Source organism: Citrobacter sedlakii NBRC 105722 (assembly GCF_000759835.1).
Classification (GTDB): domain Bacteria; phylum Pseudomonadota; class Gammaproteobacteria; order Enterobacterales; family Enterobacteriaceae; genus Citrobacter_A; species Citrobacter_A sedlakii.
On sequence record NZ_BBNB01000001.1, the window covers coordinates 511,650 to 566,751 of the forward strand.

Here is a 55,102-nt window from a genome sequence, read left to right on the forward strand (position 1 = left end):
CGAACCGGCGATATCAAAAATATTCAGCAGCGCCACGGATTAGTTCCCTCCCTGTAGCACGTTCATCATGCCTTTAATCTGTCCGCTCAATGCGGTCAGGCTCATCTGGTATTTCAGGCTGTTATCTGCAAACTGCGTGCGCTCGCGGTCCATATCAACGGTATTGCCATCCAGCGACGGCTGGTCGGGAACGCGGTAAAGCAATTCCGTAGACGGTGACGAGAAGGTCTGGGCGGGAATGTGCTGCGCAGAGGTCAATGCCAGGGAAATGCCGCTGGTTTCCGGCCTTCCCCGCACCATGACTTTTTTTAACTCACTGGCAAAATCCATATCGCGCGCCTGGTAACCCGGCGTGTCCGCGTTCGCGATGTTGGCAGCCAGTACCTCCTGCCGCTGCGCGCGCAGATTCAGCGCTTCCTGTTGAAAACGTAAAGCGGCATCGAGCTTATCGAGCATATCTCCCCCGCGGATGACAAAATTCAGCCGACAGCTTAAATCCCATTACGCGCGCGTTATCGCCGGAATAAACGCAAAATGCGTCGCTATTTATTGCGTTGATGGTTGCGTCACACGGGTAGAATCCTGTCATTGCTGAAACAGCGGGAGATGACAATGCAAACGTTAAAGCGTGGAATAGCCCTGGCGGCGCTGTTGTTCAGTCCTCTGACGCTGGCGCAGGATTTAAACGCCCAGTTGACTGACTGGTTTACCCAGCGGCTGGCCGGGTTTAGCGATGAGGTGGTTGTGACACTTCGTACCGCGCCGAATCTGTTGCCACGTTGTGAATCCCCTGCCTTTAGCGTAACCGGCAGCGCGAAGCTATGGGGAAACGTTAACGTGCTCACGCGCTGCGCCAACGAAAAGCGTTATTTGCAAGTCAATGTGCAGGCGACGGGAAACTATGTGGTCGCCGCGGGGCCCGTTGCGCGTGGCGGCAAGCTCGGACCTGCCAGCGTCACGTTAAAGCGTGGACGGCTGGATCAGTTGCCTCCGCGCACCGTGCTGGATATCAATCAGATTCAGGACGCGGTCAGCCTGCGCGATCTCGCGCCTGGACAACCGATTCAGCTTACGATGCTGCGCCAGGCCTGGCGAATCAAGGCCGGTCAGCGCGTGCTGGTGGTTGCCAGCGGCGAGGGATTTAGCGTTAATGCCGAAGGGCAGGCGCTGAACAACGCCGCGGTAGCCCAGAATGCGCGAGTGAGGATGTTATCGGGTCAGGTCGTCAGCGGTACCGTTGGTCCTGATGGGAATATTCTTATTAACCTGTAATCAGTTAAAGATTTTGTGGCGGCTGCCGATAGTGAAGAAACATTTGATGATAGCTGGCCGCGACAGCGTAGCCCCTCGATGAGGATGATAAAATGAGCATTGACCGTACCTCACCATTGAAACCCGTTAGCACCGTGCAACCGCGTGAAACCAGCGATACGCCGGTACAAAAGACCCGTCAGGAAAAAACCTCGACGGCAAACAGCACCAGCGTGACGTTAAGCGATGCTCAGGCCAAACTGATGCAGCCCGGCGCCAGCGATATCAACATGGAGCGCGTTGAAGCGTTAAAAACGGCGATTCGCAACGGCGAGCTGAAAATGGACACAGGCAATATTGCCGACGCGCTGATCCGCGAGGCGCAGAGCTATCTCCAGAGTAAATAAACGTATGACTCGTCTGGCAGAAATACTTGACCACATGACGGCGGTACTCAATGACCTGAAAAGGGTAATGGATGCCGAACAACAACAGCTTTCCGTCGGCCATATTAACGGTAGCCAGCTGCAGCGGATTACAGAAGAAAAAAGTTCTCTGCTGGCGACCCTTGACTACCTTGAACAGCAGCGACGCATTGAGCAGAATGCCGGGCATGGCGGCGATGACGATGTCAGCGCGCGCTGGCAGGCGATTACCGAAAAAACACAGCATCTGCGCGACCTGAACCAGCATAACGGCTGGCTGCTGGAGGATCAGATTGTTCGCAACCGACAGGCGCTCGACGTGCTGAAACCGTATCAGGAACCGACGCTTTACGGCGCGAACGGTCAAACTGCCTCAGCCCACCGCGGTGGGAAAAAATTCTCTATTTAGCGTTGCCCGATGTCGCCCGACGTTTCAGGCATTCGCAATGACGATCGGCACAGGCCGGAAAAGGCGGAACGCCGCCCTCCGGCAATGACCACCATTACGCCGTCCGGCGCGCAAACTCTTTCACTTTAAAGCCCAGCACCGCCAGCGCGGCAAAGTAAGCGGCAGCGCCAGCCACCACCACCGCCATCAGGCGTAGCAGACGCCACGGCATCGTGCCCTGGGACCATTCCGGCATGATGTGCAGCATTCCCACCAGCACAGCGGACATCACCAGCACCGCAATGACCAGACGCGAGAAAAAGCCCAGCCAGCCCGGCTGCGGCGTAAAAATGTCCTGCTTGCGTAACTGCCAGTACAGCAGGGAAGCATTGAGGCAGGCGGCAAGACCGATCGAAAGAGACAGCCCCGCGTGCTTCAGCGGGCCAATAAACGCCAGGTTCATCAACTGGGTCATGATCAACGTCACAATCGCGATTTTAACCGGCGTTTTGATGTCCTGACGAGAGTAGAAGCCCGGCGCCAGCACTTTTACCACGATTAATCCCATCAGCCCCACCGAATAGGCTATCAACGCTTTTTGCGTCATCAGCGCGTCAAAGGCGGTAAATTTACCGTACTGAAACAGCGAGACGGTCAGCGGCCCGGAGAGGATCCCCAGGGCCACCGCGCTTGGCAGCGCCAGCAGAAAGCACAGACGCAGCCCCCAGTCCATCAGGCGGCAATACTCGTCATGATTGCCGCTGGCAAAACTTTTCGACAGCGACGGCAGCAGGATGGTCCCCAGCGCCACACCCAGTACGCCGGACGGAAACTCCATAAGGCGATCCGCGTAGTACATCCACGATACCGATCCTGACGTCAGAAACGAGGCGAAAATGGTGTTGATAATCAGTGAAATTTGGCTGACCGACACCCCCAGGATCGCCGGCCCCATTTGTTTGACTACCCGCATCGCCCCCGCATCGCGGAAATTAATGCGCGGCAGTACCAGCATGCCGATTTTCTTCAGGTGAGGCAGTTGGTACACCAGTTGCAGCACCCCGCCTGCAGTCACCGCCCACGCCAGCGCCAGTACCGGAGGGTTAAAATAAGGCGCCGCGAACAGTGCGAAGCCGATCATGCTGATGTTCAGAAAGGTCGGCGCAAACGCCGGGATCGAGAAGCGGTTCCAGGTATTGAGGATCGCCCCCACCAGCGAGGCCAGTGAAATCAGCAAAATATAGGGAAAGGTGATCTGCAGCAGTTTGGTGGTCAGCGCGAATTTATCGGCAGTATCGGCAAAGCCAGGCGCGGTCACCATGATCACCCACGGCGCGGCCAGCATCCCGAGGATTGTCACCACCGCCAGTGCCAGCGTCAGCAGTCCCGACACATACGAGACAAATACCCGGGTCGCATCTTCGCCCTGCTTACTTTTGTATTCCGCCAGAATCGGCACAAAAGCCTGAGAAAATGCGCCTTCGGCAAAAATGCGGCGTAACAGATTAGGTAATTTGAATGCCACAAAAAAGGCGTCGGTCGCCATACCTGCGCCAAAGATTCTGGCGACAATCGCATCACGCGCAAAGCCAAGCACGCGCGAAAACATGGTCATTGAGCTGACGGCCGCCAGCGATTTCAATAAGTTCATTTCTTGTTATTCCACACCCTACGGCAAAACGCCTGCAGTGCAGGCGTTGGAAGAGGCGCTTAGTCTACCGTGATTATGCTGAATTACTACCGGCAGTTGTGACAGATGATTATTCGCTCATCGCCTCGCGCCAGAGCTTTTCCACTACCCGCTGGGCCAGGATCGCCTGCTCGCCAGCGGTTTCCGGAACCGTCTGATTCTGCACGCATTCGATAAAATGACGCGCACAACCGGCGAAACCGCGCTGTTCAAGGGTGCTCTGCCAGCCGGGAATCGGTTTATGCACCACCCCCTGCCCGCGCTCCTCGCGCCATTCGCGCATATCGGTAACATCAATCAGGCCGCCGTCGGTCACCGCCTGCACCCATTCCCGCTGGCTTCCCGCCCGACGGTGCATACTGGTGGTGATGTGGAGTCGGCTGGTGGCGAAATGGTGTTCCGCATACAGCATTTCGCCTGCGTCGTTGGTTTGCAGACTCCCGCTGCTGAGCGCGGCAGTCCCGCCCGCCAGCCACAGCGCGGTGTCGACAACGTGCAGATAATCATCGAGCAGGGTGAACCGCAGGTCGTGTGGTCCCACGCTGTCGGTACGGTGTTTATCCATGCGCAGCGAAGCGGCGTTGCCGAGCTCCGCTTTCAGTTCGCGGTACAGCGGTGCAAAGCGGCGGTTAAAGCCAACCATCAACGTGAGCTTTTTCTCCGCCGCCAGCGCCACCAGTCGCTCAGCATCACGCAGGTTCTCAGCCAGCGGCTTGTCGACACAGACATGCACCCCCGACTTCAGCAATTCACTGACGACCGCATAATGGCTTGCGGTGCTTGAGTGGACGAAAACCGCGTCGCAGTCGCTTGCCAGGCTGGTCAGCGAGCCAGCGTAAGGGATGCGCCAGCTTGCACAGATTTTCTCTGCTTTTTCGCGCGATGGCGACCACGCAGCCTGGAGCGTCCAGTCTGCGGATGCGCCTAAAACCGGCAACCAGGCTTTTTGCGCGATGCCGCCCAATCCAACCACCCCGATGCGTAATTTTTTCACGTTACTCCCCCAGGTGCGCCAACAGTGACTCGAGTCGTTGCCTGAGCTCCGCAACCTCACCTTCCAGCGCCTCTACCCGCGCCAGCAGATCGCCTGACGCCGCAGAGACGCCCGCGTCGCTCGCCAACGCCTGTTCATCCACTTCGCCGCAAAACAAATGCATGAAACGGCTTTCGCGCTTACCCGGTTCACGCGCCAGACGAACAACGTAAGGGCCATCCTCGCGCGTCGCCAGTTGTTCCAGCGTGGCGTCCACTTCAGCCATGTCGCTAAACTCATACATCCGCGAGGCGCGGCTACGCAATTCCCCTGGCGTTTGCGCCCCGCGCAGCAGCAACGTCGTGACCAGCGCCACTTCCGCCGGGCTCAGCTTCAGGTTACCGAATTCGGAATTACAGAAGCGCTGTTCATATTTGGTGACGCGATTGCCAAAACCGCTCACCGTGCGCAGGAAGTGACGTTTAACCAGATTATCAAGCTGTTCCTGCACCTCGTGTTCCGACAGGTTCATCACCGGTTCGCGGTTGGTCTTCTGGTTACAGGCGGTGACCACGCCGTTCACGGAGAGCGGATACTGTTCTGGTGTCGTGACCTGTTTTTCCAGCAGGCAGCCAATCACGCGGGCTTCCGTGGCGGTTAATTCGTATTTCATTATTTTCTCCTCACCGTCCGGGGGTCCATTCCGTTGTCGTTAACGCCGTCAGCACGTGGTCGCGCCACTGCCCGTCAATCAACAGATAATCTTTGGCGTAACCCTCTTTCTCAAAGCCGAGTCGCGCCAGTAAATCACCGCTGCGTTTATTGTGCGGCATGTAGTTTGCCATAATGCGATGAATATGTTGCGTGCGCTGCATATAGCGAATAGCGGCGCTGAGCGCTTCAAACATCAGCCCTTGTCCCTGCCATTTTTGCGCAATCGAATAGCCCAGATAACAGGCATGAAATGAACCGCGGACCACGTTTGAAAAGTTTGCCACGCCGATGATCTCTTTTTCTTCCGGGTCAAGCAGCGCAAAGTAAAAGGCAGAGCCCTGCTTATGAAATTCGCTAATCATACTCAGCCGTGCCTGCCATCCGGAAGGATAGCAGTGGCTTTCATCGCGAATCGGTTCCCAGGGCTTTAAAAAATGACGATTTTCCGCGTAATAGTCCGCCAGACGCCAGGCATCACGCTCATGCACTAAACGCACGACCAGACGGTCAGTGGTTAAGCGCACTTTTGGCACGTTACTGCGATAGCCAAACATAGATATTTCAACTCCTTCCCGAATCGTCATGACACCCTGATTCACTTACTATACCTGTGCAAAACCGCCCTGTGAAAAGCACGATTTGCCATTATTTGAATTATTCCTGCATTTTGATAAAAACTCTCTATCAAGACGGACTTTTGATAAAAAAATATTGTCCCGGTCAGGGGTGGGCAAAAAGAGAGCAAAGCCGCAGAATAGGATCCTCTTCGCTCTGTCTACTCGGAATATTGAGAGTATTTTCCCGGGAGGGGAAAATGTCGCGCACCTCGCAGGCCAGGAACCTGGGTAAATATTTCCTGCTCATCGATAACATGCTGGTCGTGTTAGGCTTTTTCGTCGTGTTCCCGCTGATCTCCATTCGCTTTGTTGACCAAATGGGCTGGGCCGCCGTCATGGTCGGGATTGCCCTGGGTCTGCGTCAGTTCATTCAGCAGGGACTGGGCATTTTTGGCGGCGCGATTGCCGACCGTTTTGGCGCCAAGCCCATGATCGTCACCGGTATGCTGATGCGCGCCGCCGGGTTCGCCACTATGGGAATTGCCCATGAACCCTGGCTGCTGTGGTTTTCCTGCTTTCTCTCCGGTCTCGGCGGGACACTTTTCGATCCGCCCCGCTCTGCGTTGGTGGTTAAACTGATCCGCCCGCAGCAACGCGGTCGTTTTTTTTCACTGCTGATGATGCAGGACAGCGCAGGCGCGGTAATTGGCGCGCTGTTAGGCAGTTGGCTGTTACAGTATGATTTTCGTCTGGTGTGCGCGGTAGGCGCGGTGCTGTTTGTTTTATGCGCGGGCTTTAATGCCTGGCTGCTGCCCGCGTGGAAGCTGTCGACTGTGCGTATTCCGGTGCGTGAAGGGATGCGCCGCGTACTTAATGACAAGCGCTTTGTCACCTATGTGCTCACACTGGCGGGCTATTATATGCTGGCGGTTCAGGTCATGCTCATGCTGCCGATAATGGTCAATGACATAGCCGGTTCACCGGCAGCGGTAAAATGGATGTACGCCATTGAAGCCTGCCTGTCGCTGACGTTGCTCTACCCCATCGCCCGCTGGAGCGAAAAACGTTTTCGCCTTGAGCACCGGTTGATGGCCGGGCTGCTGCTGATGTCACTCAGCATGCTGCCTGTCGGCCTGGTGAGCGATTTACAGCAGTTGTTCACCCTGATTTGCACCTTTTACATTGGTTCGATAATCGCTGAACCGGCGCGGGAAACGCTGAGCGCGTCGCTGGCGGATGCCCGGGCGCGCGGCAGTTACATGGGCTTTAGCCGTCTTGGTTTAGCCATTGGCGGCGCGATAGGCTATATCGGCGGCGGCTGGCTGTTTGATATGGGAAAATTGCTCCAGCAGCCAGAGCTGCCGTGGATGATGCTCGGCATTATTGGCGGTATCACCTTCCTCGCGTTAGGCTGGCAGTTCAGCCATAAACGCACACCGCGAGGTATGCTCGAACCGGGCGCCTGATTTGATACCTGCTCGCGTCTCCTCCATACTGACAAAGAACCGACAGTAAAATGGAGGAGAAACGTGAAGCTTTATATTTACGATCACTGCCCTTTCTGCGTCAAAGCCCGCATGATTTTCGGCCTCAAAAACATTCCCGTCGAACTGAACGTCCTGGCCAACGATGACGATGCCACGCCGACCCGTATGGTTGGTCAGAAAATGGTGCCGATTCTGCAAAAAGACGACAGCCGCTATATGGCGGAAAGCATGGACATTGTGCATTACGTCGACAACATTGATGGCAAGCCGCTGCTGACCGGCAAGAAGGTTCCGGCTATTGACGAATGGCTGCGTAAAGTGAACAGCTACGCTAACCATCTGCTCCTGCCGCGCTTTGCTAAATCAGCCTTTGACGAATTTTCCACGCCATCAGCCCGTCAGTACTTTACGCAAAAGAAAGAGGCAATGATCGGCAGTTTTGCCGACCATCTGGCTCACTCTGCGGGGCTGACGAAAAAAATCAGCGACGACCTCCGGGCGCTGGATAAGCTGATCGTTCAGCCCAACGCCGTCAACGGCGAACTGTCCGAAGACGATATTCAGCTTTTTCCCCTGCTGCGCAACCTGACGCTGGTGGCAGGCGTGAACTGGCCGACGCGTGTGGCGGACTATCGCGACAATATGGCAAAACAGACACAGGTCAATCTGTTATCATCCATGGCGATATAACCTTCGCTGGCGGCGGCATCGTTTCGCATGTCGCCGCTATTTTCAGTTTTTTCTACTGGCGCGGTTTGTGCCGGTAACACATGCTGCTCAGGTCAGGATTTTGACAATGGCAACATGTCGAGGAACCTCATGAAGACGATTTTTTTTGCCGCTGCGCTGATGGTTGGCGGCCTGCTGGTCGGCTGTAACCAGCTCACGCAGTACACGGTAAGCGAACAGGAAATTAATCAGGCACTTGAAAAACATAACAATTTTTCTAAAGATATTGGCTTACCTGGCGTCGCCGACGCCCATATCGTGCTGAATAATCTGGCGAGCCAGATCGGTCGCGAAGAACCGAATAAAGTCACCCTCACCGGCGATGCGAACCTGGACATGAATTCGCTGTTTGGCAGTCAGAAAGCGACCATCAAGTTGAAACTGAAAGCGCTGCCGGTGTTCAACAAGGATAAAGGCGCCATCTTCCTGCAGGAGATGGAAGTAGTGGATGCTACCGTCACGCCGGAGAAAATGCAGAGCGTCATGCAAACGTTGATGCCCTATCTGAATCAGTCGCTGCGCAACTATTTTAATCAGCAGCCGGCTTACGTACTGCGTGAAGACGCCAGCAAAGGCGAGGCGATGGCGAAAAAATATGCCAAAGGCATTGAGGTGAAACCGGGCGAAATCATTATCCCGTTCACGGACTAAATGACAAGGGCGCTCCGGCGCCTTTTTTTACGTGCAAACGAAAACGTTTCCGCTTATCCTTTGTGTCCGGCAAAAATGACATTCCCCAGCCGGAGCATATTGATGACAGCACCCTCCCAGGTTTTAAAAATCCGCCGCCCAGACGACTGGCACCTTCACCTTCGCGATGGCGACATGTTGAAAACGGTCGTGCCGTACACCAGTGAAATTTATGCTCGCGCCATTGTGATGCCGAATCTCGCGCCGCCGGTCACCACGGTGGATGCGGCTATCGCCTACCGTCAGCGCATTCTTGATGCGGTGCCTGCCGGGCATTCATTTACCCCGCTGATGACCTGCTATTTAACGGACACGCTGGATCCGGATGAGCTGGAACGCGGCTTCCGGGAAGGGGTGTTCACCGCGGCAAAACTGTATCCGGCAAATGCCACCACCAACTCCAGCCACGGGGTGACCTCCGTCGACGCCATTATGCCGGTGCTGGAACGGATGGAAAAACTCGGTATGCCGCTGCTGGTCCATGGTGAAGTCACCCACGCGGATATTGATATTTTCGACCGCGAAGCGCGTTTTATCGAGACCGTCATGGAACCGCTGCGGCAGCGGCTGCCCGCGCTGAAGGTAGTCTTTGAACATATCACCACCAAAGATGCCGCCGACTATGTCCGCGAGGGTAACGAACTGCTGGCGGCGACAATTACACCCCAACATCTGATGTTCAACCGCAATCATATGCTGGTGGGTGGGATTCGCCCTCACCTGTACTGCCTGCCCATCCTGAAACGTAACGTTCATCAGCAGGCGCTGCGTGAACTGGTTGCCAGCGGCTTTGCGCGCGCATTCCTTGGAACCGACTCCGCTCCCCACGCACGGCACCGCAAAGAGTCGAGCTGCGGCTGCGCAGGCTGCTTTAACGCGCCGACGGCGCTGGCGAGCTATGCCACTGTCTTTGAAGAGATGAACGCGTTAGCGCATTTTGAGGCATTTTGTTCACTGAACGGACCGCGCTTTTACGGGCTGCCGGTTAACGACACTTTTGTTGAACTGGTACGCGAAGAACGGCTAGTGCCGGAAAGCATCCATGTTGCGGATGACACGCTGGTGCCGTTCCTCGGGGGTGAAACAGTACGCTGGTCCGTTAAAGCATAAAAAAATCAGCGCCGCCTGTTGTCAGTGGGTTATTTTAACTGTATAAATAACCAGTATATTCAACAGGGGGTCATTATGCGTATTGAAGTCACTATTGCAAAAACTTCTCCGTTGCCAGCAGGCGCTATCGACGCGCTGGCTGGCGAACTCTCCCGCCGTATCACCCATCATTTTCCCGATAACGACGGAAACGTCACCGTGCGTTATGCCGCCGCGAATAATTTGTCCGTGATTGGCGCGACAAAAGAAGATAAACAGCGTATCAGCGAAATCCTCCAGGAAACCTGGGAGAGCGCGGACGACTGGTTTATTACCGACTAAAAAAGCTGTGCTGTTGTGTGTTTGCCGGGTCGCCCCGGCTTTTTTTACCACGCCATCTTTCCTGAACCGATAAACGGTTATAATTTCACCTATACTCAAAATAATTGGACAACTTACTTAAAATTAATGAACAAGATGGTGATTAATTCCCCACAATATTCCTAAAAAGGAGAAATTTATCCTTTCCCCCCTTTAAATTTACCGTGAATACCCTTATTTATTGATATACTGAAGTTGCTTCAGATAAAAACGCATTGAACCTCGAAAACCGTTGTCTTGTAACACGAATTAGGGGGCATGATGGAAAAAAATAATGAAGTCATTCAGACTCATCCGCTTGTGGGATGGGACATCAGCACCGTGGATAGCTATGATGCGCTGATGCTGCGTTTGCACTACCAGACCCCAAATCGCCCTGAAACGGACGGAACGGAAATAGGCCAAACGCTCTGGTTAACCACCGATGTTGCCAGACAATTCATTTCGATCTTAGAAGCAGGTATCGCCAAAATAGAATCTGGCGATTACCAGGAAAATGAGTACCGTCGTCATTAACGAGACGGTGATGACCACTCACAAAAGGCACCTTCATGGTGCCTTTGCCGTTTCTGGTTTGTATCACATGGGTTGTATAACGGCGTTCACTTAATTACCCTGCCCCTATCGCGACAGCAGAGAGAACCCCATGAATTACGATTTAATCATCATTGGCAGCGGCTCCGTCGGTGCGGCCGCCGGTTATTATGCCACTCGCGCCGGGCTAAACGTGCTGATGACGGATGCCCATATGCCGCCGCATCAGCAAGGCAGCCACCACGGCGACACGCGACTGATCCGACACGCTTACGGCGAAGGCGAGAAGTACGTGCCGCTGGTGCTGCGCGCCCAGGCGCTTTGGGATGCGCTTTCCACCCATAGCGACGAGCCGATCTTTGTCCGTTCCGGCGTCATTAATCTTGGCCCGGTCGATTCCCCATTTTTAGCAAACGTCGCTCACAGTGCGAAACAGTGGCAACTTAACGTCGAGCATATGGACGCTGCCGCTGTCATGGCGCGCTGGCCGGAAATCCGCGTTCCGGATGACTATATTGGTCTGTTTGAAGCAGACTCCGGATTTGTCCGTAGCGAGCTGGCTATCGCCACCTGGATACGCCTGGCGAAAGAAGCTGGCTGCGCACAGCTGTTCAACTGCCCGGTCACGGCAATCCGTCATGACGAAGACGGCGGCGTCACGGTTGAAACAGCCGACGGCGAGTACCGCGCGAAAAAAGCGCTGGTCAGCACTGGCACCTGGGTGCGCTCGCTGCTCCCCGAACTGCCGATCCAACCGGTGCGCAAAGTCTTCGCCTGGTACCAGGCTGACGGACGCTACAGCGGTAAAAACAACTTTCCGGCGTTTACCGGGGAACTGCCGAACGGCGACCAGTATTACGGTTTCCCGGCAGAAAACGACGCGCTGAAGATCGGCAAGCACAACGGTGGTCAGCGTATCCAGTCAGAAGATGAGCGTACACCGTTTGCCAGCGTCGCCAGCGATGGCGCAGAGGCGTTTCCGTTTCTGCGTAACGTGCTGCCCGGCATTGGTTGTTGTTTGCATGGCGCCGCCTGTACTTATGACAACTCGCCTGATGAAGACTTCATCATCGACACCCTGCCTGGTCACGACAACACGCTGATTGTCACCGGTCTTAGCGGACATGGTTTTAAATTTGCCCCGGTCCTCGGTGAGATCGCCACCGATTTCGCGCAGGATAAACCATCCGGTTTTGACCTTACGCCATTCCGGCTGTCTCGCTTTACGGCATAATTCCCCCATGGCCTCACCCTGAGGCCATTTTTATGTGGTGAACAACATTATGCGTCGTCTGATTCATTACCTTGCTAACAATATTCGCGAACACCTGGTGCTCTACGTTATTTTGTGGTCACTACTGCTCGTTCTGGATATTATTTATATCCTGTTCTTCTAAGCGCGATGCTTGACAATTTTTGACAAAAGCTGAAGTGAAGCGGATTCTCATTGGGATTTTTTGAACGATATCCTTCCTCTCATGACGCAGCTCTGCGGTTATAAAAAAGCATTCTGCGCGAATTCCTTGATTGATTCTTAAAAGTTAAATCAAAATTATTGATTGAATTTAAAATAACGCCAGGGTTGTTATTTTTTAGTTGCAATAATGTCTATTCCACGCCATTTTCATTCAATCCCGAAATATTAAATGGTGTGTTTATGCAGTTATCAAATACTCCTCAACGTTATGGTTATCTCTCCGTTGCGCTGCACTGGCTCACCGCCGTGGTGGTCTACGGGATGTTTGGCCTTGGATTGTGGATGGTGTCGCTCAGTTATTACGATAGCTGGTATCACCAGGGGCCGGAACTGCACAAAAGTATCGGCATTTTGCTGATGTTCGGTCTGCTGGTGCGCGTCGTGTGGCGTGTTATCTCGCCGCCGCCTGCGGCGCTGCAAAGCTATTCTACTCTCACCCGTATTGGCGCAACGCTGGGTCATATCACGCTGTATCTGCTGCTGTTTGCCATTGTCATCAGCGGTTATCTGATCTCAACCGCTGACGGCAAGCCGATCAGCGTATTCGGCTGGTTTGAGATTCCGGCGACCTTCGCCGACGCAGGCGTCCAGGCTGACCTCGCCGGTAGCGTACATCTCTGGCTGGCCTGGACGGTTGTCATTCTCTCCGTTCTGCATGGCCTGATGGCCTTCAAACACCACTTTATCGATAAAGACGACACCCTGAAACGCATGTTGGGGAAATCGTCATCTGACTATGGAGCTCAAAAATGAAAAAAAGCCTGCTGGGTTTAACCCTCGCCTCTTTGCTGTTTACTACCGGTTCCGCCGTGGCGGCCGACTATAAGATTGACAAAGAAGGACAACATGCCTTTGTTAATTTCCGTATTCAGCATTTAGGCTACAGCTGGTTGTACGGGACGTTTAAAGACTTTGACGGCACCTTTACCTTCGATGAGAAGGATCCTACTGCGGATAAAGTCAATGTCACCATTAACACCAATAGCGTTGATACCAACCACGCCGAGCGTGATAAGCACCTGCGCAGCGCTGATTTCCTGAACGTGGCGAAGTTCCCGCAGGCCACCTTTACCTCCACCAGCGTGAAGAAAGACGGCGATGAACTGGATATCACCGGTAATCTGACCTTAAACGGCGTTACCAAACCCGTCACCCTGGAAGCGAAGCTGATCGGTCAGGGGGATGACCCGTGGGGGGGAAAACGCGCAGGCTTTGAAGCGGAAGGCAAAATTAAGCTGAAAGACTTCAATATTACTAAGGACTTGGGTCCGGCATCACAGGAGGTAGATTTGATTATCTCCGTGGAAGGCGTGCAGCAAAAATAAACCTGGCGGGAAGCCCGATGGGGTTACGCTTGTCGGGCCTGAATAATGGCAATCCAGGATTGGCCGGATGAGGCGTTCCATCGCCATCCGGCCAGGGTCATTCGGCAGGGTCTGGAATACCGAGAGCGGTATTCAAACGGCCACGAGACTTATTGAAAATCTTATTGCCATTTTCACGCCCCGCGCGGCGGCGACGTTGTTCGTCTTCCGGCAGTGCGCTCTCTTCACAGCACAGCTCGCTGCAGCACCCCTTAAACTTCTCTGCGCAATCCGGGCACTGAATGAACAACAGATGACAACCGTCGTTTTTGCAGTTGGTGTGGCTGTCGCACGGCGCGCCGCACTGGTGACAGTGCGCAATCACCTCATCGGAAATACGCTCACCCATACGCTCGTCAAACACGAAGTTTTTACCGATAAAGCGCACCGGTAATCCCTGCTCGCGGGCTTTACGCGCATATTCAATAATACCGCCTTCAATGTGCCACACCTTATTAAAGCCATTATGCTTCATCCAGGCGCTGGCCTTTTCACAGCGAATCCCACCGGTGCAGTACATCACAATCTTTTTATCTTTGTGCCCCTGCATCATCTCAACCGCTTTTGGCAACTGCTCGCGGAACGTGTCAGCCGGGATTTCCAGTGCGTTCTCAAAGTGGCCCACTTCGTACTCATAGTGATTACGCATGTCGATAAACACAGCGTCCGGATCGTCAAGCATGGCGTTCACCTCGGCAGCCTTGAGGTAGTCCCCGACGTTGCTGGCGTCAAAGTCCGGATCCTCAATGCCATCAGCCACAATGCGGTCACGCACTTTCATGCGCAGAACCCAAAAGGATTTGCCGTCATCATCCAGTGCGATGTTCAGACGCAGCTCCTCCAGCGCGGGATCGAAGGCGTACAACTGCTGGCGGAAGCGCTCAACCTGACTTTGCGGCACGCTGATCTGGGCATTGATCCCCTCGTGAGCCAGATAGACGCGACCAAAAACGTTCAACGACGTTAAGGTTTGATACAGCGCATCACGGGTGGCCTGGGGGTTTTCAATGGTAAAATATTTATAGAATGAGATCGTCGTGCGGGGTTCAGTTTCCGCCAGCATCCTGGCTCTGAGCACATCATTGGAAATGCGGTTGTGTAACACTGGCATGGTGTACGGTTCCTGCAATAGGTGGAAAACAAAATCGGGCGGCATCATATAGCAATCGCTGCCAATTTACATCCACACATTTTGCGCTACATTTCATGCTTCACGCTAAAAAATTCACAACATTTGTTCTTTTTGTCACCACTCTCAGGGCGCAAATTTTTGCTGGACGCGAAAAAGTGCGACAATACAGTTAATTGCCCGTTTTACGTTCACTACAGGAATGAGATGACGAATTTACCTAAGTTCTCCGCAGCATTACTGCATCCACGGTACTGGTTAACCTGGCTCGGTATTGGCGCACTTTGGTTGGTCGTGCAGTTGCCCTACCCGCTGATCTATCGTACAGGACACGCGATGGGACGTCTGGCGCTTCGCCTGATGAAGCGCCGTGCGAAAATTGCGTATCGCAATCTTGAGCTCTGCTTTCCGCAGATGAGCGAGCAGGAACGCCACGAGATGGTGGTCAAAAACTTTGAATCAGTCGGCATGGGTGTGATGGAAACCGGCATGGCGTGGTTCTGGCCCGATCGCCGCGTATCACGCTGGACGGAAGTGATCGGTATGGAACATATTCGCGACGTTCAGGCACAGCAACGTGGCATTCTGCTGGTGGGGCTGCACTTTCTGACGCTGGAGCTGGGCGCGCGGCAGTTTGGTCTACAGGAGCCAGGAATTGGCGTTTACCGACCAAACGATAATCCGCTGATTGACTGGCTGCAAACCTGGGGCAGGATGCGCTCCAATAAATCTATGCTCGATCGCAAAGATCTGAAAGGCATGATCAAAGCGCTGAAGAAAGGGGAAGTGGTCTGGTACGCCCCGGATCACGACTACGGCCCGCGCGCCAGCGTGTTTGTGCCGCTGTTCGCCGTCGACCAGGCCGCCACCACTTCGGGCACCTGGATGCTTTCGCGCATGTCCAACGCCTGCCTGGTGCCGTTTGTGCCGCGACGGAAACCTGACGGTAAAGGGTATCAGCTTATCATGCTGCCGCCGGAATGCTCGCCGCCGCTGGATGATGCGGAAACCACCGCCGCCTGGATGAACAAAATTGTGGAAAAGTGCATCATGATGGCGCCTGAACAATATATGTGGCTGCATCGCCGCTTTAAAACGCGCCCTGAAGGTGTTCCTTCCCGTTATTGAGTGTTCTTTTCGCAGCCCGCTATGGGCTGCCTTTCCCCCTCTTTTAGCTTTAAAAGCGCCTCACATTGCAGGGTTCACGGGTCCGGAGCATACTTAAGTCACGTTAGAATAAATTGTTTTTTCATCCTGCGCTGCCGCGCAACAAACTGCGGATCGCTATGTCACCCTCTGATACACCAATAAACTGGAAACGCAATCTCACCGTCGCCTGGCTCGGCTGCTTCCTGACCGGCGCCGCCTTCAGCCTGGTGATGCCCTTTCTGCCGCTCTACGTCGAACAGCTCGGCGTAACGGGCCATAGTGCGCTGAATATGTGGTCCGGCCTGGTGTTCAGCATCACCTTTTTGTTTTCCGCCATCGCCTCGCCGTTCTGGGGAGGACTCGCCGATCGCAAGGGCAGAAAGATGATGCTGCTGCGTTCTGCACTGGGCATGGCGATCGTCATGCTGCTGATGGGCATGGCGCAAAATATCTGGCAGTTTTTGGCACTGCGCGCCCTTCTGGGTCTGCTTGGCGGGTTTATTCCTAACGCCAACGCGCTGATCGCCACCCAGGTGCCGCGCAACAAAAGCGGTTGGGCGCTGGGCACGCTGTCAACCGGCGGCGTCAGCGGCGCGCTGCTCGGCCCGCTGGCAGGCGGTCTCCTTGCCGATCAGTATGGCCTGCGTCCGGTGTTTTTTATCACCGCCAGCGTCCTGCTGGTCTGCTTTCTGCTGACGCTGTTTTTTATTCGTGAAAACTTCACGCCCGTCAGCAGGAAAGAGATGCTTCACGTTCGTGAGGTTGTCGCCTCGCTGAAAAATCCCAGACTGGTGCTCAGCCTGTTCGTCACCACGCTGATTATTCAGGTCGCGACCGGCTCTATTGCGCCAATACTGACGCTATACGTACGCGAACTGGCGGGCAACGTCAGCAATATCGCGTTTATCAGCGGGATGATCGCCTCGGTGCCAGGCGTTGCGGCTCTGCTCAGCGCTCCGCGCCTGGGTAAACTGGGCGACCGTATCGGTCCGGAAAAAATCCTGATCGTCGCGTTAATTATCTCCGTTTTGCTGCTGATCCCAATGTCTTTCGTACAGACGCCGTGGCAGTTAGCGATCCTGCGCTTTTTACTCGGCGCCGCAGACGGCGCGCTGTTACCCGCAGTACAAACGTTGCTTGTCTATAATTCGACCAATCAAATCGCCGGGCGCATCTTCAGCTACAATCAGTCATTTCGTGATATCGGTAATGTGACCGGGCCATTAATGGGCGCGGCGATCTCCGCCAGCTACGGTTTTCGCGCTGTCTTTCTGGTCACGGCGGGCGTGGTGCTGTTTAATGCCGTTTATTCCTGGTACAGTTTGCGCCGTCGCGCCGTGTCGCGCGTGACTGGATGATTTTTCAGGATTCATCCTTGCAAAATCCCAGAATCAGCTATTCTTTCCCTGAATACTTCATCGCATTAAAGGGAGAAACATGATGACTATGTACGCAACGCTGGAAGAAGCCATTGACGCCGCCCGTGAAGAGTTTCTGGCTGACAATCCAGGCCTGGAACAAGATGACGCCAGTGTCCAACAGTTCAACGTGCAAAAATATGTGCTTCAGGATGGCGACATCATGTGGCAGGTTGAATTTTTTGCCGACGAAGGCGAAGAAGGGGAATGTCTGCCGTTGCTCAGCGGTGAAGCCGCGCAAAGTGTTTTTGACGGCGATTATGATGAGATTGAAATCCGTCAGGAATGGCTGGAAGAAAATACGCTTCACGAATGGGATGAGGGTGAGTTTCAGCTTGAGCCGCCGCTGGATACCGAAGAAGGTCAGGCTGCGGCCGATGAGTGGGACGCGCGTTAATTAATCATAGGGACCGTGATGCATGTCGAGCGGGAGCAGCAGGGTGTCAAACACCAGCGAGAACGGCAGATCGAGTATGGTAAGGTAGCGCCAGGCTGAATCCCGCACGTCCCATTGAACACCCGGATAGTACTGCCCCTGTCCGGGGATGGTCCGGCTGATGACGCTACCGCATCCAGACAACAGCATCACCATCATAGCCACCGCAATGACGCACATAATCTCCCTCCACCCTTATTCTTCGTGGAAAAAAATACCGGCGCAAGCCGGTATTTAACACTGCATGATGCCGGATACGCGAAGCAGCATCCGGCAACAGCGCATTACGGTTTACGTAGCGCCTGCGGGTTAAGCGTAATCCCCTGATAGTAATTCACCCAGGAGGAATATCGCTCAGGTGAATTCCACACCCGATAATGCAGACGCGCCATCGTCACCGGATCGCTCAACAGCACCAGACGGCGGTCGCGGTTGAGTTTTTCCGGCGTTTCGTTCAGCGCCTGCTCAACGTGGCGGTCACGGGCGATCTCCAGCACCTGGCTGGCGCGGTGACGCGCGGTCGCCATTGCGGTGGCGAGGGCGTTAAACGACGGGTTAAACACCGCATGCATAAAGCCATCATCCAGCGAACGGTTACGGTTCATCACCAGGTACTTATCGGTATCGACCAGCACCTGCGGCGGTGAATACTCCTCGGGGATCAGGAACAGCTTCCAGCGTTTGGTGCGCAGACCGACCGTCGAACGGCTGGATATCACCGACACGAACGGCGACAGGATCAGCGAGAACACAATCGGCGCCAGCCAGAACAGGAAGCGCAGATCCAGCCACGCCATGCCCACCGCCCAGACCAGACCGAGCAGCAGTTGCGAACCGTGGCGCATAAACGCCTCGCCCCACGGGGTAGAGTCATCATCACGCTGCGGCGAGTTCCAGACCACTTCCCATCCCAGGAAGGCGCTGACCACAAACACGGTATGGAACAGCATACGCACCGGCGCCAGCAGCACCGAAAACAGCACCTCAAGCAGCAGCGACAGCGTGACCCGAATAAACCCGCCGTATTCTTTGGTGCCTTTGCACCAGATAAGCAGAATACTCAGCAGCTTCGGTAAGAACAGCAGCACCATCGTGGAGGCAAACAGCGCAATCGCCAGTTCCGGACGCCACTGCGGCCACACCGGGAACAGCTGACGCGGTTGCAGGAAGTATTGCGGTTCCGTCAACGCGTGCACCACCTGAAGGGCCGTTGACAGCGCCAGGAACATAAACCACAGCGGCGCCGACAGATACGACATCACCCCGGTCAGGAACACGGCGCGATGCACCGGGTGCATCCCTTTTACCAGGAACAGACGGAAGTTCATCAGGTTGCCGTGACACCAGCGGCGGTCACGTTTCAGTTCGTCAAGCAGGTTCGGCGGCAGCTCTTCATACGAACCGGGTAAATCGTAGGCGATCCACACGCCCCAGCCTGCACGACGCATCAGCGCCGCTTCCACGAAGTCGTGAGACAGAATGGAGCCCGCAAACGACCCTTCGCCCGGCAGCGGCGCCAGCGCGCAATGCTCGATAAACGGCTTCACGCGAATAATGGCATTGTGGCCCCAGTAGTGCGATTCCCCCAGTTGCCAGAAGTGCAGACCGGCGGTAAACAGCGGTCCGTAGACGCGCGTCGCAAACTGCTGGCAGCGGGCGTACAGGGTATCCATTCCGGAGGCTTTCGGCGATGACTGGATGATCCCGGCATTCGGGTTCGCTTCCATCAGACGCACCAGCCCGCTGAGACACTCCCCGGTCATGACCGAGTCAGCATCCAGCACCACCATATAGCTGTACTGGCTTCCCCAGCGACGGCAGAAGTCGTCAATGTTACCGCTTTTACGCTTCACACGACGACGACGGCGACGATAGAAGATCTGCCCTTCGCCCTGCACTTCGGCAATCAGCTCCATCCACGCCTTTTGCTCTGCCACGCAGATATCGGGGTTGTAGCTGTCGCTCAGAATGTAAACGTCGAAATGCGCCGCGTTGCCGGTCGCCTTTACCGACTCCCACGTCGCCCGCAGACCGGCAAAGACGCGGTCCACGTCTTCGTTACAGATCGGCATAATCAGCGCGGTACGGTGTTCAGGGTTCAGCGGCTCATCGCCAACCGTGGACGCGGAAATACTGTACTTATCGCGGCCAATTAACAGTTGCAGGAACCCCATCAGCGCGGTCCAGAAACCCGCGGATACCCAACAGAACAGCACCGCGAACAGGATCAGGATCCCGGTTTGCAGCACATACGGCAGCAGCTGCATAAAGGAAACCCACAGGTCCTGCCCGACCATATCCATCGGATTGATCAGCGCCCAGCCCTGATAAGGAAGAATGGTCTTCATATACCAAGTGGCGACGACGGTCTGCGCCAGGGTCAGCAGTAGCAAAATGTAGCGACGAATCGTACCGACGGTACGCCATTTCTGCTCGCTTTCCTGCTCCTCTTTGGTCAGACGAGAAAGGTAGCGCGGCGTGACGTCACGGCCACGCAGACGATCCCAGAAGCGTCCAACCGGGTTAGTGCGCCACGGGTCGGGAAACATAGACGAACGTTTGGCTTTCGGCATGGCCTGGAGCTGATCGCGTCCTTCATCGTCTTTTATCAGTTGCCCTTCCGGCAGCGAATTCGGCCAGGCCTGCTCCAGGCGCGCTTTCACAGACCCCTGCGGTGAATCGTCTTCTCGCGAGTAACGGCGATGCTCGGCATCCAGCGCTTCATGCACTGCGCGGATGTCAGTGTTCGGCAGCGCCGCTTTCTCGATGTCCGAGAGCGGCATTGCATCAATGTACTCAGTTGTCTTATTCATTGGCAGGTAACTGGTAGCTCCAGGTTTCACTCAGCGTCTGGTCGGCGTTGACCAACGCCGCACGCATTTCCGTGGTTTTCTTCGCGTCTTTCACTTTTACGCGCAGCGTCAGACGCCACCCCTTGGTAACCGGGTTATAACGCACGGTATTTTCTACGATCTCGCCGTTGTCGCCGATGCTGGTTTGCGCGGTAACCGGGGTATCCTGCGGCAGCTTTTTCATGTCGGTGCCGGCAAAATCCACGATAAACGCGATGGTGCCGTCAGGCTGGCGAATGAGATTCGACTGTTTGACGTCGCCGGTAGAACGGCGCGTCTGCTGCACCCACGCGTTATCCGGCGCATGAAGTTTGTCTTCATCGCGGCTGAACGTCAGGGTGTATTTGAAGTTCATCTCTTTGCCCGCTTCAGGCAGTTGATCCGGAGTCCAGTACGCCACGATGTTATCGTTGGTTTCATCGTTGGTCGGAATTTCAACCAGCTCAATTTTCCCTTTGCCCCATTCGCCTTTCGGCGTAATCCAGGCGCTCGGACGCAGATCGTAGCGGTCGTCGAGATCTTCAAAACGGGAGAACTGGCGACCGCGCTGCAGCAGGCCAAACCCCTGCGGGTTCTCCATCGCGAAGCTGCTCACCGCCAGATGTTTAGGGTTGTTCAGCGGACGCCAGATCCATTCGCCGTTACCCGCGTGTATCGACAATCCGTTAGAATCATGCAGCTCCGGGCGGTAGTTGGTGGTCGGCGACGGCTGGTTCGGCCCAAACAGGAACATACTGGTTAACGGCGCAACGCCCAGTTTGCCGACTTTGTCGCGCAGATATACTTTTGACTGGACGTCGACCACGGTGTCGCGCCCAGGAATGATGACAAAACGATAGGCGCCGGTCGCACGCGGGGAGTCCAGCAGCGCGTAAATGGTCAGGCGTTTGTCCGTCGGTTTTGGACGTTCGATCCAGAACTCACGGAAACGGGGAAATTCTTCGCCTGAAGGCAGCGCGGTATCAATCGCCAGCCCACGGGCAGACAGGCCATAAACCTGTCCGGCGCCCAGTACGCGGAAATAGCTCGCGCCAAGCATGCTGACGATTTCATCGTTTTTGTCTTTGCTGTTGATCGGGTACAGCACTTTAAAACCGGCGAATCCGAGATCCTTTACCGTGTCTTTGTCATGCTGTACGTTGCCAAAATTGAAGTAATCCGGGCTGTATTTGATTCTTTTAACCGTCGTCGCGGTCACTTCGTTGATTTTGACAGGGGTGTCGAAGTACATACCCTGGTGGTAGAACTCGAGCTTGAATGGGGTCTTGATATTGCTCCAGTAGGCTTTATCGCGATTAAACTGGATCTGCTGATAGTCCGCGTATTTCATATCGCGGAAAACGGAGGGCAAGTTGCTTTTTGGCGCCTCATAGCCTTTACCGGCTAAGGATTGCGCTTGTTTTGCGACGTCATCGATGGTGAAAGCCCAACCAGACGTGGTGGACAACGCGAACATGACGGCTGCACCCAACCAACGCATTTTCATCATTTGTGGTTTATGTTTCATAATAAGTAAGCACTTCCCCCTTTGTGTGCTTATATCGATCCGATCTATTTTAATGGATAATCAGGCATTAGGACAACTGAATCCCTGTATTGTTCAGCACGCTGGCTCATGCTTTAAGCATCCGTCTGAGCCTTTTTCACTTTGCGTGCTTATCCTGGAGACAGGCTGCTGTCCTTCGTGTAGGGTTGCCCCCGAATGTAACTATTATTCGTCTTAGGGATAAGGCGATTAGTCTGAGAATCTGAGAATACGAAACCTCTATGAATTCCGTACCCGCGCAGCGTGAATATTTTCTTGACTCCATCCGCGCCTGGCTGATGTTGTTGGGTATCCCTTTCCATATCTCGTTAATCTATTCCAGCCACACCTGGCACGTGAACAGCGCCGACTCGTCATGGTGGCTCACCGTGTTTAACGATTTTATCCATGCATTCCGTATGCAGGTTTTTTTCGTTATTTCAGGGTATTTTTCATACATGTTATTTTTGCGTTATCCGCTTAAACGCTGGTGGAAAGTGCGCGTTGAGCGGGTCGGCATTCCCATGCTGACCGCTATTCCGTTGCTGACGCTGCCGCAATTTATTATGTTGCAATATGTGAAAGGGAAAGCGGAAAACTGGCACACGCTCTCTTTGTATGACAAATATAATACGCTGGCGTGGGAGTTAATTTCACACCTGTGGTTTTTACTGGTTCTGATAATATTAACAACCGTAAGCCTGTGGCTATTTAGTCTGCTGCGCAATAAATGGACAGCGGCGAATAAAATTCGTCTCACCACCCTTTCGATGTCAAAACTGACGCTGATCTTTTTATTCACCGGAGTCGGTTATGCGGCAATCAGACGAACGATTTTTAGTGTTTATCCGTCGATTCTCAGTGATGGCATGTTCAATTTCGTCGTCATGCAAACGCTATTTTATGTGCCTTTCTTTCTCCTCGGCGCGCTGACGTTTATTTCGCCGGAACTCAAAGCGCTGTTCACCAGGCCGTCTCGGGGCTGCACGCTGGGCGCAGCCTTCGCCTTCGCGGCCTATCTGTTGAACCAGCGCTACGGCAGCGGCGACGCCTGGATGTACGAAACGGAGTACGTGATCACCATGGTGATGGGACTGTGGATGGTTAACGTGGTGTTTTCATTAGGGCATCGCTTACTCAATTTTCAATCCGCCCGTGTGACTTACTTTGTTAATGCTTCGTTGTTTATCTATCTGGTGCATCATCCGTTGACGCTGTTCTTTGGCGCGTATATTACCCCGCATATCACCTCCAATCTGCTCGGGTTCCTTTGCGGGCTGGTATTTGTGATAGGTATTGCGCTGGCGCTCTACGAAATTCATTTACGCATACCGCTGCTGAAGTTCCTTTTTTCGGGTAAGCCTGCGGTAAAACAGAGTAAAAACGCCAGCGTGGCGAATTAAAACCCGCCCGGTTACAGCAGCCATTCGACAGGCAAAATGGTCGCCAGTCGCACCAGAACCCGCTTCCAGAACCCGGTTGCGGGTTCTTTTTTTAGCACGACTTCCCGGTCGTTCTGGTGGTCGACCCAGTTAATGCGCCCCCAGCGATCGAGGCGCAACTGCCAGGCGGCGTTGCGCTGGCTTTCAGTAAAGCGCTTATGAATCAGGGTCGCCAGCGACTCGCTTTCGATAACAAATCCCATCTCGGTATTCAGCAGCGTCGAGCGCGGGTCAAAATTGAGAGAGCCGATGAACACGTTGCGCCCGTCAATACTGAAGGTTTTAGCGTGCAGGCTGGAGCCGGAATTACCGGTCAACCCCCGATCGTGCACCACCGTTTCGTGCTCCCGGGTAGGCTTGAGTTCGTACAACTCGACGCCATAGCGCAACAGTTTTTTCCGCCAGCGGGCGTAACCGGCATGGACCACGGCAACATCATTGGCCGCCAACGAGTTCGTCAGAATCGCTATCCTGACGCCTTTTCTCACCAGTTGCAGCAGTTGAGCGACACCCGCCCGGGTCGGCACAAAATAGGCGGATATAATGTCAATCCGCTCCTCGGGCGATCCCATCACGTCGAATAATCGCTGCGGCAACAGCGAGTGACGCTGCGCTTTTCCCTCTCCTTTTGCCGGATCATCGCTAAGCAGCCGGGTTTTCGCCCAAATCAGCGGGAGAGAGGCGTGTTCAAGCTGCGACATAAACTGGCTGGTTTCCAGCTTATGCAGATAACGGCGCGTGATCTCATCGTTATACCAGGATTCCGGAAGCTCTATCCGTTCAGTGATCTCTTGCTCGGAAAGCGAAAGCACAGACTTGAGCGTCGAAACCGATCCGCAGCGCCAATAGCGCTCGAAATCATCGGCAACATCCTGCACCACCGGGCCAATAGCCATTACGTCGAGATCGGAAAACAGCGGTTCCTGCCCGGCGCCAAAATAGGCATCGCCAACGTTACGCCCGCCGACCAGCGTCACAACGCCATCCACGGTGAAGCTTTTATTATGCATCCGGCGGTTAAGTCTGGCGAAATCGGTCAGATAGCCCAGCGCCCGCAGCATGCGAAAGGAGAAAGGATTAAACAGGCGGACTTCAATATTCGGATGGCCGTCAAGCAGTTGCAGCGTATCGTCAAGGCCAGGCGTGTTGTTATCGTCCAGCAGCAGGCGGACGTGAACCCCGCGTCTCGCCGCCGCCAGCAGGACTGCGAACAGGAGTCGCCCTGACATATCATTTTCCCAGATGTAATACTGGATATCGAGCGTACGCTCCGCCATTTCGGCCAGCCGATAACGGGCGGCAAACGCATCAAGGCTGTCGTCCAGCGCCAGGATGCCGCACTTCCCCGGATGACGCTCACATACAGGGATAATGGCATACGCGAGCCGGGTCAACTCATTCGTCGCCTTGTTGGGTGAGTAAACGCTGGTAAAGTCGGGTAGTTTCTTCGTCATAACAGACAAAGTATATCTGCTCCGGTGAAGCGCGACGGGTGATGAAGTCTGAAACTGTGTTCACCGCAATTTCTGCCGCCGCCGCCCGTGGATAGCCATAGACGCCAGTGCTGATGGCCGGAAAGGCAATCGACTGATACCCATTCACCAGCGCCAGATTCAGACTGTTGAAGTAAGCGTCGTGCAGCAGTTGCGCTTCATTATGTTCACCGCCGCGCCAGACCGGGCCGACCGTATGTATCACCGCCTTCGCCGGTAGACGTCCTGCAGCGGTAATGACCGCGTGTCCGGTTGGACAATCGCCCTGCTGTTGCCGGACCTTCATGCAGGCCTCCAGCAGTTCCGGACCGGCTGCACGGTGAATGGCTCCATCAACCCCGCCGCCGCCCATCAGCGACGCGTTAGCGGCGTTAACGATCACATCAACAGCGACGGTGGTGATATCGCCGTGAATAACATGAATACGCGTTTCCATAGGTTCTCCTTGCAGAACGTTCTTTTTCAAGTGTACAGCAGGCTACCCAGTGAAATCGCCTTTTTCGTGCAGAGATTCCGTTGTCATTGTTAACGGTAATTGATGTTCATCACCGCGAGCGTTTTGTTTTTATCAATGTACTGCATGTTGACAGACGCGATCTGTTTAAAATGGTGAGGGGCGTTGATCAATTCCTGTGGTGAATAGTACTGAGTGTGGATTTGCCCTCCGCGATTGCAGGACAGCGCAAAGCGGTGTTGAACGCGATCCACCTCGCATGGCGGCTCGACAATCTGACCGGTAAAACGTATGACGCCCCCCTGGTGGTCTGCATCAGCTATCGCGACGGCGGAAAAGAGAGAAAAGAGACTAAGAGTTAAAACGGTTTTTAGTACAGTGACAGAAAGCTGCATCGTAATTTCCTCAATGATCATTCATCCTTGAGGGTTATGTTTTCCCTTACTGCTGCGATTGCCGGGTACGGGAGTAACGCCATCTGCGTTACTCTATTCATAGTCCAGCAAACTCACCTCCGCCACTCAAAAATGTACAAATAATCAGCAATTTATGACGATGTCGCAGAGGGCGGCCATTGTTGTGATAAATGCAGTGACTGTCCGTCAGAAACAGTAACAACTATTTTAACGGTGTCCTGTGGTGAAATAGTTAAGCTCAGTTTCGTCAAATCAATGGCTTGATTAGCTGGTAAAGAAAGCGTCTTTTTTTGCGTTGACTGGCTTCGCCCGGCGAGGCCTTCCCGAAGGGTCAAAATTTGTATCTGGCAGAGACAGGGTTGCGTCAATGTGACCTGCGGAATAATGGTGTACATCTCGCCTTGCTGATGGGTGGAAAAGGTGATCTGGCTGGACAAGGCGGCCAGAAGAAGAACCGTTTGCATAGAGACCTCGCAAAAAAAACAGGGCTTACGCCCTGTTTATTGTTCAGCGACTGGCTGAATCAGTATTGGTTGGCCGTCGCGTTGTTGCCAAAGCCAGCCTGTGACACCAGCACGCTGGAATCAGACGCCGTCTGGTTCACCAGCGCAGCGTTCTGCCCACCATACTGGCTGACAGTAATATCCGAGTTTTTGGCGTTCCACTGATCGATGGTCGCGTTGTTACGGAATCCACTCTGGGTCAGATCGATGGTGCTGTTGTCAGCCCCCTGGCCGACGTCGGCGCCGTTAGCAACGCCATTTTGATGAATAGTGGTATCCGATTTACGCGCATCGCTTTGCAGAGCAAGCGCAGCGTTATTCACCCCGGACTGATAGATGCTCAGGGTCGATTCCGGGCCAGAGCTGTTACCGTTGCCGCCGCCGTGATTACCGCCGCCACCCCATTGTGGAACGGAACCCGCCAGCGCACTGCCAGAAACGACGATTGCTGCAAATGCTGCCACTTGTACAAGTTTCATGGTAAACCCCCATCGGATTGATTTAATTGCCGCTCAGGTATTAGCGTTGAGTCACGCGAATAGCCATATGCGACTGTCTCTGCACAACAACTGCTGATTTCTGCGTACCGTATTGCGTAATATTCGCTTTATTACCCGAGCCTTTCTGGATAATCATCGCGCTATTGCCGTATTGATTTTGCGAAATACTGGCATCATTGCCCTGTCCCGTCTGATCGATATAAGCAATGTTATACGCACCGGACTGTTCCACCTTTGCGCGGTTATTTCCGCCTTCTTGCGAAATAACCGATAAAAGTTTAGATCCCTGCTGGCGTATCTTTGCATTGTTCTCCGTACCGACCTGACCAATTATGGCAGCCTGATTAAATGAAGATTTGCTTAATTCATTCACCGCAAAGTTATATTCCGAACCAGCTAAGTCATAACTGGTCGCGGTGGCAATCCCAGGCGCGCCCAGCATTGTTAATATCGCAAATAAGACTGTCTTCTTCATGTTATCACCCTGGACCTGGCGTTATATCAATTCAATAATACCCGCAGGGATTATTGTTAACGCCAAACCTAATTTGTTAACGCCGCGTTACGATGAAGAGTATGTCCGGGGAAACATTTTAAATAACTCACCCACCAGTTGTATTTTGTTATCCTCGCTCACACCAAAGTATGAATTCGCATTGCGTCGGGTGTTTTGCTCCGTAGATTATTTTTTGCTTCATTTCGGCACCCTGAATGGTGCTGGCATTCATCGCTCTGGTGATCCCATTACTGGCGTTGTAAACCGTTAGGCGCAGAAAAAGCTGAACAAGTCGTACAGGCCCGCCGTTTTTCTGTGGTTTACGTTGATCGGCAAGCGCGATCGTCAAAATGGAATTGACGCAGAGAGAAAAAATCCGTCATATCCGAATTAATATCATTATAAAACAAAGTATTAAGTTAATTTGTATGATTTTTTAAATGTGTGCAATTATTTTCCCCTGTACAACTTTCCTCTCAATTCTGAACGTATAATTCAGGACTAAATCATAAATTAATATATAATTTTACATCTTGTTACACGTTTAACACTTGCTTTAAGATTTGTAATAGCTAGATTGAAATCCAGCAGTCATTCATTGGTATTACTATTTTGTCCCATTCGGGCTGATTCTACTCTTTTTCTACACACAGCAGTGCAACATCTGTCAGTACTTCTGGTGCCTTCAATTTTTATCAGGCAGCTGTCAGATGTGCGACTAATAAAAGTGGGGTTTCATCATGTTTAATGAAGTCCATAGTATTCATAGTCCTACATTATTGTTAATAACCAAACCTTCCCTGCAGGCAACAGCTTTATTGCAACATTTAAAGCAGTCGCTGGCGATAAACGGGAAACTGCATAATATACAGCGTTCTCTGGAAGATATTTCGTCTAACGGTATTGTGTTAGTGGATATGATGGAAGCGGATAAGAAGCTTATTCACTATTGGCAGGATAATTTAAGCAGGAAAAACAACGCGATAAAAACGCTCTTATTAAACACGCCTGACGAATATCCTTTCCGGGATATCGAAAGCTGGCCGCATATTAACGGTGTGTTTTACGTCTCCGACGATCAAGAACGCGTGGTGCACGGTCTGCAGTGTATTCTGCGGGGCGAATGCTATTTTTCGCAGAAACTGGCCAGTTACCTCATTACCCATTCCGGTCATTACCGCTATAACGGTACCGAGTCAACGCTGCTAACGCATCGTGAAAAAGAGATCCTCAACAAGCTACGAATTGGCGCTTCTAATATCGAAATCGCCCGCTCATTGTTCATCAGTGAAAACACGGTGAAAACGCATCTTTATAATCTTTTCAAAAAGATAGCTGTTAAAAACCGGACTCAGGCGGTGTCGTGGGCAAACGATAACCTCAGGCGATAGCCCATGAAACGCGCAATAACCTGGCTGATTATCGCACACCTTTTGCTTGCTAACGCGAACCTACAGGCTGTTGAAGTGGAAGTGCCCGGCCTGATCACGGACCATACCGTTTCGTCTGTCGGGCACGATTTTTATCGCGCATTCAGCGAAAAATGGGAAAGCGAGTATACAGGCAATTTAACCATTAACGAGCGTCCCAGCGCGCGCTGGGGAAGCTGGATCACCATAACGGTTAATCAGGACGTTATTTTTCATATTTTTTTATTTCCAACGAAAAGAGATTTTGAAAAAACGGTGGTCTTTGCCCTTGCGCAAACGGAAGAAGCGTTAAACCGTCGGCAAATAGATAAAACGCTATTGAGCACCAGCGATTTAACACACGATGAATTCTAAATAACTTTCTTGTCCGGAGGCTGTCATGTCTGTCAAACATGCAGTAGTTGCATTCATGCTTATTTCACCCTTAAGTTGGGCCGGAAATATGACATTTCAATTCCGTAATCCCAATTTTGGTGGAAACCCTAATAACGGTTCTTTTTTACTGAACAGCGCACAGGCGCAGAATTCATACAAAGACCCAAGTTATGATGATGATTTCGGAATAGAAACGCCGTCCGCGCTGGATAATTTCACGCAGGCAATTCAGTCGCAAATTTTAGGTGGCTTACTTACCAATATCAATACCGGTAAGCCCGGAAGAATGGTGACCAACGATTTTATTGTGGATATCGCCAACCGGGATGGGCAATTGCAGCTAAACGTCACGGACCGAAAAACAGGCAAAACCTCGACCATCGAAGTGTCAGGTTTACAGTCGCAATCCACCGACTTCTAGGCATTAGCCGCGTAAGGAATTCATCATGCAGCGCTTAATAATTTTGATCGCCGTGACATTGCTCAGCGGGTGTTTAACCGCGCCGCCAAAAGAAGCGGCGAAGCCGACATTAATGCCCCGTGCGCAGAGCTATAAGGACTTAACGCATTTACCTGCGCCCACCGGCAAAATCTACGTCTCGGTCTATAACATTCAGGATGAAACCGGTCAGTTTAAACCCTACCCGGCCAGTAACTTTTCCACCGCGGTCCCCCAGAGCGCCACTGCAATGCTGGTAACGGCCTTAAAGGATTCCCGCTGGTTTATCCCGCTTGAGCGCCAGGGGCTGCAGAATCTGCTTAACGAACGCAAGATCATTCGCGCCGCACAGGAAAACGGTACCGTCGCGATCAATAACCGGATCCCGCTTCAGTCGTTAACCGCCGCGAATATTATGGTTGAAGGTTCGATTATCGGCTATGAGAGTAACGTAAAGTCGGGCGGCGCGGGGGCGCGCTATTTTGGTATTGGCGCCGATACGCAGTATCAGTTGGATCAGATTGCCGTGAATCTGCGGGTGGTTAACGTCAGCACCGGCGAGATCCTCTCCTCTGTTAATACCAGCAAGACGATTTTGTCTTATGAAGTCCAGGCGGGCGTATTCCGCTTCATTGACTATCAGCGGTTGCTGGAGGGCGAAATCGGCTATACCTCCAATGAACCGGTGATGCTGTGTCTGATGTCAGCTATAGAGACCGGCGTCATTTTCCTGATAAACGATGGCATCGACCGTGGGCTTTGGGATTTGCAGAATAAAGCGGAGAGGCAGAATGATATTCTGGTGAAATATCGACATATGTCGGTACCGCCAGAGTCATGATGAACATTTCACTGTCGGATGACAGCGCAGCGCCATCAGGCGCTGCTCATTTACTGATGACCGTTTGCACATTCTGCCTTTCGCGGCGCGAAGCCAGCCACAATCCACTGTTTTTCATCGCGAAGCCAAACAGCAGCCCCACCGCCAGCGAGGGCAATACCAGTCGCCAGTCGCCCTGTCCGGCAAACGTGGCGCAAGCGCCAATAAAGGTTCCCGGCACAAACGACAACAGCACCTGCCTCGCCTGGATGCACATCAGAAACGCCACGACGCCAGTCATGACGTAGCCAACGATCTCAAGATGCGGCGTCAGTGCGCTGCCGTGAATAATGACCAACGCCCACACCACCCCGCTTAACAGCGTTGAGGCCGAGATAACGAGGCCTTTCAGTCCGCCCTGCGGGCAGGCAAAATAGGCTGTACAGCCCAAAAAACCGGCCCAGCTCAGTAAACCAAGAGAAACGGCCACCCATCCCCAAATCCCGGAGAGGATGCCCGTCGTAATTGCAATACAGAGAAGTATGTTCATGCCGCGCATCATAGCAGAAAACGACATGATGAATGAGATCGCGCACACAAATCATGCAACAAGATTCGTACGTTACAAAACCAAAGTGATTTAGATCACATTACTCGTCAGACTCTTCCTCTAATTCATCCCACATCGCACCGATAGCGTCACGGGTAAGGGGCGCCATTGTCCGCCAAAACGGGGTAGCCGCATGGGCTTCCACTTTCCCCAGAAAAGTGCCGCACCACGGCAGGATATAATCAGCGAACAAGGTTTCCAGCGCTTCGCTTTCATCTTCCGCTGATTGATCTTCCAGCCATGAGGCCGCCAGCAGCAGAGTTCCAATATGATCGGCGGGCGTATCAGCAAGCGGCATCCCGCGCGCAGACAAAAATGCGCGCACTTCCGCTTCCGTTGCCCCTTCTACCCATGCGCTACGGTATGGCGGCACCGAACACTCCGAGCCGACAAACAGCGCGTTATAATCCGCCGCCAGCTGCGACATGTCGCAACTCTTCTGCAAACGGCTTAACAGTTCGTCCTGCTCAAGCGGCCAGTTAGCCGACAGCTTGCCCTCGCGAATAAGGGTAAAAAGCGGAACCAGCAACGGATCCTGGGGTTGGCGGTAATACAACGATCCCAGCACGCGGCACAGGATAGAAAACTCGTTCATCAAATTCGTCCAGTCAGTGGTAATTAAAGGTCTGCAAACTCTGGAATGGGCGCCATTCCGCGGGTCTCAAGGAAATTCAGCAACCGTCTCGGCGTCACGTTTAAAATGCGCTCTTCAGGGAAGCCCACATCATCCAGGATCTTACGGCACTCACCGAAGTCGCCCATGGTAAAAGCGGTATGGGAATCGGAACCCAGCGCAACCCAACCTCCGGCATCGCGTACCGCAGCAGCCACGGCGCGACAGTTGGCTTCGCTGCCCTTCCGGGAGTGCAGGAAGGAGGAGTTGTTAATTTCCAGCGCCACCTGATACTTTGCCGCGGCTTTGGCGATGGCGGTGATATCGACCGGATATTTTGGGTTACCCGGGTGACTAATGATATGCACCACACCGCTGGCCATGGTGTTGATCATTGCCTGGGTATGCGTGGCTTCATCATGTGGCGCAAAAACCGGCTCATGAAACCCGGCGATGATCAGATCCAGTGAAGTGAGCATGGGGCCGGTGCAGTCAATTTCACCGTCGACATTCTTGATATTCGCTTCAATGCCTCGCAGGATCCCTACCCCATCCACCAGCCGCGGCCAGATACGCATGTTGATAAAATGCCAGTGGTGCGGCGCATCCGCCATATCCGGGCCATGATCGGTGATCGCAAACAGCTTCAGCCCCTGGCGTTTCGCCTGCGCGATATAATCACTGAGGGTACTGTAGGCATGGGTGCTGGCAACGGTATGCATATGCAGGTCAACGGGATACATGTCTCTCTCCTGTAGTCATTTTTCGACAAGGATAGCAGGAATCGCCCACGTTTATTAGCGTTAACCCGGCGCAAGCCGGGCTGGCGTTAATAACCTCGCGTGCGATCGACCTGTCCGCTGACCGCTTCGCCATTTTCGAGGTGCTGAATAGTGCGCGAGATATACGCGACGGCTTCCGCCGGACGTGTCACTGCAGCCACATGCGGCGTCATTGCCACCCGGGGATGCGCCCATAGCGGGCTATCGGCAGGTAGCGGTTCACGACTGAACACATCGAGCATGGCGCCTTTCAATTTTTCGCGGTTCAGCGCGTCTAACAAATCGTCTTCATTGACATGCACGCCCCGCGCGAGGTTAAGTACATAAGCGCCGTCCTGCAATTGATCCAGCAGTTCGCCATTAATAATGCCGACCGTTTCTGCGGTATTGGGCAACAGGTTGATTAACACGCGCGTCTGGCTGAGAAACGCGCCAAGCTCTTCTGTTCCGGCAAAGCTCTCCACGCCTGGCCAGGATTTGCGGCTGCGGCTCCAGCAGCGTAGCGGAAATCCCCAGACCTGCAGGCTTTCGGCGACTTTCGCCCCCAGCACGCCTGCCCCCATGATGCCGACGGTAAATTCCTCGCGGCTGTATTCCGGTAGCGGTTGCCACTGGCGCTGATTTTTTAGCGCCTGGTAATCGTCAAAACGTCGGAACCAGTGCAGCACCTGACTGACCGCATATTCCTGCATTTGCAGGCCCATTCCGGTATCTTCCAGGCGAAATAGCGGGATTGCCGGGTCAAGCATGTTGGGATGGGCTTTGAGTTTGCTGAGTATTGAGTCCACTCCCGCTCCGAGTGCAAATACCGCCTTCAGTCTGCGACCTTCAAGCATTTCGACAGGCGGATGCCAGACCAGGGCGTAGTCCGCCGGATCGTTATCGCCCGGTTTCCATGCCCTCACTTTTGCGTTTGGGATAGCGTTTTCCAGTGCGGTGATCCACCAGGGGGTATCAAACGTAGGGTGATAAAAAATGATATCCATACTGACTCCTGCGGGTTGTTGTGCGGCATCGGGCGCACTTATTATCATCGTTTTCAAAAGGATGTTCAGCATAGCAAATTCCCGGACGCTGGCAAAAAAAGCAGTTTCCGCTCAATTAAGCTGCATGTTGGTGGAAGTTTGTGTAAACGCACGGTTTTTGCGAAAAGTTGATTGACGCAGGCGCGGTATTTCCCTAAATTAGCGCCCGTTCCGGTAACGCGGAGCGACAATTTGGTGAGGTGTCCGAGTGGCTGAAGGAGCACGCCTGGAAAGTGTGTATACGGCAACGTATCGGGGGTTCGAATCCCCCCCTCACCGCCATATTTGAGAAAGAGCCCGTACGAAAGTATGGGCTTTTTTTCGCATATGCACATTCCGGGGGGATGAGAACCCCCGACCGGGGTCGACAACGGGCGCAGCCCGTTGGACAGACCGGACGCGCAGCGAACGGGCTGCCCGCAGGGCGAGCGAAGCGAGTCAATCCCCCCCTCACCGCCATATTTGAGAAAGAGCCCGTACGAAAGTATGGGCTTTTTTTTCGCATATGCACATTCCGGGGGGATGAGAACCCCTGACCGGGGGGCGACAACGGGCGCAGTAAGCTCCCGCCATCTTCAGGGAAAACACCGCACACCTGATAAGGGTGACGCCATCAGGCGTCACTCAGCAGATTTAAGGCATTTCCGGCGGGGTGATACCAAAATGGTTCCAGGCCCGCACCGTCGCCATTCTTCCGCGTGGCGTACGTTGCAAAAAGCCCTGCTGAATTAAATACGGCTCCAGCACATCTTCAATGGTTTCGCGCTCTTCACCGATTGCCGCCGCCAGGTTATCGAGCCCGACCGGACCGCCAAAGAACTTATCAATCACCGCCAGCAACAGCTTGCGGTCCATATAATCAAACCCTTCCGCATCGACATTCAGCATGTCCAGCGCCTGGGCGGCAATATCCGCTGAAATCGTGCCATCATGCTTCACTTCGGCGAAATCACGGACGCGTCTGAGCAAGCGGTTGGCAATACGCGGCGTACCGCGCGCGCGTCGCGCGACTTCCAGCGCCCCGTCATCGCTCATCTCAAGCCCCATAAAGCGAGCGCTGCGGCCCACAATATGCTGAAGATCGGGCACCTGATAAAACTCAAGGCGCTGGACGATACCAAAGCGGTCGCGCAGCGGCGAAGTCAACGATCCGGCGCGGGTCGTCGCGCCAATCAGCGTAAACGGCGGTAAATCGATTTTGATAGAGCGCGCTGCAGGTCCTTCACCGATCATAATGTCCAGCTGATAGTCTTCCATCGCCGGGTACAGCACCTCTTCCACCACCGGCGACAGTCGATGGATCTCATCGATAAACAGCACGTCATGCGGTTCCAGATTGGTGAGCATCGCCGCCAGGTCACCGGCTTTCTCCAACACCGGGCCTGATGTGGTACGCAGGTTCACGCCCATTTCATTCGCCACGATATTCGCAAGCGTGGTTTTGCCAAGCCCCGGCGGTCCAAAAATCAGCAGATGGTCAAGCGCGTCGCCGCGCAGTTTCGCCGCCTGGATAAATATCTCCATTTGCGAACGCACCTGCGGTTGACCAATATATTCATCCAGTAATTTCGGGCGAATGGCACGATCGGCCACCTCTTCTGCAATGGTGGCGCCTGCCGAAATCAGGCGATCTGCTTCTATCATCCTTTACCTCATAACGCGGCGCGCAGGGCTTCGCGGATCAGTGTTTCACTGCTGGCGTCCGGGCGAGCGACTTTACTCACCATACGGCTGGCTTCCTGAGGTTTATAGCCCAGCGCCACCAGCGCCGCAACCGCTTCCTGCTCGGCGTCTTCCACCGCCGGGCTGGCCGGAGAGGTCAGCACCAGATCGGCCGCAGGGGTAAACAGATCGCCGTGCAGACCTTTGAAACGGTCCTTCATTTCGACGATCAGGCGTTCGGCGGTTTTTTTGCCAATGCCGGGCAGCTTCACCAGCGCGGCGGGATCTTCACGCTCGACGGCGTTAACGAACTGCTGTGCGGACATCCCGGAGAGAATTGCCAGCGCCAGTTTTGGCCCCACGCCGTTGGTTTTAATCAACTCTTTGAACAGAGTACGCTCTTGCTTGTTGTTGAAACCGTACAGCAGTTGCGCGTCTTCGCGCACCACAAAATGGGTAAAGACCGTCGCTTCTTTTCCGGATTCCGGGAGCTCATAAAAACAGGTCATCGGCATATGCACTTCGTAACCGACGCCGCCCACTTCAAGCAACACCAGCGGGGGTTGTTTTTCCAGAATAATGCCTCTGAGTCTGCCTATCACATTACGCTCCTGCGTTGGGGCCGAAAAATAAAGCTGTATCATAAAAAAAGGCTGGATAGATATCCAGCCTCATTTGTCATTATCGCAAGCGACCTCGCGCAAGATTGAGACGCGACTCGCTCATTTGCATCGCATTCTGACTGACGTGGCAGTGAGTGATGGCAATTGCCAGCGCATCCGCCGCATCGGCCTGTGGATTGGCCGGGAGTTTCAGCAAGGTGCGCACCATATGCTGCACCTGGCTTTTTTCAGCGCTACCGATGCCCACCACGGTCTGCTTCACCTGGCGCGCCGCATACTCAAATACCGGCAGCGCTTGGTTGACCGCTGCGACAATCGCCACGCCGCGCGCCTGCCCCAGCTTGAGCGCGGAGTCCGCATTCTTCGCCATAAACACCTGTTCAATAGCGAAGTAGTCTGGCTGAAACTGGGTGATGATTTCCGTCACGCCCGCGTATATCAGCTTCAGGCGCGACGGAAGGTCGTCCACTTTCGTACGGATGCAGCCGCTACCGAGATAGGTCAGCTGTCTGCCGACCTGACGAATTACGCCATAGCCGGTCACGCGAGAGCCCGGGTCAATACCCAGTATGATGGACATCACGCGCCTCCGGTGGTAACGGGATTAAGCCACATCATTCTAAGGTAGCTGCAACCTCATCAGAGATTTCACCGTTGTGGTAAACTTCCTGCACGTCGTCACAATCTTCAAGCATGTCGATCAGACGCAGCAGTTTTGGCGCGGTTTCCGCATCCATGTCCGCTTTGGTTGACGGGATCATAGACACTTCCGCGCTGTCCGCTTTCAGACCCGCGGCTTCCAGCGCGTCACGCACTTTACCCATATCTTCCCACGCGGTGTAGACGTCAATCGCGCCGTCGTCGAAGGTCACCACATCTTCCGCACCCGCTTCCAGCGCCGCTTCCATAATGGTGTCTTCATCGCCCTGCTCAAAGGAGATCACGCCTTTTTTGCTGAACAGATAGGCCACGGAACCGTCGGTACCCAGGTTACCGCCGCATTTGCTGAACGCATGACGCACTTCCGCAACAGTACGGTTACGGTTGTCAGACAGGCATTCCACCATGATTGCCGTACCGCCAGGACCGTAACCTTCATAGATGATGGTTTCCATGTTGGCATCATCATCACCGCCCACACCGCGGGCAATCGCGCGGTTCAGGGTGTCACGGGTCATGTTATTGGACAGCGCTTTATCAACCGCTGCGCGCAGACGCGGGTTAGCGTCCGGATCGCCACCGCCCAGTTTGGCAGCCGTCACCAGTTCACGAATGATTTTGGTGAAGATTTTACCGCGCTTAGCATCCTGCGCCGCTTTACGATGTCTGGTGTTGGCCCATTTACTATGACCTGCCATAAATATTTCCTCAAAAAGCATGCCTTTTCAGGCGATGTTAATTACAAATTCTTCAATCGCCTGCCGGTTGCTCCACGACTTGGTGAGCGCCGCCGCCGCGGGCGCATCAAGCCACTGGTAGGTCAGGTGTTCGGTGAACACAATCTGCCGCTCATGCGGCAACGCAAGGCAGAACCAGGATTCTGTATTGCGCGCCACGCCCGGCGCATAGCGATGACGTAAATGTGAAAAAATCTCAAACTCCACCGTGCGCTGACAGTCGATTAAGGTCAGTTGCTCAGCGGCAACGTCAATGGCGACCTCTTCCTTTACTTCACGCACGGCGGCTTGCGACGCGGTTTCACCGTCTTCAAGGCTTCCGGTTACCGACTGCCAGAAATCCGGGTCGTCGCGTCGCTGCAACATCAGCACTTTCCCGGTGTCTTTTGCATAGATTACGACTAACACCGAGACAGGCTGTTTGTATGCCATATCAGTTTTTCTCAGCCTTTTTGACCACGTCGATACCCAGCTCAGCCAGCGCTGCCGGGTTCGCGAAGCTCGGCGCTTCGGTCATCAGACAGGCTGCGGCGGTCGTTTTAGGGAAGGCAATAACGTCACGAATATTATCGGTACCGGTCAGCAGCATGGTCAAACGATCCAGACCAAATGCCAGACCCGCATGTGGCGGCGTGCCGTATTTCAGCGCATCCAGCAGGAAGCCGAACTTCTCACGCTGTTCCTGTTCGTTAATCCCCAGAATGCCAAACACGGTCTGCTGCATTTCGCCGTTATGAATACGTACGGAACCGCCGCCCACTTCGTAACCGTTAATGACCATGTCGTAGGCATTGGCGACCGCATTTTCCGGCGCGGCTTTTAGCTCAGCGGCGGACATGTCTTTCGGCGAGGTGAACGGGTGGTGCATTGCGGTCAGACCGCCTTCACCGTCGTCTTCAAACATCGGGAAGTCGATCACCCACAGCGGCGCCCACTTGCTTTCGTCGGTGAGATTCAGATCTTTACCCAGCTTCAGACGCAGCGCGCCCAGCGCATCGGCCACCACTTTCTTGTTGTCCGCGCCGAAGAAGATCATATCGCCATCCTGAGCGGCTGTGCGCTCGAGGATCGCGTCAACAATTTCCGCGTTGAGGAATTTCGCGACCGGGCTGTTGATGCCTTCAAGTCCCTTCGCGCGCTCATTGACCTTAATGTAGGCCAGACCTTTTGCGCCGTAGATCTTGATGAAGTTACCGTAGTCGTCGATCTGCTTACGGCTCAGCGCCGCGCCGCCGGGTACGCGCAGCGCGGCTACGCGCCCTTTCGGATCGTTCGCCGGGCCGGAGAATACCGCGAATTCGACGGACTTCAGCAGATCGGCAACGTCCACCAGCTCCATCGGGTTGCGCAGATCCGGCTTGTCGGAACCGTAACGGCGCTCGGCTTCCGCAAAGGTCATAATGGGGAAATCGCCCAGATCCACGCCTTTCACGTCCAGCCACAGGCTACGTACCAATGCTTCCATCACTTCACGCACCTGTTCGGCGGTCATGAAGGAGGTTTCCACATCGATCTGGGTAAATTCCGGCTGACGGTCAGCGCGCAGGTCTTCGTCGCGGAAGCATTTCACGATCTGGTAATAGCGGTCAAAGCCGGACATCATCAGCAACTGCTTAAACAGCTGTGGCGACTGCGGCAGCGCGTAGAATTTGCCTTTATGCACGCGGGACGGGACCAGGTAGTCGCGCGCGCCTTCCGGCGTGGCTTTGGTCAGCATCGGCGTCTCAATGTCGAGGAAGCCGTGATCGTCCATAAAGCGGCGCACCAGACTGGTGATTTTCGCGCGGGTCTTCAGACGCTGCGCCATTTCCGGACGGCGCAGATCCAGATAACGGTACTTCAGACGCGCTTCTTCTGTGTTGACGTGGTTTGAATCAAGCGGCAGCGATTCTGCGCGGTTGATGATAGTCAGATCGGAGGCCAGCACTTCAATTTCGCCGGTGGCCATCTCGCTGTTGACGTTTTTCTCGTCACGCGCACGCACGGTGCCCGTCACCTGAATGCAGAACTCATTACGCAGTTCAGAGGCCAGCTTTAATGCGTCCGCACGATCCGGGTCGAAAAAGACCTGCACGATGCCTTCACGATCGCGCATATCGATAAAGATCAGGCTGCCAAGATCACGACGACGGTTGACCCAACCACACAGAGTCACCTGCTGCCCCACGTGGGACTGACGGAGCTGTCCGCAATATTCTGTACGCATGAGATATCCCTTAATAAGCCGCAGGCTGTTTTGTCGCAGCTTTAACTGTATGTCACAACTGGATGAAAAAAGGCGGCTATTATACTGGAAATTCCGCCTGACGATAAGTCCGCTACAGACTGTACGCGTGTTTCGTACGCGGGTATTGCGTATTCTCACAAAAAATAACAAAAATTGTCGTCCGTCACACGGGCAATCGCGATTAAGGTGTAACGGAATTTTGAATTTCGACGGGAGTTATCATGCTGCAACTGAACGCAAAAACCACCGCCCTGGTGGTCATTGACCTGCAGGAAGGGATTTTACCCTTCGCTGGCGGCCCGCATTCCGCCACTGACGTCGTGACGCGCGCTGCCCGCCTGGCGGAGGCGTTTCGCGCCAACGGTTCGCCGGTGGTGATGGTTCGCGTTGGCTGGTCCGACGATTATGCCGAAGCGCTTAAACAGCCCGTTGACGCCGTGGCGCCCGCGCACCCGCTGCCGGAAAACTGGTGGACGTACCCGCAGGCGCTGGGTAAAGCCGAAAGCGATCTGGAAGTGACCAAACGCCAGTGGGGCGCTTTTTACGGGACCGACCTTGAACTGCAACTGCGCCGTCGGGGTATCGACACTGTCGTGCTGTGCGGTATCTCCACCAATATCGGCGTAGAATCAACCGCCCGCAACGCGTGGGAACTGGGTTTCAGCCTGATCATCGCCGAAGACGCCTGCAGCGCGGCCAGCGCCGAACAGCATCAGGGCAGCATGACCCACATCTTCCCGCGTATCGCCCGTGTGCGTAGCGTGGACGAGATCGTTCGCGCCTTATGATATACATCGGCCTGCCGCAATGGTCGCACCCCAAGTGGGTGCGGCTGGGGATCAACGGTCTGGAAGAGTATGCCCGCCACTTTAATTGCGTGGAGGGCAATACCACCCTGTACGCGCTTCCCAGGGCGGAGATTGTCGAACGCTGGTACGCGCAAACCACGGATGATTTTCGCTTCTGCTTTAAGTTTCCGGCGACCATTTCGCATCAGGCGGCTCTTCGCCACTGTGATGATCTGGCGCATGCGTTTTTTAGCCGCCTGTCCCCGCTGGAGACGCGCATCGGGCAGTACTGGCTGCAGCTTCCCGCGACCTTTGGCCCGCAGGACCTTCCTGCCCTCTGGTCGTTTCTCGACGCGCTGCCAAAGGGCTTCACTTACGGCGTCGAGGTTCGTCATCCGGAATTTTTCGCCAAAGGCGACGCGGAACAGTTGCTGAACAGCGGTCTGCATCAGCGCGGCGTTAACCGGGTTATTCTCGACAGCCGACCGGTTCACGCGGCGCGCCCACACACCGAAGCCATACGCGACGCCCAACGCAAGAAGCCGAAAGTGCCGGTTCATGCGCTGGTGACGGCAAACACTCCGATGGTGAGATTCATCGGCAGCGATGATATGGCGCAGAATCAATCGTTTTTCGCCGACTGGCTGACGAAGCTGCCACGCTGGGAGCAAACCACTACGCCGTATCTTTTTTTGCACACCCCGGATATCGCGCAGGCGCCGGAGCTGGTCGACACCCTGTGGGAAGATTTGCGCGCGGTGTTGCCAGTGATCGGATCAGCACCCTCCATCCCACAGCAATCTTCTCTTTTCTGAAATTGCCCCCTATCATAAGGGCGTGCCATCTGCCAAAAAGGGACATTGTATGGTAAGCGCGCTATATGCCGTACTAGGTGCGTTGCTGTTGATTAAGTTTTCATTTGATGTCGTCCGTCTGCGAATGCAGTATCGCGTTGCCTATGGCGACGGTGGTTTTAGCGAACTGCAGAGCGCCATTCGTATCCATGGCAATGCGGTAGAATATATTCCGATCGCGATGGTGCTCCTGCTGTTTATGGAAATGAACGGCGCAGAAACGTGGATGGTGCACCTGTGCGGCATCATTCTGCTTGCCGGTCGGCTGATGCATTACTACGGTTTCCATCAGCGGCTGTTCCGCTGGCGTCGGTCAGGCATGAGCGCCACCTGGTGCGCGCTGTTGCTAATGGTGCTGGCGAACCTGTGGTATATGCCGTGGGAGTTGGTTTTCTCCCTGCATTAGCGCACAATACGCCCCTTTATTTTTCCCGGATTTTTACGTTATGTCTCACCGCGACACGCTTTTTTCTGCGCCAATCGCCAGTCTGGGCGACTGGACCTTTGATGAACGGGTAGCTGAAGTCTTCCCGGATATGATCCAGCGCTCCGTTCCCGGCTATTCCAATATCATTTCGATGATTGGCATGCTCGCCGAACGTTTTGTGCAGCCTGACACGCAGGTTTACGACCTGGGCTGCTCTCTTGGCGCGGCGACGCTCTCTGTGCGGCGTAATATTCAACATCAAAATTGCAAAATCATCGCCGTCGACAACTCTCCGGCAATGATTGAACGCTGTCGCCGTCATATTGACGCGTATAAAGCGCCGACGCCTGTGGACGTGGTGGAGGGCGACATCCGCACCATCGCCATCGAAAATGCCTCAATGGTGGTGCTGAATTTTACCCTGCAATTCCTTGCGCCAGTTGAGCGCCAGGCGTTGTTGGATAAGATTTACCAGGGGCTGATGCCGGGCGGCGCGCTGGTGCTGTCGGAAAAATTCAGCTTCGAAGATGCGAAAGTCGGCGAGTTGCTGTTTAACATGCACCATGACTTTAAGCGCGCGAATGGCTACAGCGAGCTGGAGATCAGCCAGAAGCGCAGCATGCTGGAAAACGTGATGCTCACCGACTCGGTCGAAACCCATAAGGCGCGTCTGCGCCAGGCGGGTTTCGAACACAGTGAACTCTGGTTCCAGTGCTTTAACTTTGGTTCCCTGGTGGCGCTGAAAGCTGAGGTTCCGGCATGATCGACTTTGGTAACTTTTATCAACTGATTGCCAAAAACGCGCTTTCCCACTGGCTGGAAACCTTGCCCGCGCAGATTGCCGCCTGGCAGCGCGAACAGCACGGCCTGTATAAGCAATGGGCCAACGCGGTGGCGTTTCTTCCGGCCCTGACGCCTGACAGGCTGGATCTGCTGCACAGCGTTACGGCAGAAAGCGAAACACCGCTTACCCCGGGCCAGCTCAAGCGTATCGATACCCTGCTGCGCAACCTGATGCCATGGCGCAAAGGTCCATTCTCTTTGTATGGCGTGAACATTGACACCGAGTGGCGTTCAGACTGGAAATGGGATCGCGTTCTGCCGCACCTGTCCGACCTGACCGGGCGGACTATTCTCGACGTGGGCTGCGGCAGCGGTTATCACATGTGGCGCATGATTGGCGCAGGCGCGCATCTGGCAGTCGGCATTGACCCGACGCAGCTGTTCCTGTGCCAGTTCGAAGCGGTTCGTAAACTGCTGGGCAACGATCAGCGCGCCCACCTGCTGCCGCTCGGTATTGAACAGTTGCCCGCGCTTAACGCCTTCGATACCGTCTTTTCCATGGGCGTGCTGTATCATCGCCGCTCGCCGCTGGAGCATCTCTGGCAGTTAAAAGATCAGCTGGTGAAAGACGGTGAACTGGTGCTGGAAACGCTGGTGGTCGACGGTGACGAGAACACCGTGCTGGTACCGGGCGATCGCTACGCGCAGATGCGCAACGTCTACTTTATTCCGTCTGCGCTGGCGTTGAAAAACTGGTTAGAGAAGTGTGGTTTTGTCGACGTGCGCATCGCTGACGTCTGCGTCACCACCACAGAAGAGCAGCGCCGCACCGACTGGATGATCACCGAATCGCTGGAGCAGTTCCTCGACCCAACCGACCACAGCAAAACCGTGGAAGGCTATCCGGCGCCGATGCGTGCGGTGTTGATTGCCACGAAGCCGTAGTATTTTGCCGGGTGGCGACTACGCCTTACCCGGCCTACTCGTAGCTCGTTTTCGCCAAAATAGTTCAGGTTGCAGCAAGGCGGCCAACGCAGCGGCAGCCTGAAATATGCAGGAGAAAAAAAGGCCCCTGTTAATGGCAGGGGCCTGGTACGAGCAAGCATCATATTGGGCGACATGATGCAACGGTAAAAATCATTTGGCCTGATGGCGAGCAATGATTCCTTTCATTTCAGCAACCGCGGCGCCGTCAACCACATAGCGGGAGTATTCGTCCGCCTGCTTATCGGCTGACATTGACAACCCTGGGTTGCGATAACGCATCGGCGAGGGCTGTGTCGTTCCGGCTGAGCTGTGTACTTCCCGTACCCCGGCATCAAGGAAACGCTGCAGATTTGCTGCACGAACCCCTGCTCCGGCCATAATGATTGGAACATCGGCGTGGGCAATAAGTTCCAAAATTATTGATAAACCTTGCGCCGCATCTGATTTTTGTCCCGAAGTCAGCACTCTGGCGACGCCCAGTTCCGCGAGATTGTTAAGTGCTTTTAATGGATTAGCACACATGTCGAAGGCGCGATGAAATGTCACGGCCAGCGGCCCTGCCGCCTGCATAATTTGCTGCATACGCGGCATGTCGACGTGGCCGTCCGCATCCAGCACACCGATCACCAGCCCCGGGAATCCCATCTCCCTCACCTGTCGCACGTCTTCAAGCATGGCGGCGAACTCCCCTGCGGAATAACAAAAATCGCCGCCGCGCGGACGGATGATAGGATGAACAGGGATCGTCACCTGTTGGCGAACCGTACTCAGCACGCCCAGCGAAGGCGTTAAGCCCCCTTCTTTCGGCGCGGCGCAAAGCTCAATACGATCCGCGCCGTTTTGCTGCGCGATGCGCGCGCATTCCATGCTGTAACAACAGATCTCAAGTAATGCCATTGTCACTCCTGCTGTTCGCTTGCCACGATCGCTTCAATTGACCACGGGTGGAATTTAACGGTGACGTGACCGTCGGTAACCGCCAGAGTCGGATTCGGTAGACGCTCATGCGCGCCTTTCGGCGAACTGGTTTTAACGACAATCCCCGGCTGGCTCAGTCCGTCATCGGCGAGCAGCGCCAACGCACGCGCGTTCAGGGTATCCGGCTCTCCCGGCAAAACGATTTCGATATGCTCCCATCCTTCGTGGGGATAGCGCTTATCGCCCGGCCAGGGCAGCTCAACAACGCTAAATGCCCAGTGCGCGACGCAGACGGGCTCATCCAGTTTAAACAGACAAATCGGTCGGCCATTGATGATATTTTCCGACAACAGTTTGCCGCATTGTTCAAAGCCTCGCCGCCAGCGTTCCGCAGTGGCGTTTTGATGACAACGCAAAGAGATATGGTCGGCATCAAGCGACGTAATATCCAGACCGAGGCGAGTGGAAAGTTCCGTGAACGCCCGCGTGAATCGCGGGAGGTCGGCGGAAATATCATGCAGTTCGTCGAGGGTTTGCCAGTTCGCCATAATGTCAGCTCTTAACAGGTTTCAAAGCCGCTAATTTACTCTGTTGGTCCGACACAACCAACCGCAGATTGCGGGATTTGCCGAATGCATGGTTATGCACGCTTTTATCGCTTATTTTCTGCACGTTGTTCAGGCCGCGCAGTGCTGACGCAAGGGGCCATTTGCAGTATACTCCCGCCCTTGATTCTTAAACTGCGGCGGTAAATTTCAACCCGCTTCATCAACGTAAGGTATTCAGGTGAATATTCAGGCTCTTCTCTCAGAAAAAGTCAGTCAGGCCATGATTGCCGCAGGCGCGCCTGCGGATTGCGAACCGCAGGTTCGTCAGTCAGCAAAAGTACAGTTCGGCGACTATCAGGCCAACGGCATGATGGCGGTGGCGAAAAAACTGGGCATGGCGCCGCGACAACTGGCCGAGCAGGTGCTGACTCATCTGGATCTCAGCGGTATCGCCAGTAAGGTTGAAATCGCTGGCCCGGGCTTTATTAATATTTTCCTCGACCCCGCGTTTCTCGCTGAAAGCGTGGAGCAAGCGCTGACCTCAGATCGCCTCGGCGTAGCGAAGCCGGAGAAACAGACCGTGGTGGTCGATTACTCCGCGCCAAATGTCGCGAAAGAGATGCATGTCGGCCACCTGCGTTCCACCATCATCGGCGACGCCGCGGTGCGTACTCTTGAGTTTCTTGGTCATCATGTGATTCGTGCGAACCACGTAGGCGACTGGGGCACTCAGTTCGGGATGCTGATCGCTTATCTGGAAAAACAGCAACAGGAAAACGCCGGTGAAATGGCGCTGGCGGACCTCGAAGGTTTTTATCGCGAAGCCAAAAAACACTACGACGAAGATGAAGCCTTTGCCGAGCGCGCGCGCAGCTACGTGGTAAAACTGCAGGGCGGCGACGACTATTTCCTGCAAATGTGGCGCAAGCTGGTCGACATCACCATGTCGCAGAACCAGATCACCTACGATCGCCTGAACGTCACGCTGACCCGCGATGATGTGATGGGTGAAAGCCTGTACAACCCCATGCTGCCGGGCATCGTGGCCGATCTGAAAGCCAAAGGTCTGGCCGTCGAAAGCGAAGGCGCCACCGTGGTATTCCTTGATGAGTATAAAAACAAGGAAGGCGAACCGATGGGGGTTATCATTCAGAAGAAAGATGGCGGTTATTTGTACACCACCACGGATATCGCCTGCGCCAAATACCGTTATGAGACCCTGCATGCTGACCGCGTGCTGTATTACATCGACTCCCGTCAGCATCAGCATCTGATGCAGGCATGGACTATCGTCCGTAAAGCGGGCTACGTTCCGGATTCCGTCCCGCTGGAGCACCACATGTTCGGCATGATGTTGGGTAAAGACGGCAAGCCGTTCAAAACCCGCGCCGGCGGCACCGTCAAGCTGGCCGATCTGTTGGATGAAGCGCTTGAGCGCGCCCGCCGTCTGGTGGCGGAAAAGAACCCGGATATGCCCGCCGATGAGCTGGAAAAACTGGCGAACGCCGTCGGTATCGGTGCGGTGAAATACGCCGATCTGTCGAAGAACCGCACCACCGACTATATCTTTGACTGGGACAACATGCTGGCCTTTGAGGGTAACACTGCGCCGTATATGCAGTATGCCTATACCCGCGTACTGTCGGTGTTCCGTAAATCTGGTCTGGATGAGCGCGCCCTTGCCAGCGCGAGAGTGGTGCTTAGCGAAGATCGCGAAGCGCAGCTCGCCGCGCGTCTGTTGCAGTTTGAAGAGACGCTGACCGTTGTCGCGCGTGAAGGGACGCCACACGTCATGTGCGCGTATCTGTATGATGTCGCAGGTCTGTTCTCCGGTTTCTACGAACATTGCCCGATTCTGAGCGCAGAGAACGACGATGTGCGCAACAGCCGACTAAAACTGGCGCTGCTGACCGCTAAAACCCTGAAGCTGGGTCTCGATACGCTGGGTATCGAAACCGTAGAGCGGATGTAATTCCTTACGAGAATGACGCTGGCAAAATAAAAGGTTACCAGCAGAATAAACCCGGCTATCGCCGGGTTTTGTTTTTACTTCTGAATCAGAAATATTTCCGCAGATATTCCGTCAGGCACAGCATCGCCATCGCCTGGCCATACGGCATAGAGGTGAGCGGGATCGCACGATAGAAATCGAGATTGCTGCCCATTCCGGTCCCGAAGGAGGTCTGCAACAACTCCCCTTCCGGCGAGATATTCTGCACAATGCCGCGAATGGCTTTTTCCGCAACCCCGGCATATTCCGCGCCAACATAACGTTTACGTACCGCTTTCAGTATGCCGTAGGCAAAACCCGCGGTCGCAGACGCTTCCAGGTAGGACTGCGGATCGTCCAGCAACGTATGCCACAGTCCGCTTTCATCCTGGCATTTTGCCAGCGCGGCGATTTGCGCCTTCAGAACCTGCACCAGATAACGACGCACCGCATTGTTTTCCGGCAGATCGACCAGTTCCAGGAAATCCGGGATCACAATGGTCAACCAGCTGTTGCCGCGCGCCCAGCGGGCGTTGGCAAAGTTATGGTGCCCGTCATAATTCCAGCCGTGGAACCACAGGCCGGTTTCCCTGTCCATCAGGTTTTGCACGTGTAGCAGGAACTGATAGGTTGCCTCTTCGACATATTCCGGCCGGTTGAGCAACTTGCCAATTTTCGCCAGCGGTAACACCGTCATCATCAGCGTATCGTCCCACATCTGCTGGTGGTTCTCTTCCGCCAGCGTGATATGCTGCATTCCGCCATGGTCGGTACGCGGCATTTCATTCATCGCCCATTCCGCCCAGCTGTCCAGCCAGGGCAGGTACGCCGGATTACGCGTCTCCTCATAGCGATACGCCAGCGTTAAGAACGGCGCCATGGTGTTTACGTTCTTGGTGGTGGCGCCTTCCGCAAAGCGGTCGGCGAACCAATTGTCGATAATGTCGCGCATCGACTCATCACCGGTCTGCTGATAATACTGATACATTCCATACAGACCGACGCCGTGCGTCCATTCCCATCCTGCCCACCCTTTTGTGTCAATCACACGTCCGTCATCCAGGCGTAGCAGGAATTGGCCAGTCTCGTCCTTGATGTTGACCAGATTGTTCGTCACCGTCTGAATCAAACCCTTCAGCTCTTCCCGGGAGATAAAACGCTCCGGCTGTCGTAGTAACGCGCTATGTTTGACGGGCCAAACTTTCATATTTCTAACCTCTGTTATAAGTCGAATTCAACGTTGCTGCCCGCTTGAGCGAGGGTGCAGCAGGTTTATTACGATTCAGGTAACCAATATTGTTGTTACCCCAAAGTGATTCATACGGCAGACCCGACAGCATCTCGACGGTGGCGCGCGCCTGCGGCGTGATGTTCTCCGGCATCGCCCGGCCCGACTCACGCATTTTCGCTGTTTCTTCGCGTAGCGTGCTGTGGGTTTGCAAATTCAGTTTAAAACGCAGAGAGACCAGGAAACCGCAGGCCAGCACTAGCAGCGTACCGCAGCTGAGGATTAACAGTATGGTGTGGCTGACCGCCTCCGGCTGGGTGCTTTGCCCGGAAACGAAACCAGACGTCTGCATGACAATCCCCACCAGCATGACCGCTCCAGCCTGCGAGGCTTTGCGCGTCAGGGTCATGATCCCGGCGAAGATCCCTTCACGACGCTGACCGGTAATCACTTCATCCACATCGGCAATGTAGGTGTAGGTGTTCCACGGCACATAGTTAATCCCCCCACGCCCCAGACCAGCAATGGCGGACACCAGCAGCAACAGGGAATAAATATCGCTTAATCCGGCGTAATACAGCAGGGCATACGAGAGTGAGCTAAGACCAAACAGCACCACCACCATCCGGTAAGAAGGCGCAGGTCCGAAGCGGATGCACAGCGGGATCATGCCGATAACCGCGATAAACTGGAAAATCGCCATGGTGCCAAGCAGGTTTGACGCCATCGACGCTTCCTGCATCAGGACGAACACCACGTAATAGGTAAAGACCGCGTTGAAAACATCCTGCGCGATGTAACCGCCCAGATACATGCCGAGATGCTGGCGGAAAATTTTAATCCGCAACGTAGAGCTCAGCTCAACAAACAGGCGGCGCATGCTCTGGCTGAACGTCAGGCTTTTTTTCTCTTCTTCCGCGCGTAGCGCTGCTTCCGTCCATTCCTCGCGCGGACGCTCCCAGGTGAAGAACCAGACGAACGTCAGCATCAGGGCGCACAGCACCGAGAACACCAGGCTAGCGTAGAAAAAGGAGATGGGGTTGTCTTTGCCAAACGCGGTCAACAGGATACCCGGCAGGAAGGAAGCGAGGATCGCGGACATCTGCGCCATGGAAATACGCGCGCCGGAAAATTTGGTTTTCTGTTTGAAATCATCGGTCATTTCCGGCACCAGCGTTTCATATGGCACCAGGATCATGGTGTAGACGATATCGAAAATCAGGTAGGTCAGCAGGTAGTACCAGAACCCCATATCCCCCACCCACATTAATGAGTAGCTAAAGACACATGGGATCCCCAGCAAAATAAAGAATTTACGGCGGCCAAAGCGTTTACCCAGCCAGGTTGAGCCGAAGTTGTCCGTCAGAAAGCCCATCAGTGGGCTGACGACTGCGTCCAGCACCCTCGCCGCCGCAAAGATAAACGTCGCCTCTATGGGCGAAAGACCGCAAAACGTCGTATAAAAATACAATAACCAGGCGGCTGTGAGCGCCGTAGTGCCTGCACCTAAAAAATCGCCTGAACCGTAGGCTAAATAATTCGCCAATCCAATTTTACGTGTTTTCATTGCCGTTAACCCTGCAATCAGTTGGGGGACTCCGACCTGTGGCTACGCCAGAGGGAGTACTTACACGGCTACAGTAAAAGCTTACCAGGCGGGATACCTTTTCGTTTTTGCCACCTGTCCTGGCGAAATGGCAAAAACGCAAAGAGACCGGCAACGCGTGTCACCGATTTATAAAACAGCGTTTCTTTTGAATCAAAAGAGGGGGTCAAAAATGCGAGTCAGGCAGCAAATTACGTTGCCGCCTGATGAGGAGATAACCGTTAGCGGTAGTTCACAATTACCTGATTGCGCTGTACTTTTAGGGCGGGAATCAGACGGCCGCCACCGGGCACTTCCCAGATAAAACGCAGCGGCTCCACGGCGGGCACGTTGCTAAAAGCGGTGGTTGTCCCACTTTGTCCATCAAGCTCGACGCAGCGCGACTGGGAGCATAAGCGCACCCGCAAACCGGCGGGCGTCGGGCCATTCAGCTCATAACGCCAGGCCACCAGGGTCATCAGCCCGGACACCGGCTGACCAGCGGAAAGCGGCGCCGAGGAGGCGGATTCACCGCGATGGTTTAAGGTAATGCCGATGCTGCTGGCCTGCCATGCGCCTTCCCCGGCGGCCTGCGCCGCCAGCGGGAACAGCAACAGCCAAAGAAGTCTGCGCATTATTTACCTCCAATGGTTGCGGTCATGCGAATGTTACGATTGTCGGAAAGCTCCATGTTCGACAGGACAACCAGCTGCGGCAGACTGCGACGCAGAAAGCGCGACAGCAATGGGCGCAGCGCATGGTTGACCAACAGCACTGGCGGCGCGCCAAGCATCTCCTGACGAGACAGCGCCTCTTGCGTTTGCGCCAGCAGGCGATCGGCCAGCCCAGGCTCCAGACCGCCGCCGCCCTGCAACGCCTGCAACAACAAGCGTTCGAGCGCCGTATCCAGGCCAATAACGCTGACTTCATCGCTACCGGGGAACCACTGCTGTGTAATTGCGCGCCCCAGCGCCACGCGCACCACGGCGGTAAGTTCATGGGGATCATTTTGCAGCGGCGCATGTTCCGCCAGCGTTTCAAGAATGGTGCGCATATCGCGGATCGGCACTTTTTCATCCAGCAGATTCTGCAGCACTTTATGCAGCGTGGTCAGGGTGACCACGCCGGGGACCAAATCTTCGGTCAGTTTCGGCATCTCCTGGGAGACGCGATCCAACAACTGCTGCGCTTCCTGACGGCCAAACAGTTCGGCGGCATATTTGCCGATCAAATGGTTGAGGTGCGTCGCCACAACGGTACTGGCTTCCACCACCGTAAAGCCCTGGATCTGCGCCTGTTCTTTCAGCGCGCTTTCGATCCAGATTGCATCCAGGCCAAACGCCGGATCCACGGTTTGCTCGCCTGGCAGCGTACCCGCCGCGGTTCCCGGGTTGATTGCCAGCCAGCGCCCCGGATACGCGTCGCCGCTGCCAATCTCCACCCCTTTCATCAGAATACGATAGTGCGCCGGTTGCAGATCCATATTGTCACGAATGTGCACCACTGGCGGCAGGAAGCCCATGTCCTGGGCGAATTTCTTGCGGATACTGCGGATGCGCCCGAGTAACTCGCCATCCTGCTGGAAATCGACCATCGGAATCAGGCGATAGCCCACCTCCATACCGAGCGAATCTTCAAGCTGGACGTCGTTCCACGTCGCTTCCACCACCGAATTGTTTTCCGGCATTTTTACGGGCTGCGGCTCGCTGGGCGCCTTTTGTTCCCGGCCACGGATCCACCAGGCCAGCCCCAACAGCGCCGCCGTAAACAACAGGAAAACGAGGTTTGGCATGCCCGGCACCAGCCCGAGCAGGCCCAGAACCCCTGCGCTGAGCAGCATGACGCTGGGGTTGCTGAAAAGCTGCCCCACCATCTGCTCGCCCACGTCCTGATCGGTACTGACGCGGGTGACGATCACGCCCGCAGCGGTCGAAATGACCAGCGCCGGGATCTGCGCCACCAGGCCGTCACCGATAGTCAGCAACGTATAACTTTCCGCCGCATCGCCCATGCTCATGCCATGCTGCAACACACCGACCAGCAGACCGCCGACCACGTTGATCACCATGATCAAAATACCGGCGATGGCATCGCCGCGAACGAATTTACTCGCCCCGTCCATTGAACCATAGAAGTCCGCTTCCTGGGTCACTTCGGCGCGACGTTTTTTCGCTTCATCTTCGCCAATCAGTCCGGCGTTGAGGTCGGCGTCAATCGCCATCTGCTTACCCGGCATGCCGTCGAGCACGAAGCGCGCGCCAACCTCAGCGATACGCCCGGCGCCCTTGGTAATCACCATAAAGTTGATGATGACCAGAATGACGAACACCACGATCCCAATGGCGAAATTGCCCCCCACCAGGAAATGCCCGAACGCTTCGACCACCTTCCCTGCCGCCGCCGCGCCGGTGTGTCCTTCCATCAGAATGATACGGGTGGACGCCACGTTCAGCGCCAGACGCAGTAAGGTAGTGAACAGCAGGATGGTCGGGAAGGCGGCGAACTCCAGCGTACGCTGGGTAAACATCGCCACCAGTAACACCATGATCGACAGCGCAATGTTAAAGGTAAACAGTAGGTCGAGGATAAACGCGGGTAGCGGAAGTACCATCATAGACAGAATTAACAGGATGAGGATCGGCCCGGCAAGGATCTGCCATTGCGTGGTTTTCATGTTGTTGGGCAGGCGCAACATCGCGACCAGATTAGCCATCGGTAGTCTTCTCGTTCATAAAATCCAGTGACTCAGGCACCGGAAGATTTGCAGGTTGTGGTGGACGTTCCCCGCCAGCAAGACGCCAGCGTTTAAGCTGCCAGACCCAGGCCAGCACTTCCGCCACGGCGGCGTACAGTTGACCGGGTATTTGCTGACCAATTTCAGCATGGCGATAGAGCGCTCGCGCCAGCGGCGGCGCTTCAAGCGTGGGGATTTTGTTTTCAGCGCCAATCTCGCGAATGCGCAGCGCCACCAGTCCCGCCCCTTTGGCGAGCACTTTCGGCGCGCTCATTTTGTTTTCGTCATACTGTAACGCCACCGAATAGTGGGTGGGGTTGGTGACAATGACATCCGCTTTGGGCACGTCGCTCATCATGCGCTGGCGCGCCGCCGCTCGCTGCATCTGACGGATACGCCCTTTCACGTGCGGGTCGCCTTCGTTCTGTTTGAATTCATCGCGGATGTCCTGACGCGACATGCGCAGCTTTTTCAGGTGACTGAAGATCTGAAAGATCACGTCAAAGGCGACCATCGGGATCACACCGAGCACCACCAGCAATGCGCAGAGTCCGACGAGATCCAGCGCGTTACCCATCGCCGTAATCGGCGATTCCGCCATCAGGCGCATCATCTCCGGCCACTTATGCCACAAATAAAGCGCTGTCACGCCGCCCACCAGCGACGATTTCAGTATCGCCTTCAGCAACTCCGCGCCGGTCTGCGCGGAGAACATACGCTTAATGCCCGGCAGCGGGTTAAGTTTGGAAAATTTCGGCTGTAGCGATTTGCCGCTGAACACCAGCCCGCCGAGTAGCACCGGCGAGATCAGCGCCACCAGCACCACGCCGGTGATAAGCGGCAGCAGCGCGATCATCGCTTCTTTTATTAACAGGATGATTTGCCCGAGGATCAGATTGGGGTCATTGACCATGCTGTGATCAAATCGCAGCCCCGCCGACAGCATTCCCGACAGGCGCCTTGCCAACGACGCGCCGCCAATCCAGAGAATGCAGACCCCCACTAACAAAATCAGCAGAGAAGTCAGCTCCCGGGATCGGGGGATTTGCCCTTCCTCCCGCGCTTTTTCCAGTCGGTGGGGTGTGGGGGCTTCTGTTTTGTCGTCGTTCTCTTCAGACACGCATCAGATCCTGGATGGGCTTATGAGCGAGAATGATGCCAGAAGCGCCTGCCGCCAATGGGCAGAGTAAACGGCAAAAAAGGTCGGGTTTATGCCGTTAAGGAGGATAAGCGGATAGCAATGCAGTCGCAGCTAATCTGTCATTCAGCCCGATGGCAGGACGCCATCGGGCGGCCAGGTTAAAAACCGAGGCTGTCCAGCAGGTCGTCTACTTGATCCTGGCTGGCGACCACGCCCGCCCGGGTCGTATCCACCTGCGGACCGTTGAGCAGACTGTCGTTTTCACGCTTCGGTCGTGCGCCCTGCTCCGGAATATTCTCCAGCAGCACCATCAACAGTTGACGTTCAATTTCCTGGATGACATCCATCATGCGCTTGATCACCTGACCGGTCAGATCCTGGAAATCTTGCGCCATCATAATGTCGAGCAACTGCGCGTTAGTGAAGCTGGTGTGTTCCGGCACATCGCTCAGGTATTTGCGCGTGTCGGTCACCAGTTCCCGGGCGTCTGCCAGCTCGATCGGGTTTTCAAACCACGCGTCCCAGCGCTTGCTTAACGCTTTCGCCCCTTTCTCCATTTCGTCCTGGTGCGGCTGTGAAGCTTCGACGCTGTTCAGCGCACGCTCGGCGGCCTGGGCGGTCATCTGCACCACATAGTCCAGACGGTCGCGGGCGTCCGGAATGGCTTCTGCCGCTTCGGCGATGGCCTGGTCCAGACCCAGCTCCCGCAGGCTGTCGCGCAGCATACGGGTCAGGCTGCCAATGCGCGCAATAATATCCCCGGCAGAGTGTTCATCTACGGGTTTCATGGTTGGTTGCATCATTGTCCGCCCCTTACATGCCCAGTTTCTCAAAGATTTTGTTGAGTTTCTCTTCCAATGTCGCGGCGGTAAACGGCTTCACCACGTAGCCGCTGGCACCGGCCTGCGCTGCGGCGATAATGTTCTCTTTCTTCGCTTCCGCCGTCACCATCAGTACCGGCAATGAAGACATGCCGCCGTCTGCGCGAATGGTTTTCAACAGTTCCAGACCGTCCATATTCGGCATGTTCCAGTCAGAGATGACAAAACCAAAGCCGCCCATCTGCAGTTTATTCAATGCGTCCACGCCGTCTTCGGCCTCTTCGACGTTGTTAAATCCCAGTTCCTTAAGCAGGTTACGCACGATGCGACGCATGGTGGAAAAGTCATCCACAACCAGAAACTTAAGCTCTTTGTCCGCCATAAAAAATTACTCCTGAGTCAAATACGTATTGCCTGTCCGGCACTGATTTTCGCCAGCATCTGCTGGCTTACCTGGCTGAGATCGACCACTTCGCTCACGCCACCCATATTGATGGCCTCGCGCGGCATGCCGAACACCACACAACTTGCTTCATTCTGCGCAATCGTCCAGGCGCCCGCCTGGTGCATCGCCAGCATTCCGGCGGCGCCGTCGTTGCCCATCCCCGTCAGGATCACCCCCACGGCGTTGCGCCCCGCGTGTTTCGCCACCGAATGAAACAGCACATCCACAGACGGCCGGTGCCGGTTAACCGGCGGCCCGTCATGAATTTTGATTTGATAGTTTGCCCCG

At 54.7% G+C, this 55,102-nt stretch carries 63 protein-coding genes and 1 tRNA gene (2 of these 64 only partly in view); 28 read left to right on the forward strand and 36 right to left on the reverse strand.

Annotated elements, in window-relative coordinates; translation table 11 throughout:
- A protein-coding gene (gene flgC / locus CSE01S_RS02400) for a flagellar basal body rod protein FlgC (protein WP_042283764.1) crosses the window boundary here: on the reverse strand, positions 1-36 show its 5' portion. 369 nt of this gene lie to the left of the window's left edge; 36 of the gene's 405 nt are visible here — the first part of the coding sequence; its start codon is at positions 34-36; its stop codon lies off the left edge, out of view.
- A 3-nt stretch (positions 37-39) separates the two neighbouring features.
- Positions 40-456 (reverse strand): flagellar basal body rod protein FlgB, encoded by a 417-nt coding sequence (flgB, locus tag CSE01S_RS02405; protein WP_042283766.1) that lies wholly within the window; start codon positions 454-456, stop codon positions 40-42.
- 156 nt (positions 457-612) lie between these two features.
- Between flgB and flgA the strand changes: the two genes are divergently transcribed.
- From flgA to flgN, 3 genes are all read left to right on the forward strand, one after another.
- Positions 613-1,272 (forward strand): flagellar basal body P-ring formation chaperone FlgA, encoded by a 660-nt coding sequence (gene flgA, locus CSE01S_RS02410; protein ID WP_042283769.1) that lies wholly within the window; start codon positions 613-615, stop codon positions 1,270-1,272.
- Between the two features lie 92 nt (positions 1,273-1,364).
- Complete coding sequence (gene flgM, locus CSE01S_RS02415; RefSeq protein WP_042283772.1) at positions 1,365-1,658, forward strand: flagellar biosynthesis anti-sigma factor FlgM; 294 nt, start codon at positions 1,365-1,367, stop codon at positions 1,656-1,658.
- Positions 1,659-1,662: 4 nt separating this feature from the next.
- Positions 1,663-2,085: a flagella biosynthesis chaperone FlgN gene (gene flgN / locus CSE01S_RS02420; RefSeq protein WP_042283774.1), complete on the forward strand. Its 423-nt coding sequence runs from the start codon at positions 1,663-1,665 to the stop codon at positions 2,083-2,085.
- A 94-nt stretch (positions 2,086-2,179) separates the two neighbouring features.
- Here the strand turns inward: flgN and murJ are convergent, their stop codons facing one another.
- From murJ to rimJ, 4 genes are all read right to left on the reverse strand, one after another.
- Positions 2,180-3,715 (reverse strand): murein biosynthesis integral membrane protein MurJ, encoded by a 1,536-nt coding sequence (murJ, locus tag CSE01S_RS02425; protein WP_042283776.1) that lies wholly within the window; start codon positions 3,713-3,715, stop codon positions 2,180-2,182.
- Positions 3,716-3,824: 109 nt separating this feature from the next.
- A complete protein-coding gene (locus CSE01S_RS02430) occupies positions 3,825-4,748 on the reverse strand; it encodes a Gfo/Idh/MocA family protein (protein ID WP_042283778.1) in 924 nt (307 codons plus the stop codon).
- 1 nt (position 4,749) lies between these two features.
- Positions 4,750-5,400: a YceH family protein gene (locus tag CSE01S_RS02435; protein WP_042283781.1), complete on the reverse strand. Its 651-nt coding sequence runs from the start codon at positions 5,398-5,400 to the stop codon at positions 4,750-4,752.
- Between the two features lie 10 nt (positions 5,401-5,410).
- Positions 5,411-5,995, reverse strand: coding sequence for a ribosomal protein S5-alanine N-acetyltransferase (gene rimJ / locus CSE01S_RS02440; protein ID WP_042283783.1), 585 nt, complete (start codon positions 5,993-5,995; stop codon positions 5,411-5,413).
- A 260-nt stretch (positions 5,996-6,255) separates the two neighbouring features.
- Between rimJ and mdtH the strand changes: the two genes are divergently transcribed.
- From mdtH to CSE01S_RS02490, 10 genes are all read left to right on the forward strand, one after another.
- Positions 6,256-7,464, forward strand: a complete 1,209-nt coding sequence (gene mdtH, locus CSE01S_RS02445) for a multidrug efflux MFS transporter MdtH (RefSeq protein ID WP_042283786.1) — start codon at positions 6,256-6,258, stop codon at positions 7,462-7,464.
- 63 nt (positions 7,465-7,527) lie between these two features.
- Entirely contained in the window at positions 7,528-8,175 is a 648-nt protein-coding gene (grxB, locus tag CSE01S_RS02450) for a glutaredoxin 2 (protein ID WP_042283788.1), read from the forward strand.
- A 129-nt stretch (positions 8,176-8,304) separates the two neighbouring features.
- Positions 8,305-8,865, forward strand: coding sequence for a lipoprotein (locus CSE01S_RS02455; protein WP_042283790.1), 561 nt, complete (start codon positions 8,305-8,307; stop codon positions 8,863-8,865).
- A 102-nt stretch (positions 8,866-8,967) separates the two neighbouring features.
- Positions 8,968-10,014, forward strand: coding sequence for a dihydroorotase (gene pyrC, locus CSE01S_RS02460; protein WP_042283792.1), 1,047 nt, complete (start codon positions 8,968-8,970; stop codon positions 10,012-10,014).
- Between the two features lie 75 nt (positions 10,015-10,089).
- Positions 10,090-10,335 (forward strand): DNA damage-inducible protein I, encoded by a 246-nt coding sequence (dinI, locus tag CSE01S_RS02465; RefSeq protein WP_042283794.1) that lies wholly within the window; start codon positions 10,090-10,092, stop codon positions 10,333-10,335.
- 300 nt (positions 10,336-10,635) lie between these two features.
- Entirely contained in the window at positions 10,636-10,890 is a 255-nt protein-coding gene (bssS, locus tag CSE01S_RS02470; protein ID WP_042284725.1) for a biofilm formation regulator BssS, read from the forward strand.
- 130 nt (positions 10,891-11,020) lie between these two features.
- Positions 11,021-12,142, forward strand: coding sequence for an N-methyl-L-tryptophan oxidase (solA, locus tag CSE01S_RS02475; protein WP_042283795.1), 1,122 nt, complete (start codon positions 11,021-11,023; stop codon positions 12,140-12,142).
- Between the two features lie 49 nt (positions 12,143-12,191).
- On the forward strand, positions 12,192-12,305 hold the full coding sequence (locus CSE01S_RS02480) for a YceO family protein (protein ID WP_042284727.1): 114 nt from the start codon (positions 12,192-12,194) through the stop codon (positions 12,303-12,305).
- A 260-nt stretch (positions 12,306-12,565) separates the two neighbouring features.
- Positions 12,566-13,138: a cytochrome b gene (locus tag CSE01S_RS02485; RefSeq protein WP_042283796.1), complete on the forward strand. Its 573-nt coding sequence runs from the start codon at positions 12,566-12,568 to the stop codon at positions 13,136-13,138.
- Positions 13,135-13,710, forward strand: coding sequence for a YceI family protein (locus CSE01S_RS02490; RefSeq protein WP_042283797.1), 576 nt, complete (start codon positions 13,135-13,137; stop codon positions 13,708-13,710). The genes CSE01S_RS02485 and CSE01S_RS02490 overlap by 4 nt, the downstream gene beginning before the upstream one ends.
- 97 nt (positions 13,711-13,807) lie before the next feature.
- On the opposite strand, the gene trhO is transcribed toward CSE01S_RS02490, so the two are convergent.
- The gene (trhO, locus tag CSE01S_RS02495) at positions 13,808-14,860 is read right to left on the reverse strand and encodes an oxygen-dependent tRNA uridine(34) hydroxylase TrhO (protein ID WP_042283798.1); all 1,053 of its coding nucleotides are present in this window, start codon (positions 14,858-14,860) and stop codon (positions 13,808-13,810) included.
- A gap of 225 nt (positions 14,861-15,085) precedes the next feature.
- Between trhO and CSE01S_RS02500 the strand changes: the two genes are divergently transcribed.
- From CSE01S_RS02500 to CSE01S_RS02510, 3 genes are all read left to right on the forward strand, one after another.
- Positions 15,086-16,006 (forward strand): Kdo(2)-lipid IV(A) acyltransferase, encoded by a 921-nt coding sequence (locus tag CSE01S_RS02500; RefSeq protein ID WP_042283799.1) that lies wholly within the window; start codon positions 15,086-15,088, stop codon positions 16,004-16,006.
- Between the two features lie 158 nt (positions 16,007-16,164).
- Positions 16,165-17,385, forward strand: a complete 1,221-nt coding sequence (gene mdtG / locus CSE01S_RS02505; RefSeq protein ID WP_042284729.1) for a multidrug efflux MFS transporter MdtG — start codon at positions 16,165-16,167, stop codon at positions 17,383-17,385.
- Between the two features lie 82 nt (positions 17,386-17,467).
- Positions 17,468-17,842: a MysB family protein gene (locus tag CSE01S_RS02510; protein ID WP_042284731.1), complete on the forward strand. Its 375-nt coding sequence runs from the start codon at positions 17,468-17,470 to the stop codon at positions 17,840-17,842.
- Here the strand turns inward: CSE01S_RS02510 and CSE01S_RS02515 are convergent, their stop codons facing one another.
- The 3 genes from CSE01S_RS02515 to mdoG form a co-directional block, all read right to left on the reverse strand.
- Positions 17,843-18,061: a YceK/YidQ family lipoprotein gene (locus CSE01S_RS02515; RefSeq protein WP_042283802.1), complete on the reverse strand. Its 219-nt coding sequence runs from the start codon at positions 18,059-18,061 to the stop codon at positions 17,843-17,845. It abuts the gene before it with no gap.
- A gap of 104 nt (positions 18,062-18,165) precedes the next feature.
- A complete protein-coding gene (gene mdoH, locus CSE01S_RS02520) occupies positions 18,166-20,694 on the reverse strand; it encodes a glucans biosynthesis glucosyltransferase MdoH (protein WP_042283804.1) in 2,529 nt (842 codons plus the stop codon).
- Positions 20,687-22,222, reverse strand: a complete 1,536-nt coding sequence (mdoG, locus tag CSE01S_RS02525; RefSeq protein WP_082636903.1) for a glucans biosynthesis protein MdoG — start codon at positions 22,220-22,222, stop codon at positions 20,687-20,689. The genes mdoH and mdoG overlap by 8 nt, the downstream gene beginning before the upstream one ends.
- A 278-nt stretch (positions 22,223-22,500) precedes the next feature.
- Here mdoG and mdoC point away from each other — a divergent pair, with 278 nt between their 5' ends.
- Positions 22,501-23,661, forward strand: coding sequence for a glucans biosynthesis protein MdoC (gene mdoC, locus CSE01S_RS02530; RefSeq protein ID WP_042283807.1), 1,161 nt, complete (start codon positions 22,501-22,503; stop codon positions 23,659-23,661).
- Positions 23,662-23,672: 11 nt separating this feature from the next.
- Here the strand turns inward: mdoC and CSE01S_RS02535 are convergent, their stop codons facing one another.
- The 6 genes from CSE01S_RS02535 to csgB form a co-directional block, all read right to left on the reverse strand.
- Positions 23,673-25,154, reverse strand: coding sequence for a phospholipase D family protein (locus CSE01S_RS02535; protein WP_052406267.1), 1,482 nt, complete (start codon positions 25,152-25,154; stop codon positions 23,673-23,675).
- On the reverse strand, positions 25,096-25,629 hold the full coding sequence (ymdB, locus tag CSE01S_RS02540; protein ID WP_042283812.1) for an O-acetyl-ADP-ribose deacetylase: 534 nt from the start codon (positions 25,627-25,629) through the stop codon (positions 25,096-25,098). Before ymdB ends, CSE01S_RS02535 begins: the two co-directional genes overlap by 59 nt.
- A gap of 89 nt (positions 25,630-25,718) precedes the next feature.
- Positions 25,719-26,063, reverse strand: a complete 345-nt coding sequence (locus tag CSE01S_RS02545; protein ID WP_052406268.1) for a YmdA family protein — start codon at positions 26,061-26,063, stop codon at positions 25,719-25,721.
- Between the two features lie 131 nt (positions 26,064-26,194).
- Positions 26,195-26,527, reverse strand: a complete 333-nt coding sequence (gene csgC / locus CSE01S_RS02550) for a curli assembly chaperone CsgC (protein ID WP_042283815.1) — start codon at positions 26,525-26,527, stop codon at positions 26,195-26,197.
- A gap of 59 nt (positions 26,528-26,586) precedes the next feature.
- Entirely contained in the window at positions 26,587-27,045 is a 459-nt protein-coding gene (gene csgA / locus CSE01S_RS02555; protein ID WP_042283817.1) for a curli major subunit CsgA, read from the reverse strand.
- Positions 27,046-27,085: 40 nt separating this feature from the next.
- Complete coding sequence (gene csgB / locus CSE01S_RS02560) at positions 27,086-27,541, reverse strand: curli minor subunit CsgB (protein WP_042283819.1); 456 nt, start codon at positions 27,539-27,541, stop codon at positions 27,086-27,088.
- Between the two features lie 761 nt (positions 27,542-28,302).
- Between csgB and csgD the strand changes: the two genes are divergently transcribed.
- The 4 genes from csgD to csgG are packed head-to-tail and all read left to right on the forward strand — an operon-like array spanning position 28,303 to position 30,647.
- The gene (csgD, locus tag CSE01S_RS02565) at positions 28,303-28,953 is read left to right on the forward strand and encodes a biofilm master transcriptional regulator CsgD (protein WP_042283821.1); all 651 of its coding nucleotides are present in this window, start codon (positions 28,303-28,305) and stop codon (positions 28,951-28,953) included.
- 3 nt (positions 28,954-28,956) lie between these two features.
- A complete protein-coding gene (gene csgE, locus CSE01S_RS02570; protein ID WP_042283824.1) occupies positions 28,957-29,346 on the forward strand; it encodes a curli production assembly/transport protein CsgE in 390 nt (129 codons plus the stop codon).
- A gap of 25 nt (positions 29,347-29,371) precedes the next feature.
- Complete coding sequence (gene csgF / locus CSE01S_RS02575) at positions 29,372-29,788, forward strand: curli production assembly/transport protein CsgF (RefSeq protein WP_042283826.1); 417 nt, start codon at positions 29,372-29,374, stop codon at positions 29,786-29,788.
- A gap of 25 nt (positions 29,789-29,813) precedes the next feature.
- Positions 29,814-30,647 carry a curli production assembly/transport protein CsgG gene (gene csgG, locus CSE01S_RS02580; protein ID WP_042283829.1) on the forward strand — a complete coding sequence of 278 codons (834 nt, stop codon included), beginning with the start codon at positions 29,814-29,816 and terminating at the stop codon, positions 30,645-30,647.
- Positions 30,648-30,693: 46 nt separating this feature from the next.
- Here the strand turns inward: csgG and CSE01S_RS02585 are convergent, their stop codons facing one another.
- The 4 genes from CSE01S_RS02585 to ghrA all read right to left on the reverse strand — a co-directional run bounded on the left by CSE01S_RS02585 (position 30,694) and on the right by ghrA (position 33,617).
- Positions 30,694-31,176, reverse strand: coding sequence for a DUF1097 domain-containing protein (locus tag CSE01S_RS02585; RefSeq protein ID WP_131729058.1), 483 nt, complete (start codon positions 31,174-31,176; stop codon positions 30,694-30,696).
- A 100-nt stretch (positions 31,177-31,276) separates the two neighbouring features.
- Complete coding sequence (locus CSE01S_RS02590; protein ID WP_042283836.1) at positions 31,277-31,831, reverse strand: TorD/DmsD family molecular chaperone; 555 nt, start codon at positions 31,829-31,831, stop codon at positions 31,277-31,279.
- Between the two features lie 23 nt (positions 31,832-31,854).
- The gene (locus tag CSE01S_RS02595) at positions 31,855-32,592 is read right to left on the reverse strand and encodes a phosphatase (protein WP_042283839.1); all 738 of its coding nucleotides are present in this window, start codon (positions 32,590-32,592) and stop codon (positions 31,855-31,857) included.
- Between the two features lie 86 nt (positions 32,593-32,678).
- The gene (gene ghrA, locus CSE01S_RS02600; protein ID WP_042283841.1) at positions 32,679-33,617 is read right to left on the reverse strand and encodes a glyoxylate/hydroxypyruvate reductase GhrA; all 939 of its coding nucleotides are present in this window, start codon (positions 33,615-33,617) and stop codon (positions 32,679-32,681) included.
- Positions 33,618-33,850: 233 nt separating this feature from the next.
- Here ghrA and CSE01S_RS02610 point away from each other — a divergent pair.
- Positions 33,851-33,938 (forward strand) — tRNA-Ser (locus CSE01S_RS02610).
- Between the two features lie 351 nt (positions 33,939-34,289).
- Here CSE01S_RS02610 and ruvB read toward each other — a convergent pair.
- The 6 genes from ruvB to aspS form a co-directional block, all read right to left on the reverse strand.
- Positions 34,290-35,300 (reverse strand): Holliday junction branch migration DNA helicase RuvB, encoded by a 1,011-nt coding sequence (ruvB, locus tag CSE01S_RS02620; RefSeq protein ID WP_042283850.1) that lies wholly within the window; start codon positions 35,298-35,300, stop codon positions 34,290-34,292.
- An 8-nt stretch (positions 35,301-35,308) separates the two neighbouring features.
- Positions 35,309-35,920: a Holliday junction branch migration protein RuvA gene (ruvA, locus tag CSE01S_RS02625; protein WP_042284736.1), complete on the reverse strand. Its 612-nt coding sequence runs from the start codon at positions 35,918-35,920 to the stop codon at positions 35,309-35,311.
- A gap of 79 nt (positions 35,921-35,999) precedes the next feature.
- Positions 36,000-36,521, reverse strand: a complete 522-nt coding sequence (ruvC, locus tag CSE01S_RS02630) for a crossover junction endodeoxyribonuclease RuvC (RefSeq protein WP_042283852.1) — start codon at positions 36,519-36,521, stop codon at positions 36,000-36,002.
- 34 nt (positions 36,522-36,555) lie between these two features.
- On the reverse strand, positions 36,556-37,299 hold the full coding sequence (locus CSE01S_RS23005) for a YebC/PmpR family DNA-binding transcriptional regulator (protein ID WP_042283855.1): 744 nt from the start codon (positions 37,297-37,299) through the stop codon (positions 36,556-36,558).
- A gap of 27 nt (positions 37,300-37,326) precedes the next feature.
- Positions 37,327-37,770, reverse strand: coding sequence for a dihydroneopterin triphosphate diphosphatase (gene nudB, locus CSE01S_RS23010; protein ID WP_042283858.1), 444 nt, complete (start codon positions 37,768-37,770; stop codon positions 37,327-37,329).
- A gap of 1 nt (position 37,771) precedes the next feature.
- Positions 37,772-39,544 carry an aspartate--tRNA ligase gene (gene aspS / locus CSE01S_RS02645; protein ID WP_042283861.1) on the reverse strand — a complete coding sequence of 591 codons (1,773 nt, stop codon included), beginning with the start codon at positions 39,542-39,544 and terminating at the stop codon, positions 37,772-37,774.
- Between the two features lie 242 nt (positions 39,545-39,786).
- On the opposite strand from aspS, the gene CSE01S_RS02650 reads away from it, so the two are divergent.
- From CSE01S_RS02650 to cmoB, 5 genes are read left to right on the forward strand one after another with little or no spacing between them, the layout of a single operon-like run.
- Positions 39,787-40,353: a hydrolase gene (locus tag CSE01S_RS02650; RefSeq protein ID WP_042283864.1), complete on the forward strand. Its 567-nt coding sequence runs from the start codon at positions 39,787-39,789 to the stop codon at positions 40,351-40,353.
- On the forward strand, positions 40,350-41,168 hold the full coding sequence (locus CSE01S_RS02655; protein ID WP_042283866.1) for a DUF72 domain-containing protein: 819 nt from the start codon (positions 40,350-40,352) through the stop codon (positions 41,166-41,168). Before CSE01S_RS02650 ends, CSE01S_RS02655 begins: the two co-directional genes overlap by 4 nt.
- A 49-nt stretch (positions 41,169-41,217) precedes the next feature.
- Positions 41,218-41,613: an MAPEG family protein gene (locus CSE01S_RS02660; protein WP_042283868.1), complete on the forward strand. Its 396-nt coding sequence runs from the start codon at positions 41,218-41,220 to the stop codon at positions 41,611-41,613.
- Between the two features lie 40 nt (positions 41,614-41,653).
- On the forward strand, positions 41,654-42,397 hold the full coding sequence (gene cmoA, locus CSE01S_RS02665) for a carboxy-S-adenosyl-L-methionine synthase CmoA (RefSeq protein WP_042283870.1): 744 nt from the start codon (positions 41,654-41,656) through the stop codon (positions 42,395-42,397).
- Complete coding sequence (gene cmoB / locus CSE01S_RS02670; RefSeq protein WP_042283873.1) at positions 42,394-43,362, forward strand: tRNA 5-methoxyuridine(34)/uridine 5-oxyacetic acid(34) synthase CmoB; 969 nt, start codon at positions 42,394-42,396, stop codon at positions 43,360-43,362. Before cmoA ends, cmoB begins: the two co-directional genes overlap by 4 nt.
- Before the next feature lie 192 nt (positions 43,363-43,554).
- On the opposite strand, the gene cutC is transcribed toward cmoB, so the two are convergent.
- Entirely contained in the window at positions 43,555-44,301 is a 747-nt protein-coding gene (gene cutC / locus CSE01S_RS02675) for a copper homeostasis protein CutC (RefSeq protein ID WP_042283875.1), read from the reverse strand.
- Positions 44,302-44,303: 2 nt separating this feature from the next.
- Positions 44,304-44,870, reverse strand: coding sequence for a VOC family protein (locus CSE01S_RS02680; protein ID WP_042283878.1), 567 nt, complete (start codon positions 44,868-44,870; stop codon positions 44,304-44,306).
- A gap of 238 nt (positions 44,871-45,108) precedes the next feature.
- On the opposite strand from CSE01S_RS02680, the gene argS reads away from it, so the two are divergent.
- On the forward strand, positions 45,109-46,842 hold the full coding sequence (gene argS, locus CSE01S_RS02685; RefSeq protein WP_042283881.1) for an arginine--tRNA ligase: 1,734 nt from the start codon (positions 45,109-45,111) through the stop codon (positions 46,840-46,842).
- A gap of 85 nt (positions 46,843-46,927) precedes the next feature.
- Here argS and bglB read toward each other — a convergent pair whose 3' ends face one another.
- The 8 genes from bglB to cheB all read right to left on the reverse strand — a co-directional run.
- On the reverse strand, positions 46,928-48,067 hold the full coding sequence (bglB, locus tag CSE01S_RS02690) for a beta-galactosidase BglB (RefSeq protein ID WP_042283885.1): 1,140 nt from the start codon (positions 48,065-48,067) through the stop codon (positions 46,928-46,930).
- A 4-nt stretch (positions 48,068-48,071) separates the two neighbouring features.
- Positions 48,072-49,655, reverse strand: coding sequence for an MFS transporter (locus CSE01S_RS02695; protein WP_042283888.1), 1,584 nt, complete (start codon positions 49,653-49,655; stop codon positions 48,072-48,074).
- Positions 49,656-49,915: 260 nt separating this feature from the next.
- Positions 49,916-50,308: a flagellar protein FlhE gene (gene flhE / locus CSE01S_RS02700; RefSeq protein ID WP_042283891.1), complete on the reverse strand. Its 393-nt coding sequence runs from the start codon at positions 50,306-50,308 to the stop codon at positions 49,916-49,918.
- Positions 50,308-52,386 (reverse strand): flagellar biosynthesis protein FlhA, encoded by a 2,079-nt coding sequence (gene flhA, locus CSE01S_RS02705; protein WP_042283893.1) that lies wholly within the window; start codon positions 52,384-52,386, stop codon positions 50,308-50,310. The genes flhE and flhA overlap by 1 nt, the downstream gene beginning before the upstream one ends.
- Positions 52,379-53,527, reverse strand: a complete 1,149-nt coding sequence (flhB, locus tag CSE01S_RS02710) for a flagellar biosynthesis protein FlhB (protein ID WP_042283896.1) — start codon at positions 53,525-53,527, stop codon at positions 52,379-52,381. The genes flhA and flhB overlap by 8 nt, the downstream gene beginning before the upstream one ends.
- 179 nt (positions 53,528-53,706) lie before the next feature.
- Positions 53,707-54,351: a protein phosphatase CheZ gene (gene cheZ / locus CSE01S_RS02715; protein ID WP_042283898.1), complete on the reverse strand. Its 645-nt coding sequence runs from the start codon at positions 54,349-54,351 to the stop codon at positions 53,707-53,709.
- A 10-nt stretch (positions 54,352-54,361) separates the two neighbouring features.
- Positions 54,362-54,751 carry a chemotaxis response regulator CheY gene (cheY, locus tag CSE01S_RS02720; protein WP_042283900.1) on the reverse strand — a complete coding sequence of 130 codons (390 nt, stop codon included), beginning with the start codon at positions 54,749-54,751 and terminating at the stop codon, positions 54,362-54,364.
- A 17-nt stretch (positions 54,752-54,768) separates the two neighbouring features.
- A protein-coding gene (cheB, locus tag CSE01S_RS02725) for a protein-glutamate methylesterase/protein glutamine deamidase (RefSeq protein WP_042283903.1) crosses the window boundary here: on the reverse strand, positions 54,769-55,102 show its 3' end. Its footprint extends 716 nt past the window's final position; the window shows 334 of its 1,050 coding nt (coding positions 717-1,050); its start codon lies beyond the right edge, outside the window — the gene reads right to left on this strand; its stop codon occupies positions 54,769-54,771.

Bases quoted from the DNA above. Each gene is read 5' to 3' on its own strand.
- CSE01S_RS02490 (WP_042283797.1), top strand. From the start codon at position 13,135: ATGAAAAAAAGCCTGCTGGGTTTAACCCTCGCCTCTTTGCTGTTTACT.
- CSE01S_RS02590 (WP_042283836.1), bottom strand. From the start codon at position 31,831: ATGAACGAGTTTTCTATCCTGTGCCGCGTGCTGGGATCGTTGTATTAC.
- rimJ (WP_042283783.1), bottom strand. From the start codon at position 5,995: ATGTTTGGCTATCGCAGTAACGTGCCAAAAGTGCGCTTAACCACTGAC.
- CSE01S_RS02660 (WP_042283868.1), top strand. From the start codon at position 41,218: ATGGTAAGCGCGCTATATGCCGTACTAGGTGCGTTGCTGTTGATTAAG.
- csgB (WP_042283819.1), bottom strand. From the start codon at position 27,541: ATGAAGAAGACAGTCTTATTTGCGATATTAACAATGCTGGGCGCGCCT.
- mdoG (WP_082636903.1), bottom strand. From the start codon at position 22,222: ATGATGAAAATGCGTTGGTTGGGTGCAGCCGTCATGTTCGCGTTGTCC.
- ruvB (WP_042283850.1), bottom strand. From the start codon at position 35,300: ATGATAGAAGCAGATCGCCTGATTTCGGCAGGCGCCACCATTGCAGAA.
- murJ (WP_042283776.1), bottom strand. From the start codon at position 3,715: ATGAACTTATTGAAATCGCTGGCGGCCGTCAGCTCAATGACCATGTTT.
- mdoH (WP_042283804.1), bottom strand. From the start codon at position 20,694: ATGAATAAGACAACTGAGTACATTGATGCAATGCCGCTCTCGGACATC.
- bglB (WP_042283885.1), bottom strand. From the start codon at position 48,067: ATGAAAGTTTGGCCCGTCAAACATAGCGCGTTACTACGACAGCCGGAG.
- CSE01S_RS02680 (WP_042283878.1), bottom strand. From the start codon at position 44,870: ATGGCGAACTGGCAAACCCTCGACGAACTGCATGATATTTCCGCCGAC.
- CSE01S_RS02535 (WP_052406267.1), bottom strand. From the start codon at position 25,154: ATGACGAAGAAACTACCCGACTTTACCAGCGTTTACTCACCCAACAAG.
- solA (WP_042283795.1), top strand. From the start codon at position 11,021: ATGAATTACGATTTAATCATCATTGGCAGCGGCTCCGTCGGTGCGGCC.
- csgC (WP_042283815.1), bottom strand. From the start codon at position 26,527: ATGCAAACGGTTCTTCTTCTGGCCGCCTTGTCCAGCCAGATCACCTTT.
- CSE01S_RS02485 (WP_042283796.1), top strand. From the start codon at position 12,566: ATGCAGTTATCAAATACTCCTCAACGTTATGGTTATCTCTCCGTTGCG.
- CSE01S_RS02500 (WP_042283799.1), top strand. From the start codon at position 15,086: ATGACGAATTTACCTAAGTTCTCCGCAGCATTACTGCATCCACGGTAC.
- csgD (WP_042283821.1), top strand. From the start codon at position 28,303: ATGTTTAATGAAGTCCATAGTATTCATAGTCCTACATTATTGTTAATA.
- CSE01S_RS02585 (WP_131729058.1), bottom strand. From the start codon at position 31,176: ATGAACATACTTCTCTGTATTGCAATTACGACGGGCATCCTCTCCGGG.
- CSE01S_RS02545 (WP_052406268.1), bottom strand. From the start codon at position 26,063: ATGATCATTGAGGAAATTACGATGCAGCTTTCTGTCACTGTACTAAAA.
- flgM (WP_042283772.1), top strand. From the start codon at position 1,365: ATGAGCATTGACCGTACCTCACCATTGAAACCCGTTAGCACCGTGCAA.
- nudB (WP_042283858.1), bottom strand. From the start codon at position 37,770: ATGGCATACAAACAGCCTGTCTCGGTGTTAGTCGTAATCTATGCAAAA.
- CSE01S_RS02455 (WP_042283790.1), top strand. From the start codon at position 8,305: ATGAAGACGATTTTTTTTGCCGCTGCGCTGATGGTTGGCGGCCTGCTG.
- cheY (WP_042283900.1), bottom strand. From the start codon at position 54,751: ATGGCGGACAAAGAGCTTAAGTTTCTGGTTGTGGATGACTTTTCCACC.
- CSE01S_RS02515 (WP_042283802.1), bottom strand. From the start codon at position 18,061: ATGTGCGTCATTGCGGTGGCTATGATGGTGATGCTGTTGTCTGGATGC.
- ymdB (WP_042283812.1), bottom strand. From the start codon at position 25,629: ATGGAAACGCGTATTCATGTTATTCACGGCGATATCACCACCGTCGCT.
- CSE01S_RS02650 (WP_042283864.1), top strand. From the start codon at position 39,787: ATGCTGCAACTGAACGCAAAAACCACCGCCCTGGTGGTCATTGACCTG.
- cutC (WP_042283875.1), bottom strand. From the start codon at position 44,301: ATGGCATTACTTGAGATCTGTTGTTACAGCATGGAATGCGCGCGCATC.
- csgE (WP_042283824.1), top strand. From the start codon at position 28,957: ATGAAACGCGCAATAACCTGGCTGATTATCGCACACCTTTTGCTTGCT.
- mdtH (WP_042283786.1), top strand. From the start codon at position 6,256: ATGTCGCGCACCTCGCAGGCCAGGAACCTGGGTAAATATTTCCTGCTC.
- flgB (WP_042283766.1), bottom strand. From the start codon at position 456: ATGCTCGATAAGCTCGATGCCGCTTTACGTTTTCAACAGGAAGCGCTG.
- csgG (WP_042283829.1), top strand. From the start codon at position 29,814: ATGCAGCGCTTAATAATTTTGATCGCCGTGACATTGCTCAGCGGGTGT.
- csgF (WP_042283826.1), top strand. From the start codon at position 29,372: ATGTCTGTCAAACATGCAGTAGTTGCATTCATGCTTATTTCACCCTTA.
- ruvC (WP_042283852.1), bottom strand. From the start codon at position 36,521: ATGTCCATCATACTGGGTATTGACCCGGGCTCTCGCGTGACCGGCTAT.
- flgN (WP_042283774.1), top strand. From the start codon at position 1,663: ATGACTCGTCTGGCAGAAATACTTGACCACATGACGGCGGTACTCAAT.
- cmoB (WP_042283873.1), top strand. From the start codon at position 42,394: ATGATCGACTTTGGTAACTTTTATCAACTGATTGCCAAAAACGCGCTT.
- trhO (WP_042283798.1), bottom strand. From the start codon at position 14,860: ATGCCAGTGTTACACAACCGCATTTCCAATGATGTGCTCAGAGCCAGG.
- CSE01S_RS23005 (WP_042283855.1), bottom strand. From the start codon at position 37,299: ATGGCAGGTCATAGTAAATGGGCCAACACCAGACATCGTAAAGCGGCG.
- pyrC (WP_042283792.1), top strand. From the start codon at position 8,968: ATGACAGCACCCTCCCAGGTTTTAAAAATCCGCCGCCCAGACGACTGG.
- CSE01S_RS02655 (WP_042283866.1), top strand. From the start codon at position 40,350: ATGATATACATCGGCCTGCCGCAATGGTCGCACCCCAAGTGGGTGCGG.
- mdtG (WP_042284729.1), top strand. From the start codon at position 16,165: ATGTCACCCTCTGATACACCAATAAACTGGAAACGCAATCTCACCGTC.
- flhA (WP_042283893.1), bottom strand. From the start codon at position 52,386: ATGGCTAATCTGGTCGCGATGTTGCGCCTGCCCAACAACATGAAAACC.
- cheZ (WP_042283898.1), bottom strand. From the start codon at position 54,351: ATGATGCAACCAACCATGAAACCCGTAGATGAACACTCTGCCGGGGAT.
- flgA (WP_042283769.1), top strand. From the start codon at position 613: ATGCAAACGTTAAAGCGTGGAATAGCCCTGGCGGCGCTGTTGTTCAGT.
- CSE01S_RS02510 (WP_042284731.1), top strand. From the start codon at position 17,468: ATGACTATGTACGCAACGCTGGAAGAAGCCATTGACGCCGCCCGTGAA.
- bssS (WP_042284725.1), top strand. From the start codon at position 10,636: ATGGAAAAAAATAATGAAGTCATTCAGACTCATCCGCTTGTGGGATGG.
- CSE01S_RS02435 (WP_042283781.1), bottom strand. From the start codon at position 5,400: ATGAAATACGAATTAACCGCCACGGAAGCCCGCGTGATTGGCTGCCTG.
- flhE (WP_042283891.1), bottom strand. From the start codon at position 50,308: ATGCGCAGACTTCTTTGGCTGTTGCTGTTCCCGCTGGCGGCGCAGGCC.
- cmoA (WP_042283870.1), top strand. From the start codon at position 41,654: ATGTCTCACCGCGACACGCTTTTTTCTGCGCCAATCGCCAGTCTGGGC.
- aspS (WP_042283861.1), bottom strand. From the start codon at position 39,544: ATGCGTACAGAATATTGCGGACAGCTCCGTCAGTCCCACGTGGGGCAG.
- ghrA (WP_042283841.1), bottom strand. From the start codon at position 33,617: ATGGATATCATTTTTTATCACCCTACGTTTGATACCCCCTGGTGGATC.
- CSE01S_RS02595 (WP_042283839.1), bottom strand. From the start codon at position 32,592: ATGTATCCCGTTGACCTGCATATGCATACCGTTGCCAGCACCCATGCC.
- dinI (WP_042283794.1), top strand. From the start codon at position 10,090: ATGCGTATTGAAGTCACTATTGCAAAAACTTCTCCGTTGCCAGCAGGC.
- CSE01S_RS02695 (WP_042283888.1), bottom strand. From the start codon at position 49,655: ATGAAAACACGTAAAATTGGATTGGCGAATTATTTAGCCTACGGTTCA.
- mdoC (WP_042283807.1), top strand. From the start codon at position 22,501: ATGAATTCCGTACCCGCGCAGCGTGAATATTTTCTTGACTCCATCCGC.
- CSE01S_RS02480 (WP_042284727.1), top strand. From the start codon at position 12,192: ATGCGTCGTCTGATTCATTACCTTGCTAACAATATTCGCGAACACCTG.
- csgA (WP_042283817.1), bottom strand. From the start codon at position 27,045: ATGAAACTTGTACAAGTGGCAGCATTTGCAGCAATCGTCGTTTCTGGC.